This window comes from Dehalobacter sp. DCA, assembly GCF_000305775.1.
Classification (GTDB): Bacteria; Bacillota; Desulfitobacteriia; order Desulfitobacteriales; family Syntrophobotulaceae; genus Dehalobacter; species Dehalobacter alkaniphilus.
Genome location: NC_018866.1, coordinates 1,843,325 through 1,900,995, shown reverse-complemented (window position 1 = coordinate 1,900,995; position 57,671 = coordinate 1,843,325). Strand labels below are relative to the sequence as shown.

The 57,671-nt window shown below is 46.2% G+C and carries 64 protein-coding genes (2 of these 64 running past the window's edge); 56 read left to right on the top strand and 8 right to left on the bottom strand.

The features are described 5' to 3' along the window. The 46 genes from fusA to DHBDCA_RS08950 all read left to right on the top strand — a co-directional run. Positions 1-1,535, top strand: the 3' portion of a protein-coding gene (fusA, locus tag DHBDCA_RS09170; protein WP_015043945.1) for an elongation factor G. The gene continues 544 nt to the left of window position 1, outside the view; the window shows 1,535 of its 2,079 coding nt (coding positions 545-2,079); its start codon lies beyond the left edge, outside the window; its stop codon occupies positions 1,533-1,535. Between the two features lie 58 nt (positions 1,536-1,593). Then, the gene (tuf, locus tag DHBDCA_RS09165; protein ID WP_015043944.1) at positions 1,594-2,796 is read left to right on the top strand and encodes an elongation factor Tu; all 1,203 of its coding nucleotides are present in this window, start codon (positions 1,594-1,596) and stop codon (positions 2,794-2,796) included. 162 nt (positions 2,797-2,958) lie between these two features. Beyond that, on the top strand, positions 2,959-3,264 hold the full coding sequence (gene rpsJ / locus DHBDCA_RS09160; RefSeq protein ID WP_015043943.1) for a 30S ribosomal protein S10: 306 nt from the start codon (positions 2,959-2,961) through the stop codon (positions 3,262-3,264). Positions 3,265-3,443: 179 nt separating this feature from the next. Further along, on the top strand, positions 3,444-4,073 hold the full coding sequence (gene rplC, locus DHBDCA_RS09155; protein WP_015043942.1) for a 50S ribosomal protein L3: 630 nt from the start codon (positions 3,444-3,446) through the stop codon (positions 4,071-4,073). Between the two features lie 25 nt (positions 4,074-4,098). Beyond that, positions 4,099-4,731, top strand: coding sequence for a 50S ribosomal protein L4 (rplD, locus tag DHBDCA_RS09150; RefSeq protein ID WP_015043941.1), 633 nt, complete (start codon positions 4,099-4,101; stop codon positions 4,729-4,731). Beyond that, positions 4,724-5,011 carry a 50S ribosomal protein L23 gene (gene rplW, locus DHBDCA_RS09145; protein ID WP_015043940.1) on the top strand — a complete coding sequence of 96 codons (288 nt, stop codon included), beginning with the start codon at positions 4,724-4,726 and terminating at the stop codon, positions 5,009-5,011. Before rplD ends, rplW begins: the two co-directional genes overlap by 8 nt. Before the next feature lie 26 nt (positions 5,012-5,037). Then, entirely contained in the window at positions 5,038-5,868 is an 831-nt protein-coding gene (gene rplB / locus DHBDCA_RS09140) for a 50S ribosomal protein L2 (protein WP_015043939.1), read from the top strand. An 18-nt stretch (positions 5,869-5,886) separates the two neighbouring features. Further along, positions 5,887-6,168, top strand: a complete 282-nt coding sequence (rpsS, locus tag DHBDCA_RS09135) for a 30S ribosomal protein S19 (protein ID WP_015043938.1) — start codon at positions 5,887-5,889, stop codon at positions 6,166-6,168. A gap of 20 nt (positions 6,169-6,188) precedes the next feature. Further along, positions 6,189-6,530 carry a 50S ribosomal protein L22 gene (rplV, locus tag DHBDCA_RS09130; protein ID WP_015043937.1) on the top strand — a complete coding sequence of 114 codons (342 nt, stop codon included), beginning with the start codon at positions 6,189-6,191 and terminating at the stop codon, positions 6,528-6,530. Between the two features lie 7 nt (positions 6,531-6,537). Continuing rightward, entirely contained in the window at positions 6,538-7,197 is a 660-nt protein-coding gene (gene rpsC / locus DHBDCA_RS09125) for a 30S ribosomal protein S3 (protein WP_015043936.1), read from the top strand. A 1-nt stretch (position 7,198) separates the two neighbouring features. Then, positions 7,199-7,651, top strand: coding sequence for a 50S ribosomal protein L16 (rplP, locus tag DHBDCA_RS09120; RefSeq protein WP_019225212.1), 453 nt, complete (start codon positions 7,199-7,201; stop codon positions 7,649-7,651). Beyond that, positions 7,638-7,838, top strand: coding sequence for a 50S ribosomal protein L29 (rpmC, locus tag DHBDCA_RS09115; protein WP_015043934.1), 201 nt, complete (start codon positions 7,638-7,640; stop codon positions 7,836-7,838). Before rplP ends, rpmC begins: the two co-directional genes overlap by 14 nt. A 22-nt stretch (positions 7,839-7,860) precedes the next feature. Beyond that, positions 7,861-8,121, top strand: a complete 261-nt coding sequence (gene rpsQ, locus DHBDCA_RS09110; RefSeq protein ID WP_015043933.1) for a 30S ribosomal protein S17 — start codon at positions 7,861-7,863, stop codon at positions 8,119-8,121. Between the two features lie 42 nt (positions 8,122-8,163). Then, a complete protein-coding gene (rplN, locus tag DHBDCA_RS09105; RefSeq protein WP_015043932.1) occupies positions 8,164-8,532 on the top strand; it encodes a 50S ribosomal protein L14 in 369 nt (122 codons plus the stop codon). Positions 8,533-8,559: 27 nt separating this feature from the next. Continuing rightward, positions 8,560-8,904, top strand: coding sequence for a 50S ribosomal protein L24 (rplX, locus tag DHBDCA_RS09100; RefSeq protein WP_015043931.1), 345 nt, complete (start codon positions 8,560-8,562; stop codon positions 8,902-8,904). Between the two features lie 21 nt (positions 8,905-8,925). Continuing rightward, positions 8,926-9,465, top strand: a complete 540-nt coding sequence (gene rplE / locus DHBDCA_RS09095) for a 50S ribosomal protein L5 (RefSeq protein WP_015043930.1) — start codon at positions 8,926-8,928, stop codon at positions 9,463-9,465. Between the two features lie 20 nt (positions 9,466-9,485). Next, on the top strand, positions 9,486-9,665 hold the full coding sequence (locus tag DHBDCA_RS09090) for a type Z 30S ribosomal protein S14 (protein ID WP_015043929.1): 180 nt from the start codon (positions 9,486-9,488) through the stop codon (positions 9,663-9,665). Positions 9,666-9,693: 28 nt separating this feature from the next. Then, entirely contained in the window at positions 9,694-10,095 is a 402-nt protein-coding gene (gene rpsH / locus DHBDCA_RS09085) for a 30S ribosomal protein S8 (protein WP_015043928.1), read from the top strand. 18 nt (positions 10,096-10,113) lie between these two features. Beyond that, on the top strand, positions 10,114-10,656 hold the full coding sequence (gene rplF / locus DHBDCA_RS09080; RefSeq protein WP_015043927.1) for a 50S ribosomal protein L6: 543 nt from the start codon (positions 10,114-10,116) through the stop codon (positions 10,654-10,656). Between the two features lie 43 nt (positions 10,657-10,699). After that, entirely contained in the window at positions 10,700-11,068 is a 369-nt protein-coding gene (gene rplR / locus DHBDCA_RS09075) for a 50S ribosomal protein L18 (protein ID WP_015043926.1), read from the top strand. Positions 11,069-11,092: 24 nt separating this feature from the next. Beyond that, entirely contained in the window at positions 11,093-11,590 is a 498-nt protein-coding gene (gene rpsE / locus DHBDCA_RS09070) for a 30S ribosomal protein S5 (protein WP_015043925.1), read from the top strand. A gap of 38 nt (positions 11,591-11,628) precedes the next feature. Next, the gene (rplO, locus tag DHBDCA_RS09065) at positions 11,629-12,072 is read left to right on the top strand and encodes a 50S ribosomal protein L15 (protein WP_015043924.1); all 444 of its coding nucleotides are present in this window, start codon (positions 11,629-11,631) and stop codon (positions 12,070-12,072) included. Position 12,073: 1 nt separating this feature from the next. Then, positions 12,074-13,363, top strand: a complete 1,290-nt coding sequence (gene secY, locus DHBDCA_RS09060) for a preprotein translocase subunit SecY (protein WP_015043923.1) — start codon at positions 12,074-12,076, stop codon at positions 13,361-13,363. 12 nt (positions 13,364-13,375) lie between these two features. After that, complete coding sequence (locus tag DHBDCA_RS09055; protein WP_015043922.1) at positions 13,376-14,017, top strand: adenylate kinase; 642 nt, start codon at positions 13,376-13,378, stop codon at positions 14,015-14,017. Between the two features lie 6 nt (positions 14,018-14,023). Further along, positions 14,024-14,776, top strand: coding sequence for a type I methionyl aminopeptidase (gene map / locus DHBDCA_RS09050; RefSeq protein WP_015043921.1), 753 nt, complete (start codon positions 14,024-14,026; stop codon positions 14,774-14,776). A 38-nt stretch (positions 14,777-14,814) separates the two neighbouring features. Next, entirely contained in the window at positions 14,815-15,033 is a 219-nt protein-coding gene (infA, locus tag DHBDCA_RS09045; RefSeq protein ID WP_015043920.1) for a translation initiation factor IF-1, read from the top strand. 20 nt (positions 15,034-15,053) lie between these two features. After that, positions 15,054-15,167 carry a 50S ribosomal protein L36 gene (gene rpmJ / locus DHBDCA_RS15000; protein ID WP_021315208.1) on the top strand — a complete coding sequence of 38 codons (114 nt, stop codon included), beginning with the start codon at positions 15,054-15,056 and terminating at the stop codon, positions 15,165-15,167. Positions 15,168-15,372: 205 nt separating this feature from the next. After that, positions 15,373-15,744: a 30S ribosomal protein S13 gene (gene rpsM / locus DHBDCA_RS09040; RefSeq protein ID WP_015043919.1), complete on the top strand. Its 372-nt coding sequence runs from the start codon at positions 15,373-15,375 to the stop codon at positions 15,742-15,744. Between the two features lie 16 nt (positions 15,745-15,760). After that, positions 15,761-16,150, top strand: coding sequence for a 30S ribosomal protein S11 (gene rpsK, locus DHBDCA_RS09035; RefSeq protein ID WP_015043918.1), 390 nt, complete (start codon positions 15,761-15,763; stop codon positions 16,148-16,150). A gap of 12 nt (positions 16,151-16,162) precedes the next feature. Beyond that, positions 16,163-16,792, top strand: coding sequence for a 30S ribosomal protein S4 (gene rpsD / locus DHBDCA_RS09030; protein WP_015043917.1), 630 nt, complete (start codon positions 16,163-16,165; stop codon positions 16,790-16,792). Between the two features lie 30 nt (positions 16,793-16,822). Then, complete coding sequence (locus DHBDCA_RS09025; protein WP_015043916.1) at positions 16,823-17,770, top strand: DNA-directed RNA polymerase subunit alpha; 948 nt, start codon at positions 16,823-16,825, stop codon at positions 17,768-17,770. Between the two features lie 20 nt (positions 17,771-17,790). Beyond that, entirely contained in the window at positions 17,791-18,132 is a 342-nt protein-coding gene (gene rplQ, locus DHBDCA_RS09020; RefSeq protein WP_025205209.1) for a 50S ribosomal protein L17, read from the top strand. 246 nt (positions 18,133-18,378) lie between these two features. Then, positions 18,379-19,155 carry a tRNA pseudouridine(38-40) synthase TruA gene (truA, locus tag DHBDCA_RS09015; RefSeq protein ID WP_242824886.1) on the top strand — a complete coding sequence of 259 codons (777 nt, stop codon included), beginning with the start codon at positions 18,379-18,381 and terminating at the stop codon, positions 19,153-19,155. A gap of 165 nt (positions 19,156-19,320) precedes the next feature. Beyond that, complete coding sequence (gene rplM / locus DHBDCA_RS09010; RefSeq protein WP_015043913.1) at positions 19,321-19,755, top strand: 50S ribosomal protein L13; 435 nt, start codon at positions 19,321-19,323, stop codon at positions 19,753-19,755. 18 nt (positions 19,756-19,773) lie between these two features. Beyond that, the gene (gene rpsI / locus DHBDCA_RS09005; RefSeq protein WP_015043912.1) at positions 19,774-20,169 is read left to right on the top strand and encodes a 30S ribosomal protein S9; all 396 of its coding nucleotides are present in this window, start codon (positions 19,774-19,776) and stop codon (positions 20,167-20,169) included. Between the two features lie 187 nt (positions 20,170-20,356). Beyond that, positions 20,357-21,136 (top strand): N-acetylmuramoyl-L-alanine amidase, encoded by a 780-nt coding sequence (locus DHBDCA_RS09000; RefSeq protein ID WP_015043911.1) that lies wholly within the window; start codon positions 20,357-20,359, stop codon positions 21,134-21,136. Positions 21,137-21,417: 281 nt separating this feature from the next. Continuing rightward, positions 21,418-22,671, top strand: a complete 1,254-nt coding sequence (locus tag DHBDCA_RS08995) for a hypothetical protein (RefSeq protein WP_015043910.1) — start codon at positions 21,418-21,420, stop codon at positions 22,669-22,671. 130 nt (positions 22,672-22,801) lie between these two features. Then, positions 22,802-23,527 (top strand): ABC transporter ATP-binding protein, encoded by a 726-nt coding sequence (locus DHBDCA_RS08990; RefSeq protein WP_015043909.1) that lies wholly within the window; start codon positions 22,802-22,804, stop codon positions 23,525-23,527. Beyond that, positions 23,514-24,266, top strand: coding sequence for an ABC transporter permease (locus DHBDCA_RS08985; protein WP_015043908.1), 753 nt, complete (start codon positions 23,514-23,516; stop codon positions 24,264-24,266). The genes DHBDCA_RS08990 and DHBDCA_RS08985 overlap by 14 nt, the downstream gene beginning before the upstream one ends. Positions 24,267-24,319: 53 nt before the next feature. Continuing rightward, positions 24,320-25,795 carry a sensor histidine kinase gene (locus DHBDCA_RS08980; protein WP_015043907.1) on the top strand — a complete coding sequence of 492 codons (1,476 nt, stop codon included), beginning with the start codon at positions 24,320-24,322 and terminating at the stop codon, positions 25,793-25,795. A gap of 28 nt (positions 25,796-25,823) precedes the next feature. Then, positions 25,824-26,522 (top strand): response regulator transcription factor, encoded by a 699-nt coding sequence (locus tag DHBDCA_RS08975; protein ID WP_015043906.1) that lies wholly within the window; start codon positions 25,824-25,826, stop codon positions 26,520-26,522. A 49-nt stretch (positions 26,523-26,571) separates the two neighbouring features. Then, positions 26,572-27,246, top strand: coding sequence for a L,D-transpeptidase (locus tag DHBDCA_RS08970; RefSeq protein WP_015043905.1), 675 nt, complete (start codon positions 26,572-26,574; stop codon positions 27,244-27,246). Positions 27,247-27,505: 259 nt separating this feature from the next. Further along, positions 27,506-28,534 carry an N-acetyl-gamma-glutamyl-phosphate reductase gene (argC, locus tag DHBDCA_RS08965; RefSeq protein ID WP_015043904.1) on the top strand — a complete coding sequence of 343 codons (1,029 nt, stop codon included), beginning with the start codon at positions 27,506-27,508 and terminating at the stop codon, positions 28,532-28,534. 67 nt (positions 28,535-28,601) lie between these two features. Then, on the top strand, positions 28,602-29,849 hold the full coding sequence (gene argJ, locus DHBDCA_RS08960) for a bifunctional glutamate N-acetyltransferase/amino-acid acetyltransferase ArgJ (RefSeq protein ID WP_015043903.1): 1,248 nt from the start codon (positions 28,602-28,604) through the stop codon (positions 29,847-29,849). 128 nt (positions 29,850-29,977) lie between these two features. Then, a complete protein-coding gene (gene argB, locus DHBDCA_RS08955; RefSeq protein ID WP_015043902.1) occupies positions 29,978-30,880 on the top strand; it encodes an acetylglutamate kinase in 903 nt (300 codons plus the stop codon). Positions 30,881-30,923: 43 nt separating this feature from the next. Next, complete coding sequence (locus tag DHBDCA_RS08950) at positions 30,924-32,147, top strand: aspartate aminotransferase family protein (RefSeq protein WP_015043901.1); 1,224 nt, start codon at positions 30,924-30,926, stop codon at positions 32,145-32,147. 290 nt (positions 32,148-32,437) lie between these two features. Here the strand turns inward: DHBDCA_RS08950 and amrB are convergent, their stop codons facing one another. Both amrB and DHBDCA_RS08940 read right to left on the bottom strand, forming a co-directional pair. Beyond that, entirely contained in the window at positions 32,438-33,334 is an 897-nt protein-coding gene (gene amrB / locus DHBDCA_RS08945; protein WP_015043900.1) for an AmmeMemoRadiSam system protein B, read from the bottom strand. A gap of 61 nt (positions 33,335-33,395) precedes the next feature. After that, positions 33,396-38,363 (bottom strand): Ig-like domain-containing alpha-2-macroglobulin family protein, encoded by a 4,968-nt coding sequence (locus DHBDCA_RS08940; RefSeq protein WP_015043899.1) that lies wholly within the window; start codon positions 38,361-38,363, stop codon positions 33,396-33,398. Positions 38,364-38,711: 348 nt separating this feature from the next. On the opposite strand from DHBDCA_RS08940, the gene DHBDCA_RS08935 reads away from it, so the two are divergent. Both DHBDCA_RS08935 and DHBDCA_RS08930 read left to right on the top strand, forming a co-directional pair. Continuing rightward, the gene (locus tag DHBDCA_RS08935; RefSeq protein ID WP_015043898.1) at positions 38,712-39,092 is read left to right on the top strand and encodes an iron-sulfur cluster assembly scaffold protein; all 381 of its coding nucleotides are present in this window, start codon (positions 38,712-38,714) and stop codon (positions 39,090-39,092) included. A gap of 147 nt (positions 39,093-39,239) precedes the next feature. Then, entirely contained in the window at positions 39,240-40,430 is a 1,191-nt protein-coding gene (locus DHBDCA_RS08930) for a pyridoxal phosphate-dependent aminotransferase (RefSeq protein ID WP_015043897.1), read from the top strand. Positions 40,431-40,768: 338 nt separating this feature from the next. Here DHBDCA_RS08930 and DHBDCA_RS08925 read toward each other — a convergent pair whose 3' ends face one another. The 6 genes from DHBDCA_RS08925 to DHBDCA_RS08900 all read right to left on the bottom strand — a co-directional run bounded on the left by DHBDCA_RS08925 (position 40,769) and on the right by DHBDCA_RS08900 (position 45,743). After that, positions 40,769-41,269 (bottom strand): HyaD/HybD family hydrogenase maturation endopeptidase, encoded by a 501-nt coding sequence (locus DHBDCA_RS08925; RefSeq protein WP_015043896.1) that lies wholly within the window; start codon positions 41,267-41,269, stop codon positions 40,769-40,771. A gap of 117 nt (positions 41,270-41,386) precedes the next feature. Beyond that, positions 41,387-42,010: a Ni/Fe-hydrogenase, b-type cytochrome subunit gene (cybH, locus tag DHBDCA_RS08920; protein WP_015043895.1), complete on the bottom strand. Its 624-nt coding sequence runs from the start codon at positions 42,008-42,010 to the stop codon at positions 41,387-41,389. Positions 42,011-42,030: 20 nt separating this feature from the next. After that, a complete protein-coding gene (locus DHBDCA_RS08915; RefSeq protein WP_015043894.1) occupies positions 42,031-43,596 on the bottom strand; it encodes a nickel-dependent hydrogenase large subunit in 1,566 nt (521 codons plus the stop codon). A gap of 3 nt (positions 43,597-43,599) precedes the next feature. After that, entirely contained in the window at positions 43,600-44,679 is a 1,080-nt protein-coding gene (locus tag DHBDCA_RS08910; protein WP_015043893.1) for a hydrogenase small subunit, read from the bottom strand. Between the two features lie 354 nt (positions 44,680-45,033). Further along, entirely contained in the window at positions 45,034-45,330 is a 297-nt protein-coding gene (locus DHBDCA_RS08905) for a LiaI-LiaF-like domain-containing protein (protein ID WP_015043892.1), read from the bottom strand. Next, complete coding sequence (locus DHBDCA_RS08900; RefSeq protein WP_015043891.1) at positions 45,327-45,743, bottom strand: PspC domain-containing protein; 417 nt, start codon at positions 45,741-45,743, stop codon at positions 45,327-45,329. Before DHBDCA_RS08900 ends, DHBDCA_RS08905 begins: the two co-directional genes overlap by 4 nt. A 340-nt stretch (positions 45,744-46,083) precedes the next feature. Between DHBDCA_RS08900 and DHBDCA_RS08895 the strand changes: the two genes are divergently transcribed. From DHBDCA_RS08895 to DHBDCA_RS08860, 8 genes are all read left to right on the top strand, one after another. Next, positions 46,084-50,316 (top strand): 2-hydroxyacyl-CoA dehydratase, encoded by a 4,233-nt coding sequence (locus DHBDCA_RS08895; protein ID WP_242825013.1) that lies wholly within the window; start codon positions 46,084-46,086, stop codon positions 50,314-50,316. Positions 50,317-50,448: 132 nt separating this feature from the next. Next, positions 50,449-51,066 carry a DUF47 domain-containing protein gene (locus DHBDCA_RS08890; protein ID WP_015043889.1) on the top strand — a complete coding sequence of 206 codons (618 nt, stop codon included), beginning with the start codon at positions 50,449-50,451 and terminating at the stop codon, positions 51,064-51,066. Next, on the top strand, positions 51,059-52,069 hold the full coding sequence (locus DHBDCA_RS08885) for an inorganic phosphate transporter (protein ID WP_015043888.1): 1,011 nt from the start codon (positions 51,059-51,061) through the stop codon (positions 52,067-52,069). Before DHBDCA_RS08890 ends, DHBDCA_RS08885 begins: the two co-directional genes overlap by 8 nt. A 244-nt stretch (positions 52,070-52,313) precedes the next feature. After that, a complete protein-coding gene (argF, locus tag DHBDCA_RS08880) occupies positions 52,314-53,258 on the top strand; it encodes an ornithine carbamoyltransferase (protein ID WP_015043887.1) in 945 nt (314 codons plus the stop codon). A gap of 81 nt (positions 53,259-53,339) precedes the next feature. Continuing rightward, positions 53,340-54,545 (top strand): argininosuccinate synthase, encoded by a 1,206-nt coding sequence (locus DHBDCA_RS08875; protein WP_015043886.1) that lies wholly within the window; start codon positions 53,340-53,342, stop codon positions 54,543-54,545. A gap of 145 nt (positions 54,546-54,690) precedes the next feature. Then, entirely contained in the window at positions 54,691-56,073 is a 1,383-nt protein-coding gene (argH, locus tag DHBDCA_RS08870; RefSeq protein WP_015043885.1) for an argininosuccinate lyase, read from the top strand. A 354-nt stretch (positions 56,074-56,427) separates the two neighbouring features. Further along, positions 56,428-57,201 carry an NAD(+) synthase gene (gene nadE / locus DHBDCA_RS08865; RefSeq protein ID WP_015043884.1) on the top strand — a complete coding sequence of 258 codons (774 nt, stop codon included), beginning with the start codon at positions 56,428-56,430 and terminating at the stop codon, positions 57,199-57,201. Continuing rightward, positions 57,202-57,671 carry the 5' portion of a 5' nucleotidase, NT5C type gene (locus tag DHBDCA_RS08860; RefSeq protein WP_015043883.1) on the top strand. 109 nt of this gene lie beyond the right edge of the window, so 470 of the gene's 579 nt are visible here — the first part of the coding sequence; the start codon lies at positions 57,202-57,204; the stop codon falls past the right edge of the window.

Here is a 57,671-nt window from a genome sequence, read left to right as displayed (position 1 = left end):
AAGCAACAGTATACACAGATGACCTCGGCACAGCAAGTGATGTTTCCGATATTCCTGCAGACCTGATGGAATTGGCGCAGGAATACCGTGAGAAATTACTGGAAGCTGTCTCAGATGTCGATGAAGAATTGATGATGAAATATCTGGAGGGCGCAGAGATCTCCGAACAGGAAATCAAGCAGGCGATCCGCAAAGGCACGATTAGCTTAAAATTCATTCCGGTTTTATGCGGATCATCCTTTAAGAACAAAGGGGTTCAGCCTTTGCTTGATGCTGTCGTCGATTATATGCCGTCGCCTCTTGATGTGCCGGCTATCCAGGGTGTCAATCCGGATACCGGTGAGGAAGACGTCCGTCATTCCGATGACAACGCACCTTTTTCAGCATTGGCATTTAAAATTATGTCGGATCCTTATGTTGGAAAATTGACCTTCTTCCGCGTTTATTCCGGAACGCTCAGTGCGGGTTCCTATATCACGAACTCGACCAAGGGCAAGAAGGAAAGAATTGGCCGTATTCTTCGGATGCACGCCAATCACCGCGAAGATGTCGATGAAATCCGCGCTGGGGATATCGCTGCAGCTGTCGGCATCAAAGATGTCAGCACAGGGGATACGTTATGCGATGAAAAGAACCGCGTTATTCTCGAATCGATGGTATTCCCCGAACCGGTTATTCATATTGCAATTGAACCTAAAACAAAGGCTGACCAGGAAAAGCTTGGCGGATCACTCGCAAAGCTTGCTGAAGAAGATCCTACCTTTAAGATGCGTACGGATGAAGAAACCGGACAAACCATTATTTCAGGGATGGGAGAACTTCACCTGGAAATCATTGTTGACAGGTTGATGCGAGAGTTTAAAGTGGACTGTAATGTGGGTCGTCCACAGGTAGCCTATAAGGAAACGATCCGCAAGCATGTCAAAGCAGAAGGAAAATATGTTCGGCAGTCTGGTGGACGTGGACAGTATGGTCACTGCTGGGTTCAATTCGAACCGCTCGAACAGGGCACTGGCTTTGTATTTGAAAGCAAGATTGTCGGTGGCGTTATTCCTAAAGAATATATATCGCCGATCGGTGCTGGTATCGAAGAAGCCCTTCAAAATGGTATCCTGGCCGGATATCCGGTTCTGGATATCAAGGCGACCGTCGTTGACGGATCCTACCATGATGTCGACTCCTCTGAAATGGCCTTCAAAATTGCCGGTTCAATGGCTTTCAAAGCAGCGGCTGCGAAAGCAGACCCCGCAATTCTGGAGCCGATGATGAAGGTGGAAGTCACCGTGCCGGAAGAATATATGGGCGATGTCATCGGAGATTTGAACTCGCGCCGAGGCAGAATCGAAGGTATGGAAGCTCGTTCGGGTGCCCAGATTATCCGCGGCTTTGTGCCGCTTTCAGAGATGTTCGGTTATGCTACAGAGCTCCGTTCCCGTACTCAGGGCAGGGGCGTATATTCAATGCAGTTTGATCATTATGAGGAAGTGCCCAAAAATATTGCCGAAGGCATCATTGCCAAGCGGCAGGGGGCTTAATTATAGAAATTAACTGCAAAAAATAACATTTTAAATTTTTTTAAGGAGTGAAACTTAAATGGGTAAACAAAAATTTGACCGTTCCAAGCCGCACGTTAACGTAGGTACAATTGGCCACGTTGACCATGGTAAAACGACAACGACTGCTGCGATTACATTTGTTTTGTCCAAGGTCGGCGGTGCTGTTGCAACTGCATTTGATCAGATCGACAAAGCGCCTGAAGAGCGTGAACGCGGAATTACGATTTCTACAGCTCACGTTGAGTATGAAACGGCAAACCGTCACTATGCGCACGTTGACTGCCCAGGCCATGCTGACTATGTTAAAAACATGATCACCGGTGCTGCTCAGATGGACGGTGCCATCCTGGTTGTATCCGCTGCTGACGGCCCGATGCCTCAGACGCGTGAACACATCCTTCTTGCCCGTCAGGTAGGTGTGCCTTACATCGTTGTATGGCTGAACAAAGTTGACATGGTTGATGATCCTGAACTTCTCGAACTGGTTGAAATGGAAGTTCGTGAGCTGTTAAGTGAATATGAATTTCCCGGCGATGATATCCCTGTTATTCCCGGCTCCGGACTCAAAGCTCTGGAGTGCGGATGCGGACAGAGAGACTGCGAATGGTGCGGCAAAATCTGGAATCTGATGGATGCTGTTGACAGCTATATTCCTCAACCGGAACGTGCTGTAGACAAACCGTTCCTGATGCCTGTAGAAGATGTCTTCACGATCACTGGTCGTGGTACTGTTGCTACCGGCCGTGTAGAGCGTGGTGTCCTTAAAGTCGGCGATGAAATTGAAATCGTTGGTCTTTCTGAAAAACCGCGTAAGAGTGTTTGCACAGGCGTTGAAATGTTCCGTAAACTGCTCGATCAGGCTCAGGCCGGTGACAATATCGGCGCTCTGCTGCGTGGTGTTGAGCGCAAAGACATTGAGCGCGGACAGGTTCTGGCTAAACCAGGAAGTATTAAACCGCATACGAAGTTTAGCGGTGAAGTTTACATTCTGAGTAAAGAAGAAGGCGGACGTCATACGCCGTTCTTCAACAACTACCGTCCTCAGTTCTACTTCAGAACAACCGACGTTACTGGTGTAATCAAACTCCCAGAAGGCACAGAAATGATTATGCCTGGTGACCGCGTATCCATCGAGTGCGAATTGATCACCCCCATTGCTATGGAAGAGGGACTCCGCTTCGCTATCCGTGAAGGCGGACGTACTGTTGGGTCCGGCGTTGTAGCCAAAGTTGTCGAATAATTAGCTGCTGATATTAAGGGAAGCTGCCAGAGATTGTCTGCACAGCTTCCCTGATAAACTCTCTACGCAAAAGGTTGCTGTCTTCGGTGACTCCGCCGTAAGGCAGGGAATTTTTGCGCCAATAGTCCTGTTTAACAGGCGATATATTTAGGAGGTAAAGAAATGAACCAAAAGATTAGAATTCGGCTGAAGGCCTTTGACCACAAAACGCTTGATCAGTCGGCAGAAAGAATTGTTGATACTGCGAAAAGAACCGGTGCGAGCGTCAATGGGCCAATACCCCTTCCGACCGAAAAGAGTATTTACACTATTTTACGTTCTCCGCATGTCAACAAGGATTCCCGTGAACAGTTTGAAATGAGAACGCACAAGAGATTGATCGATATTATTGATCCTACCTCGAAAACAGTGGATGCACTGATGAGACTGGATCTGCCTTCCGGTGTAGATATCGAAATTAAATTATAATTAGAGGCTGGCGTTTTTTTAGAATATGTGGTAGAATAGATATGTTTGTGACACGAAACACCCGGAGGTGTGGAACGCCTTTGGGGTAAGTGTTGCTAAACGCATATAATATATTAATTGATTACACTCTCGTGCCCCGTTTCAGACGGTGCACTTCAAAGTGTACAGGAGGTGGCGTCGTGTCTAGAGGAATTCTGGGTAAAAAAGTGGGTATGACCCAAATTTTTGCAGAAGATGGAAAAGTGATTCCGGTGACTGTTGTTCAGGCCGGTCCTTGTTATGTCCTGCAGAAAAAAACTGAAGCTTCAGACGGTTATAATGCAATTCAGGTTGGTTTTGATGAGAAAAGAGAAAATCTTGCAACTAAACCTGAAAAAGGTCATTTCAAAAAATCCGGTGTCAAATTCATGCGCTTCATCAAGGAATTTAGAACTGCTGAGGCAGATTCCTTTGAAGTTGGTCAGGAAATCAAAGCAGATATCTTCGCAGCCGGTGACAAAGTTGATGTAGTCGGAACTTCCAAAGGTAAGGGCTTTGCTGGTATGCATAAGCGTCATGGAGCCCGCCGCGGACCCATGGGTCATGGATCAAAATATCATCATCGTACAGGTTCCATGGGCGCGAAAGGGCCGGCTCGTGTTTTCAAGGGAAGAAATTTACCTGGACGGATGGGCGGAGAAAGAGTTACGGTTCAAAACCTTGAAGTTGTAAGGGTTGATACTGATAAAAACTACATCCTTATTCGAGGATGCGTACCTGGTGCTAAAAAAAGCCTGCTGATACTGAAAGAATCGGTTAAAGCGAAATAATCCGTGAGGAAAGGAGGATAAAGCAATGCCTAAGGTACAGGTTGTAAATATGCAAGGATCTCCGGTTGGAGAAATGGAATTAAATGAGACGATATTTGGAATAGAGCCTAATACCCATGTTATGCATTCCGCTGTTGTAGCCCAGCTGGCCAACGCCAGAGTCGGCACCCATTCTACATTAGGTCGGAGCGAAGTCAGAGGCGGTGGTCGCAAGCCTTGGAAACAAAAAGGAACAGGTCGGGCCAGAGCCGGCACGATCCGTTCACCGCTCTGGAGAGGCGGCGGCATCGTATTTGGACCAAAACCAAGAGACTATAGTAAAAAGCTTCCTAAGAAAGTCAAGAGACTGGCTCTGTGCTCGGCACTTTCCAGCAAAGTGATTGACAACAGTCTGATCGTAGTTGATCAAATCAGCTTTGAGCAGCCAAAAACCAAAGAAATGGTTAAACTTCTGGAAGCTCTGAAAATTGATAAAAAAGCGCTTCTCGTTGTCGAGAACAATGACGATAATAACGTTCTGGTCTCTGCGCGCAACATTCAGGGAGTGCTTACCTCAAGAGCAGATGCCTTAAATGTTATAGATCTTTTAAAATATGATTTTGTGGTATTTACCAAGGCAGCTGTGATGAGGACTGAGGAGGTGCTGAGCAATGCGTGATGCTCGTGACGTGCTGATTCGACCGGTCATTTCTGAAAAATCGGTCGGATTGGTAGAGGAAAACAAATACTCCTTCTGGGTTAGCACTGCAGCTAATAAGATTGAAATCAAATCAGCTGTAGAGAAAATGTTCAAAGTTAAAGTTGATGACGTTCGCACCATGAAGGTTAAAGGAAAAGAAAAACGCCAGGGCCGTTATTCGGGCATGACACCTACCAGGAAGAAAGCTATCGTAACCCTGAAGGCCGGCGACAAAATTGAAGGATTTGCAGGTCTGTAGTTTTAAGGCAAAGGAGGTAGAAAAAAATGCCAATTAGATCGTACAAACCAACATCTCCGGGACGCAGACAGATGACTGTACTGAATTTCGATGAGATTACCAGGAATGAGCCTGAACGTTCCCTTATCGCCCCCCTGCGCAAGAAGGCTGGAAGGAATAATACAGGACGTTTGACAGTCCGTCACCAAGGCGGCGGTCATAAGAGACGTTATCGTCTGATAGATTTTAAAAGAATCAAAGATGGCGTTCCTGCCAAGGTTGCTAGCATTGAATATGATCCGAACCGTTCTGCTAACATCGCTCTTCTGAACTATGCTGACGGCTTTAAAAGTTACATTATTGCTCCCAATGGACTTAAGGTGGGCCAGGAAATTGTAAGCGGCGAACAGGCCGATATTAAAGTCGGCAATACGTTAAAGCTTAAGAATATTCCGGTCGGAACACTGATTCATAATATTGAGATGAAACCCGGCAAAGGCGGCCAGTTAGTCCGTTCAGCTGGTGGATCAGCTCAGTTGATGGCCAAAGAAGGCAGTTATGCAACGCTCAGACTCCCGTCGGGAGAAATGAGAATGATCCACATCGAGTGCCGGGCCACGATTGGCCAGGTCGGGAACTTGGATTATGAAAACGTGACGATCGGTAAAGCCGGAAGATCCCGTTGGCTTGGGATTCGTCCGACAGTCCGTGGTTCAGTCATGAACCCGTGTGATCACCCCCACGGCGGTGGTGAAGGACGTAACCCGATTGGACGTAATCCTGTCACTCCTTGGGGTAAACCCGCCCTTGGCGCCAAGACCAGGAAAAAGAAGAACCAAAGCAATAAGTTCATTGTCAAGCGTAGAGATAAGAAGTAAGCGAAAGGAGACCTCATAATGGGCAGATCTCTAAAAAAGGGACCTTATGTCAGCGCTCGTTTGTTAGAACGGGTGGAAGATATGAATAAAAACGGCGAGAAGAGAGTATTGAAGACTTGGTCCAGACGATCCACCATTTTCCCGCAGATGATTGGTCATACGATTGCCGTCCATGACGGACGCAAGCATGTACCTGTTTATATTACAGAAGATATGGTTGGGCATAAACTTGGTGAATTTGCACTGACCCGGACTTTCAAAGGACATGCCGGAAGTGAAAAATCGAGCGGCTTACGCTAGTTGAGAGGAGGTAAAGAAAAATGGAAACAAAAGCAGTTGCTAAATTTATCCGTATCTCTCCTCGCAAGGTGCGCCTGGTTGTAGATCTGATTCGCGGTAAGAAAGTTGAAGAAGCGATGGCGATCTTGAAATTTACGCCGAATATATCTGCTGAACCGGTTGGCAAGGTGCTGAAGTCAGCAGTAGCAAACGCGGAACACAACCTGGAAATGAGTCCGGATGATCTGTATGTTACCAAAGTATTCGTTGATCAAGGACCAACCTTAAAGCGTATCATGCCTCGGGCGCAAGGAAGAGCTGACAGGATCCGCAAACGGACCAGTCACATTACCGTTGTCGTCGGGAATAAGAAGGAGGAATAGGCAAAGCATGGGTCAAAAAGTTAACCCCAAAGGTCTTCGTATTGGCATTATCCGTTCGTGGGAAGGCCGTTGGTATGCTGATAAGAACTACAGGGAGCTCCTCCACGAAGACTTAAAAATCCGTAAATTTGTAACCAACAAACTCCAACAAGCCGGAGTTCCTAAAGTTGAAATAGAGCGCGCTGCAAACCGGGTCAAAGTATCTGTTCATGCCGCAAAACCCGGGATCGTAATTGGCCGCGGTGGCGCTGAAGTCGAGAACCTGCGCAAGGCATTAGAAACAATGACCGGCAAACAGGTTGCAGTTAATATTGTTGAAATTAAAAAGCCTGAACTGGATGCCAAGCTGGTGGCTGACAGTGTCGCTCAGCAACTTGAAAAACGTATTTCCTTCCGGAGAGCGATGAAACAGACCGTAGGCCGCACCATGCGTGCAGGCGCCCAAGGGATCAAGATTTCATGCAGCGGACGTCTGGGTGGAGCTGAAATTGCCCGTACAGAATGGTATAACGAGGGAAAAGTTCCTCTTCATACGCTGCGCGCAGACATTGACTACGGATTTTCCGAAGCCAATACAACGTATGGTAAAATCGGCGTAAAAGTATGGATTTACCGTGGAGAAGTTCTTCCGACCAAGAAGTCCGTTCAGGAGGAAGGAGGATTATAAAATGTTAGTACCAACCAGGGTGAAGCATCGTAAACAACATCGTCCGAGCCTTAAAGGAAAGGCTCAGAGAGGTACTAAAGTAGTTTACGGTGAATATGGACTTATGGCGCTCGAGAATGCCTGGGTTACCAACCGGCAGATTGAGGCAGCTCGTATTGCAATGACCCGTTACATTAAGCGTGGCGGTAAAGTATGGATAAATATCTTTCCTGACAGGCCGATAACTGCAAAACCGGCTGAGACCAGAATGGGTAGTGGTAAAGGTACTCCGGAATACTGGATTGCTGTTATCAAACCCAACAGAGTCATGTTTGAACTGGCCGGTGTTTCTGAGGAAGTTGCCCGCGAAGCGTTAAGGCTCGCAGCTCATAAACTTCCGATTAAATGCAAGTTTGTCCGCAAAGAGGATCAGGCTGAAGAACAGGTTGGAGGTGGCGCAGATGGCGAAGAATAAGAATTTCCCTGATATGACCGATGAAGAGCTCCTGAAACAGATTGACGGGCTCAAAACGGAATTATTCAATTTGCGTTTCCAATTAGCTACCGGACAACTTGATAACCCGATGCGGATCAAAGAGGTCCGTAAAGGGATCGCGAGAGGCAAAACCATTCTCCGTGAGCGCGAGCTCAAACGTGCTTAAGGTAGGAAAGGAGGCAAAAACATTGGAAAGAACAATGCGCAAAACGCAATATGGCAAAGTTGTCAGCGATAAAATGGATAAAACGATTGTTGTTGCAATTGAAACCAGAAAAAAACATCCAATCTATCATAAAACAGTAAAGGTTACCAAAAAATATAAGGCGCATGATGAGAATAACGAGGCTAGACTAGGGGATACCGTCCTGATTATGGAGACCAGACCGTTAAGCAAAGAAAAGAACTGGAGACTGGTCAAAGTTGTTGAAAAAGCGGTTATTCTCTAAGCCAAGGAAATATCAAGCAGCTAAGAAAGGAGGTTCCGCCCAATGATTCAGGCTGAATCAACCCTTAAAGTGGGAGATAATACCGGAGCAAAAAAACTTTTATGTATCCGTGTGTTGGGTGGTTCTAAACGTCGTTACGCATCAATTGGTGATATCATCGTTGCTGCGGTTAAAGAAGCAACACCAGGCGGCGTTGTCAAAAAAGGTGATGTTGTCAAAGCTGTTGTTGTCCGTACTACCAAAGAAATTAAAAGACCAGACGGTTCATATATTCGATTCTCCGAAAATGCGGCAGTTATTATCAAAGATGACAAGAGTCCGAAAGGAACGCGTATTTTTGGACCTGTTGCCCGTGAACTCAGAGAAAAAGATTACATGAAAATCGTTTCGCTGGCACCGGAAGTACTATAGAAAAAACCGGACGGAGGTGAATAAATAATGTCCGCCGAAAGAACAAAAGTAAACGTCAGAAAAGGCGATATGGTCATGGTGATAACCGGCAAGGACGCCGGAAAAAAAGGCAAGGTTCTTGAAGTTCTAACCCAGAAGGGCAGAGTTGTGGTCGAGAAGGTCAACGTTGTAAAGAAACATCAGAAACCGACCAAAGATATGCCCCAAGGTGGAATTGTCGATAAAGAAGCTCCGATTCACAGCTCCAATGTGATGCTGTTTTGCACAGAATGTAATTCTGTCACCAGGAAGAGTGTTAAGATTACTGGAGAAGGTAAAGTTAGAGTCTGCAAGAATTGCGGACACAATTTGCCGGAAGAAAATAAGAAGTAATTCTGGAAGGGAGGTACTCTGGTGGCTCGCTTAAGAGATTATTATAAAAATGAGATAACCCCGGCTCTGCAGAAAAAATTTGATTATAAGAATATTATGCAAACACCGCGTTTGGAAAAAGTGGTTATCAATATAGGTTTGGGAGAAGCGATTCAAAATCCGAAAGCCATTGATTCCGCTGTAGATGATCTCATGACGATTACGGGTCAGAAACCGGTCGTAACACGGGCGAAGAAGTCGATCGCAGCATTTAAGCTTCGTGCAGGCATGCCGATTGGCGTGAAGGTTACTTTAAGAGGTGACCGGATGTATGAGTTTGTTGACAGGCTGCTGAACGTAGCGCTTCCTCGTGTCAGAGATTTTCAGGGAGTATCCGCCAAGGCATTTGACGGCAGAGGCAATTATACCCTCGGCATTAAAGAGCAGCTCATTTTCCCGGAAATTAACTTTGACAAAATTGATAAAATTAGAGGTATGGATATCGTCTTTGTAACAACGGCCAATACGGATGAAGAAGCAAAAGAGCTGCTTAAAGCATTCAGAATGCCGTTTAAGGACTAGATATGAAGGAGGCTTAAGATATGGCCAAGACGTCGATGATTGTTCGTCACCAACCAAAATATTCTGTACGTGTGCATAACCGCTGCAAAATATGTGGCCGCCCGCATGCTTATATGAGGAAATTTGGAATATGCAGGATATGCTTCAGAGAACTGGCTTATAAAGGCGAACTGCCTGGTGTAACGAAGGCTAGTTGGTAAGCATTATTGGAGAAAGGGGGAAATAAAAGTGTCAACAACATCAGATCCTATTGCCGATTTCCTGACACGGATCCGGAATGCCGGGATGGTTTACCACGATAAAGTAGAAATCCCTGCTTCAAGCATCAAGAAGGCTCTGGCCGAACTGCTGAAACAGGAAGGCTTTATCAAGGATTATGAATATATTGATGACAATAAACAGGGGGTCTTGAGATTATACCTCAAGTACGGCCCTAACCGGGAAAGAGTCATTACCGGTTTGAAACGTATCAGTCGTCCCGGTTTAAGAGTTTATGCAAAAAAAGACCAGATTCCTAAGGTTTTAGGAGGCTTGGGCGTTGCTGTGATATCTACCTCCAAAGGCATCATGCCTGACAGACAAGCACGCAGTGAAGGTTTGGGTGGAGAAGTTATCTGCTATATTTGGTAAAGGATGGAGGTGTAGAATATGTCTCGAATTGGTAGAAAAGCAATCACCATTCCAGGCGGGGTGGAAGTTAAACAAGAAGGTCAGGTCGTTACCGTTAAAGGCCCCAAAGGAACGCTTACCAGAGAATTCCGGCCTGAAATCGGTATTCAAGTAGAAGAAAATACAATCAGCGTTACCCGTCCCAACGACGAACCTTTCTACCGTTCGCTTCACGGACTGACCCGCACCCTTCTTGCCAATATGGTGGAAGGCGTATCGAACGGGTTTAGCAAGAATTTGGACCTTGTCGGAGTAGGCTATCGTGCTGCTCTTTCAGGTAAAAAACTTGTGCTTACTGTCGGCAAATCTCATCCGGTTGAAATGGAACCCTATGAAGGGATTGAAATCGAAGTTCCTGCACCGAACAAGGTGATCATTAAAGGAATCGATAAGGAACAAGTCGGTAATTTTGCTGCAGATGTTCGTAAGCAACGTGAACCGGAACCGTATAAAGGTAAAGGGATTAGGTACGAAAAAGAAGTCATCCGCCGCAAGGAAGGTAAAACCGGCGGTAAGAAATAAGGTAAGGGCAAAATCTCTTGCCGCGTAGAAAGGATGAAAAAGCTTGATTAAAAAGAGTGACCGCAGACAAATTTTAAAACATAAGCATAAAAGTGTCCGCAAAAGAATCCAGGGCACAGCCGGAAGACCGCGTATAGCAGTATTTAGAAGCTTAAATCATATTTATGCCCAGGTTATCAACGATGACCTTGGAATCACCCTGGCTGCAGCTTCTTCTCTCGATGCTGAGTTTAAAGCAGCAGAACTGTCCGGAGGAAGCGTTGAGGGAGCTAAAAAAGTTGGCGAACTCATTGCGAAAAAAGCGCTGGATAAAGGAATCACCAAAGTGGTCTATGACCGCGGCGGCAGCCTATATCACGGTAGAGTTGCAGCTCTGGCCGAAGCCGCTAGAGAAGCAGGACTTGACTTCTAATCTTTAGAAAAGGAGGGAAAATCATTGTCAAATATCGATCCTAGTAAACTGGAGCTCACCGAGAAAATTGTACACATTGCCCGTGTTGCTAAAGTTGTCAAAGGCGGAAGACGTTTCAGCTTCAGTGCTCTGGTTGTCGTCGGCGACGGCAATGGTATTGTCGGCGCAGGACTCGGAAAAGCAACCGAAGTTCCGGAGGCTATTCGTAAAGGCGTAGAAGATGCTAAAAAGAATCTGATTGCTGTACCTTTAAAAGGAACATCGATCCCGCATCCGATTCTCGGCCAATTTGGTGCCGGCGAGGTTCTGCTGAAACCCGCTGCCAAAGGTACCGGAGTTATTGCCGGTGGTCCGGTGCGTGCTGTACTCGAAGTAGCAGGGGTTAAAGATATACTCACAAAATCACTGGGATCTTCCAATGCTCATAACGTTGTCAATGCAACGATGGCCGGCCTCAAGGCGCTGAAGCGCGACGTCGACGTTGCCAAAGCCCGCGGCAAGGCAGTGGAAGAAATACTCTAAAATAATGTATCGAAGCACCAAGTAAGGAGGTGTCCATATTGAAACTCCATGAACTCAAACCTGCAGAAGGTTCGACCAAATCACGCAAACGTGTTGGAAGAGGCAACGGCTCGGGACTTGGAAATACAGCCGGCCGTGGTAGCAAGGGTCAGAAAGCCCGTTCCGGCGGCGGTGTCCGTCCCGGATTCGAAGGTGGCCAAATGCCCATTACCCGCAGACTTCCGAAACGCGGTTTTACAAATAATTTTAGAAAAGAATATGAGGTCATCAATGTATCCGATCTTGAAGAAAGATTTGAAAATGGTGAAGAAGTTACCATTGAAGCTTTATTTGAGACTGGACTCATCAATAAAGTCAAGGATGGTGTCAAAGTACTCGGAGACGGGGAATTGACCAAATCATTAACCGTAAAAGTTCATAAGGTAAGCAAAACAGCAGCAGAGAAGATTACTGCTGCCGGTGGAAAAGTAGAGGTGGAATAAATTGATACTTGAAACCCTGAAGGATGCCTGGAAAGTTCCGAGCATTAGAAAGAAAATAGGGTTCACCTTGCTTATGCTTCTGATCTTTAGGATTGGGTCTCACATCCCGATTCCGTTTATGGATCGTGAAGTGCTTCAAAACATGATGGGCAGTGGAGGATTGTTTGATTTCTTCAACACATTCTCTGGTGGCTCCCTGAAACGCTTCTCTGTATTCTCATTAAGTATCATGCCCTATATCACTGCCTCCATCATTATTCAGCTCTTAACGGTCGTCATTCCTTATCTGGAAAGACTATCAAAAGAGGGCGATCAGGGCAGAAAAAAGATTGTTCAGTATACCCGCTATGGTACTGTTGTACTTGGCTTCATCAACGGTTTTGGACTGACCATCGGCTTAAGAGGTGCGCTTACGATTCCTCAAGAGTCGCTTAGGATTCTAATTTACATTATGATTGCAATCGTACTGACCGCAGGTACAGCTTTTCTGATGTGGCTGGGCGAACAGATCACCGAAAAAGGCATTGGCAATGGCATCTCACTCATTATCTTTGCCGGTATTGTTGCTGGGATTCCAGATGCAATCAAGTACTTGGTTGGGCTGCTGCAGGTTGGCGAAATCGGTTGGATATCAATCGTAGGCTTAGTGGTTATTGCAGCGCTGATTATTGCCGCTGTTGTATTTATCCAGGAGGGCCAAAGAAGAATTCCGGTTCAATATGCCAAAAGAGTCGTCGGCCGCAAGCAATACGGTGGACAGAGCTCTCATATTCCGTTAAAAGTTAATCAGGCGGGCGTTATTCCGATTATTTTCGGTATTTCCTTAATGGCCTTTCCGGCAACCATTGCGACCTGGCTCCCACAGGACTCAGCCTTCGCTCTTTTTGCCCAGAAATGGCTGCAAATGAACGGCTCAGCCTATTCAATACCGTACTTGATCATGTATGCATTGCTCATTATTTTCTTTACCTATTTCTATACAGGAATTACCTTTAATCCTGTAGATGTCGCGGATAATCTTAAAAAGTACGGCGGTTTTATACCCGGAATTCGTCCGGGTCGTCCGACTTCAGATTATTTGTTTAAAATCCTGAGCAGAGTGACTTTGGCAGGTGGGATATTCCTGGCACTGATTGCTGTTCTCCCCAGTCTGATCATGGGATTCACCGGAATAGATAACATCTATTTAGGTGGAACATCCCTGCTGATTGTGGTCAGCGTTGCTCTTGATACGATGAAACAGATGGAGAATCAGCTGATGCAGCGTCACTATCAAGGATTTTTAAAGTAGGAGGCGATCGAGATGAGAATGATACTCATGGGTCCTCCTGGAGCAGGAAAAGGAACACAAGCCGATTTGCTCATTGAGCATTATCATATACCCCACATTTCAACTGGGGACATGTTCAGAGCCGCAATCAAGGAACAGACTGCCCTGGGAATGAAGGCCAAAGAATACATGGATGCGGGTGGCCTTGTCCCGGATGAAGTAACGATTGGGATTGTAGCCGACAGATTGGCTCAGGCTGATTGTCAAAATGGTTTCCTTCTGGACGGGTTTCCCCGTACGGCTGCCCAGGCGGATGCATTGGCGAAAATCTTAAGCGACATGAAAATTGCTCTGGACGGAGTTATCAACATTGAACTGGGCGAAGCAGATCTCTTGGAACGGCTCACCGGAAGAAGAGTCTGCAAACAGTGCGGTGCAACCTTCCATACTGTCTTCAACGCTCCTAAACAACAGGACGTTTGTGACAAGTGCGGTGGTGCACTCTACCAGAGAAGCGATGACACACTTGAAACAGCACAAAATCGGCTGAAGGTATATAATACACAGACTGAACCCCTGATTGCATATTATAACAACCAAGGCTTGCTCAAGAGAATTCAAGGGGATAAAGAAATTAAGCAGGTTTTCAGCGATGTTCTCAGCGTGTTGGAGTAAGAAGCCATGATTGAACTGAAGAGTAAGGAACAGCTTGGCCGCATGCGGAAAGCTGGCCGGATCGTGGCAGAAACTCTGGAACTGATGCGGAAAATGGTTGCCCCGGGAGTAACTACGGAACAACTGGACAGAGCGGCGGAAGATTACATTGGCAAATGCAATGCGATTCCTGCCTTCAAAGGATATAACGGCTTCCCCGCAACACTATGTACTTCGATTAATGAAGAAGTGGTGCATGGGATCCCGGGTTTAAGGGCCCTGAAAAGTGGAGATATTATCAGTATTGATTGCGGGGCAATCATTGACGGATACGTCGGTGATTCTGCGATCACACTGCCGGTAGGAGAAATCAGCAGGGAACTTCAAAATCTGCTGGCAGTGACTGAAGAATCTCTCAGGTGTGGAATTGCCCAGGCACTCAAAGGTAACCGGCTGTTTGATATATCCTACGCTATTCAGACGTATGTAGAAGAGAATACAATGTCGGTCGTTCGGGACTATGTAGGTCACGGAATCGGCAGAAAAATGCATGAAGAACCTCAAGTACCCAATTTTGGCAAACCCGGCAGGGGGCCGAGACTCGAGGTAGGAATGGTCCTGGCGATAGAACCAATGGTCAACTTAGGAGGCTATCAGGTTGAGACTCTTGAGAACCAGTGGACTGTAGTAACGAAAGATCGCCGAGCATCGGCGCATTTTGAACACACAGTGGCCATCACTGAAAATGGCCCGGAAATACTAACTCGAATTGAAGGCTGAAGACCGGTAAATAAATGTCAAAGGAGGGATAGGCGCAAATGTCAAAAGAAGATGTGATTGAGGTCGAAGGCAAAGTACTGGAACCATTGCCGAACGCAATGTTTACGGTAGAATTAAACAATGGTCATAAGGTACTGGCGCATGTCTCCGGCAAGATTCGGATGCATTTTATCAGAATTTTGCCTGGAGATCGGGTCACGGTGGAGCTTTCTCCCTATGACTTGACCAGAGGAAGAATTGTATACAGATTTAAGTAAGGACAAGGGAGGAATCACAGGTGAAAGTAAGACCTTCTGTGAAACCGATTTGTGAAAAGTGTAAAATTATTAGACGGCACGGAAAAGTAATGGTTATTTGCGAAAATCCGAAACATAAGCAACGCCAGGGCTAAATCGAGGATGAAGTTCGAGGTTCGAAGATCGATGATTATGCATCAAAGATCTAGCAGACAATACCGGACAACGAACTTAGAACATCGATTAGCAATATGTGCGGGTTGTCGCCTTTGGACCGGATTAACACTAACAAAGTCGGACGCTAAATATGAAAATCAAGTAACTGGAACTAATTATCGAACATGGGGGTGTGAAATTTAGATGGCACGTATCGCAGGGGTGGATATACCTCGGGACAAACGTGTTGAGGTTGCACTTACCTACATCTATGGTATCGGCAATTCTCAATCCAAAAAAATCCTGACAAAAACACAGATTAACCCTGACACCAGGGTCAAAGATCTTACAGACGACGAAGTCGCCAAGATCAGGGAAACAATTGATAAAGAATACAAGGTCGAAGGCGATCTACGTCGGGAAGTGTCCCTTAACATTAAAAGACTGATGGAAATCGGCAGTTATCGTGGCCTTCGCCATCGTCGTGGACTACCTGTGCGCGGACAGCGGACCAAAACCAATGCCCGTACACGCAAAGGTCCCGCAAGAGCAATTGGCGGAAAGAAGAAAAAGTAAAGGGGGGCATTGAAGCATGGCTCGTAAAGTTGTTCGTACCAGAAAAAGAGAACGTAAAAATGTTGAAAGCGGCATAGCACATATTAAGTCGACTTTTAATAATACGATTGTCACCATTACAGACACGACCGGAAACGCACTTTCCTGGTCCAGTTCCGGTTCTTTGGGTTTCAAAGGATCACGTAAAAGCACACCTTTTGCTGCGCAGATGGCTGCAGAGACAGCTGCCAAAGCAGCAATGGAGCATGGGCTCAAAATTGTTGAATGTTTTGTCAAAGGTCCAGGATCAGGCCGTGAAGCCGCAATCAGAGCATTGCAGGCGGCAGGTCTGGAAGTGAACCTTATTCGGGACGTAACTCCGGTACCGCATAACGGATGTCGGCCGCCCAAACGCAGAAGAGTATAGGGGGTGTAAAACATGGCTAAATATACAGAATCAGTATGTCGTCTGTGCCGGCGTGAGGGTCAGAAGTTATTCCTGAAAGGGGATCGCTGCTATACCAATAAATGTGCTGTGGACCGTCGGGCGTATGCTCCGGGCATGCACGGACAGGCTAGAGGCAAAAAACCGACTGAGTACGGCATTCAGCTCAGAGAAAAGCAGAAAGTTCGGAGGATCTACGGCGTTCTTGAGAAACAGTTCCGTGGATATTTCGACAAAGCTGCCCGTCAAAAAGGTATGACCGGGGAAAATCTTCTCCGTTTATTGGAACGCCGTTTGGATAATGTTGTTTTCAGACTTGGCTTTGCTTCATCCAGACCCGAAGCACGTCAGCTTGTGACACATGGTCATATCACAATCAATGGCAAACGCGTCGATATTGCATCTTATCTCGTCAGCACTGGCGAAGCAATTTCGATTAAAGAAAGCAGCAGAGACAACAATAGAATCAAGGAAATGGCCGAATCCTTAAAGGATCGTGCCGTTCCTGCATGGTTAAGCCTGGATATCAATAGCATCACAGGGACTGTCATCAACATGCCAACCCGTGAAGATATTCAGATTCCGATTGAAGAACATCTTATCGTAGAGAAATATTCTCGTTAAACTTTTCCGGGAAAGAAGGGGTGCATTCCGATGCTTGAAATCGAAAAGCCCAATATTGAATGTGTTGAGAGATCTGAAGATAATACCTATGCCAAATTCATTATTGAACCCTTAGAGAGAGGCTATGGCATTACCTTGGGGAATTCCCTGCGTCGTATCCTGCTTTCTTCTCTACCCGGGTCCGCGGTTACTTCAGTAAAAATAGAAGGCGTACTACACGAATTCTCAACCATTCCAGGAGTCTTGGAAGACGTAACTGAGATCATTCTCAATATTAAATCCCTCGCTCTCAAAGGCCATACGGATGAACCACGCGTTCTGCGTTTGGAATGTGAAGGGGAACGGGTTGTTACCGCAAGAGACATTATCACCGGTCCCGATATTGAGATTCTCAATCCAGATTTGAAGATCGCCACGTTGGATAAAGACGGGCGTCTCTTCATGGAAATGAACGTCGAACGTTCCCGCGGCTATGTCTCAGCTGAGAAGAATAAAAAAGCAGATCAGGTAATCGGCGTTATTCCTGTCGATTCCATCTTTACCCCAATTTATAAAGTCAACTATGCTGTAGAAGATACCCGGGTCGGTATGATGACTGACTTTGACAAGCTTACCCTGGAAGTATGGTCTAACGGCAGTATTACCCCGAAAGAGGCAACTAGTCTCGCAGCCAAGATTTTGAGCGAACATTTGAGGCTCTTTATCGGACTGAACGATAATCTGGGTAATGTTGAAATCATGGTGGAAAAAGAAGAAGAGGCCAAAGATAAGATTCTGGAAATGACCATTGAAGAACTGGATCTTTCCGTAAGATCTTATAATTGCCTGAAACGCGCCGGCATAAACAGCGTTGAAGAACTGACACAAAGAACTGAAGAAGATATGATCAAAGTACGCAATCTTGGGCGCAAATCTCTGGAAGAAGTCGAACACAAGCTCAGAGAACTTGGGCTGGGATTCCGTACTCCGGAAGATTAAACCTAAAGGGGGGATCACAGTTGGCATACCGTAAGCTTGGAGTTAACATGAGCCGCAGAAGGGCTATGTTAAGAAATATTGTAACTTCCTTGCTGAAGCATGGAAAGATTGAGACAACAGAAGCAAGAGCAAAAGAACTGAATTCCCTGGCAGAGAAAATGATTACCCTAGGCAAAAGGGGTGACCTGGCTGCCAGACGTCAGGCGATGGAATTTTTGCTGGATGAGACGGTAGTAAAAGAGCTTTTTGATACAATAGCTCCGAAATATGCCGATAGGCAGGGTGGCTACACCAGAATCATGAAAAATGGCTATCGTCGTGGAGATGCTGCCGAAATGGTTTTAGTTGAGCTTGTGGACTAAGATGAAGGCCTAATTTTGAAGTTCGAAGTTCGAGGTTCGGTGTTCGATTGCAGATAACGGAAACCGGATACCAGGAATTGATTGATACCGGGTAACGAAACCAAATAAGCGTATCGATAACCATTAATCACACACATGAATCGTACCTCTGAACATTGACACATGTTCAGCTTCGAACTTCCTGTTGGCTCTTTTGAAAACAAGCATACCGTCCAGTTCAATATTATAAGTTTGCTGGAGAAAAAAATGCGCAACATCCTTCTGCGATTAGCCTATGATGGTACAAACTACCACGGATTCCAGCGCCAGCCAGAGGAACATGGACAAACTATCCAGGGAGAACTGGAAAAGGTCTGGAAGAAGCTTTTTGCCGAAGAAATAAAAATCACAACAGCAGGCAGGACGGATACTGGTGTACACGCTGCCGGCCAAGTGATTAATTTCTGCTCAGAAGCGCGTATTCCGCAGGAGAAGATTCCTAAGGCCATGAACAGTATTCTGCCGTATGATATCAGAATACGCGAGGCCAGGGATATGCCTGAAGATTTTAGTGCCAGGAAAAGCGCCAAGTGGAAGAGATACGATTACAGAATCGATAACGGACGAATTCCTGACGTATTCAGAAGACTGTATTCTCTCCATGAGCCGTTGCAGCTGAATGTCAGCGCCATGCAAATGGCTGCTTCCCAGCTTGAAGGGAAACATGACTTCAGTGCATTTGCCGCTGCCGGGTCTTCGGCTAAAAGTTTTGTCCGGACACTGTACCGCTGTAAAGTATGTTGGCTGGATGAACAAATCGTTGTTACCTGTATTGGTGACGGGTTTCTATATAACATGGTAAGAATTATTGCCGGTACCTTGATGGATGCGGGTAAAGGCCGAACACAGCCGGAAGAAATCCCTGAAGTACTAGCGTCCAGGGATCGAACCAAAGCAGGTGAAACTGCTCCGGCCAGAGGACTCACCTTGACCCATGTCAATTATGACGCATCCAGTCCCGGTGAAATCTTTCCGGAACTTTAAGAAATAGGAAACCATAGGTTGACGAAAGACGTTATTTTAGTTAAACTTTTTAAGTAGTCTTTTACCGAAACGTGAATGAGCCCGTCACGTCCGGTGATGATATAACGAACTCAAAAATCGCACATGAAAACATGATGGACGCGATTAAAAATGGAGGGAACCAACATGACCACCACGCAATTTGCGAAAGCCCATGAGGTGGACCGTAAATGGTTAGTCATTGACGCAGCCGGTGTTTCTTTGGGAAGAGTGGCAGCTGAAGCCGCCCGCTTGCTCAGAGGAAAACATAAGCCGATATTTACCCCGAACGTTGACACGGGTGATTTTGTCATTATCGTCAATGCAGATAAAACATTGATTACCGGCAATAAACTGGATAAGAAAATGTATCGCTGGCACACCGGTTATCCAGGCGGACTGAAAGAAATGACCTACCGAGTGCTGATGAGCAAAGCCCCCGAAAAAGCTATGGAACATGCTGTAAAAGGAATGCTTCCTCACAACAAACTTGGTGCACAGATGTATAAGAAACTTAAAGTATACTCGGGACCGGAACATCCGCATCAGGCCCAAAAAGCAGAAGTATGGAATATGAAATAGTTGGAAGGAGGTAAAAGCATGTCAGCACAGCTTCAGTATCAAGGTACAGGCAGAAGGAAAAATGCAGTTGCCCGGGTCAGACTTCTGGCCGGTAACGGAAAATATACGATTAACGACAGAGACCTAAGTGAATACTTCGGCAAGAAAACTTTAGAGATGATTGTTCAGCAGCCCTTAGAAGTTACTGAAACTTTAGGGAAATACGATTTAATTGCCAGAGTTCACGGCGGCGGTACAACCGGCCAGGCCGGTGCCCTCAGAATGGGTATTGCCAGAGCTTTGCTTAAAGCAGATGAAAGTCTTCGTCCGGCTTTAAAACGCGCAGGTTTTCTTACCCGTGACCCGCGTATGAAAGAGCGTCGCAAATACGGACTTAAAAAAGCCCGCAAAGCGCCTCAGTTCTCCAAACGTTAATATCCAAGAAACAGCGAATCCCTCAACTAAAGGTTGGGGGATTTTTTTGTTTTTCTCATTTTTTACCTTTCTATACTTATTAATTGAATTGAAAAATTATTGATATCCGATCAAAGGTCACTGAAATCATTCCCTTTTGAATAATTCACTGCCCTTCACCATAGATATAGGTGAGAGGGGGGAAACCATGGCCAAACACCTGAATTATTCACGGATCAGTGGACTGATGCACGGACAGATAATGCCAAGACCAAAGATTATACTGGCATCAAGCATTCTCGTTCTTCTGGCCGTAACCGGTATTTTTCTCGGCCAGAAAACAGCAGTGCATACCGCCAAGAATGTTCCGGGATGGAGCTGGATACTCGGCGGGGTAACCATTTCGATTGATGCCGGTCATGGTGGGGTTGACCCTGGAGCTGTTGGCGTCAATAAAACCCTGGAGAAGGATGTGAACCTGCAGGTTTCTAAAAGGCTGCAGGTACTGTTCACCCAGGCCGGAAGCAAAGTTGTGATGCTAAGGGAGCAGGACCGGGATTTTGGAACTTCTTTAAGCCTGCTTCAACGCAAAAGAGAGGACTTGGCCTACCGGATTCAAACCGCTATGGAATCCCAGGCTAAAATATATCTGAGCATTCACGCCAATAGTTTTTCCGATCAAAGACAGCATGGCCCGCAAGTGTTTTACCATCCGGAATCCGAGGGAGGAAAACTGCTGGCTGAAAGTATCCAGCAAAGTCTGAATAAAGTCGGAACAAAAAAACGGGAAGCAAAAGCGAACCAAAGCTATTTTATCCTCAAGAATACGGATATGGTGGCCGTGACGATTGAAGTCGGTTTTCTGTCCAATCCGGAAGAAGAAAAGAAATTAAACGAAAGTGCTTATCAACAGCAGCTGGCCATGGCTATTTTCGAAGGAGTGGGCAATTATCTGGCCAAGGAACAGCCGGTGGCGGCAGCCGATTAATCCTGAAATCATCATCTTAACAATAAATAAAGGAAGATACATAATTAATCCCGAATATATCAGATAATCACTTTGGAAGCTGCAGCGCACCTGACCTTTCAATCTCGTGCTTAACGCCATTTCAAATCTATTTCAAAGAGTAAAAAACTGAAAGAAGAATTGTCTATTTTGCCCGGAAGCATTGTTTATAAATTGTTTAGATTCTGTTTACAGATATTCAAGATATTGGGAGTAAAATAAGATCAGGAAGCTTTCCAATATTTGAAAAGGAGTAAGTGAAGATGAGAATATCTAAAAAAGCGGTGCTGCCGGTAGTCTTTACCGTCGGGATTCTGTTGTTTGCGACGACTGCACTGGCGGACATTGTCAGCAAAAGTGGCTATGATACGCTTAAGGACGGCTTGAAGCAAAGCGCAGCGAGCTGTTCAGAGAAATTTAACAACTTTACCCTGGATTATTCATTTGCCATAAAGTATAACGGTGAAATCATCAGTTCCCAGAACGATGTCAAAAAATTTGACCGGCTGAATGGGGCGACCGAGGACAGCTCCCGCAGTCTGAGTCCGGACGGAAAGGTTTCCGATTCTTATTACTATACGGATAAGAACACCTGGATCAATGGTACGGATATCGGCACCGGCAATGAAGCCTATTACTATACCGAATATACCCAGGAGCGCGAAACGGATGTATTTGACAATCCTTTTAAACAAGATGAAGCCGAAGATGTTGAGAAGATCGTGGATGCGGTTGTCGGCAGTTTGAAGGACCATGTGGTCGTTCAGGAAAATGCCGATGGCAGCAAAGCGCTTTCGGGTTCCCTGTCTGAAGTACAGATTCCGGCTTTGGTCAACGCGGTGGCTTCCCTTCAGGTCAAACAGGCTCTTTCGGGACAAAACAGCTATAGCGCCAGAATCCCTGTACTAACGCAGGATATCTATGTGAAACAAATTGAAGGGTCGGCCACAGTTAATTCCGACGGTCTCTTGGATTATATTCTGGCAACAGTGATATTATCCGGAAAGGACGCACAGGAACAGGTCCATGAAATTACGATGGAAACGCTTGTTAAATTAACGGATATCAATGAAACAATTGTTCAGAAGCCGGACCTTAGCGGCAAAAAAGTTCAGAGAACAACAGAAAGAACCAGCGCCGGACCTCAGATCTCCAATCCTGAAAAGTTTATCGGGACATTTAAAAACGATATTATCATTGAGCAAGAAGGTAAATTTGTCAAGATTGGCGAACGCATTCTGAAAATTGCCCATGTTGAGAGCGCAAATATTGCCGGAGAATATTCCGAGAAATACAGAGAAGGCTTTGAGACGTATGCTCAGAATGCCCTGACCTTTACGTTTGACGCCACAACTTCCAATCAGACAAAATCGGATGCCATGTTTGAATTCAGAGATAATGACGGATCGAACCGGTCCGGAAGCATCTATCTGGATGAAGCAAATGCCAAGGTGTATTTCAACTTGAACATGTCCAGCGGGTCTTACGATTCCGTCTTCTCGCCTGTTCTGGAATGAACAGATGCAAAGTTAGATGATAGATAACGAATAACAAGTAACAAAACGAATAACAAATAGCAATAACTTTAAATTGGAGCTGCCGGGGAATCCCGGCAGGCTCCTTGCAGTGCACAATGGGGGCAATTATATGGAAAAAGTGATTGAAATATGCAGCCTGACCAAACTGTATAAAAACGGCCGGGGCATTGACGATATCAATCTGGAAATTGATCAGGGGGATATTTTTGGTTTTCTTGGGCCAAACGGTGCAGGAAAAACAACGGCAATGAAGATCATGACCGGATTGATCCGGCCGGACCGCGGTGACGTCAGGATTTTCGGGCATAGTATTACCGAATCATATGAGAAGGCCATGGCGGAAGTTGGCTGTATTATTGAAATTGCTGACTCTTATCCGTTCTTGACCGCTTATGAAAACTTAAGGCAGCGTGCCCGGTGTTACCCGGGAGTCGATGACCACAGAATTGATGAGGTTCTGGAGCTTACCGGTATGATCAAATACAAACAGGAAAAACCCAGGAAGTTTTCCCTAGGCATGAAGCAACGCTTGGGTTTAGCTGCGGCTATTCTGGCCAGGCCCAAAGTTTTGATCCTGGATGAGCCGTTGAACGGACTCGATGTCGAGGGGATGATTGATGTCCGTAATCTCATTAAGCAGATGGCTGAACAGGAAGGAACCACCTTTTTTATTTCAAGCCATCTGATCCATGATGTTGAACTTACCTGCAGCAGGATCGGGGTCATCGTCAACGGAAAGATGCTCAATGTGGACAGCACGGAAAAGATTCTGCAAAATTACGCCACGTTGGAGAATTACTTTGTCAGTGAGGTGGAACGCAATGGCCGCGTATAAAGCTGCTTTGATCAATGAAATTGAAAAGCTGTACAAAAAGAAAAAAGCCCTGGTTGCGCTGATTATCTCACTGGTTGTGATTGTACTGGGGCAGCTGGCCGTCGTTGGTGTTAGAACCGGCTTTGGCGTAAGAGGCACCGGCAGCGTGGAATTTCCCGTACTAGTTTTGTCGGTCGTCGTCAATACGATCCTGCCGCTGTTTACAGCGCTCGTTGCCATTGACTGTTTTTCCGGGGAGTTCTCCCATAACCTGATGCGCGTCACGCTGACCAGGCCGGTCAGCAGGCTGAAAGTATTTATGGCCAAAGTCACGGCCATTGCGGTCTTTATTCTAGCCAACCTGCTGATCTTAATGGCCTTCTCAATGCTAGCCGGTTTTCTATTTAATGCCAATTCCGCTACTTTTGCCGCTGTGGCGCGAACGATGCTTGCTTATGTGATCAGTCTGTTTCCACTGTTTACATTGGCTTTGGGGATTGTGCTTCTGACCAATATATTTAAAAGTGGCACTTCGGTATTTTTTATTGCGGTTATTGCTTTTCTGGCCATCAAGGCTTTTGGCATTTTCTTTTCCGAGTACACAAGCCTGCTGATTACTACGCAGCTTGACTGGTACAATTTGTGGTTGGCCAATTCTTTTCCGCTGGCGAAGATTGGCCGGGAGTTTTGTCTGATGCTTGGCTACGCGCTGATGTTTTTTACAGCGGGGTTTTATTTGTTTGATAAAAAAGAGTTCTAGATCTCAGAATTTGCTTGAAAATGATGCTAAATGACTAAATAAGAGGACCGGCAATGAATCTTAAGAAGCGTTTAATTGCAGCAAATGCAGCTACCGTGGCGATTCCGGTGCTGATTACAGCACTGGTCGCCATGGCTTATCTGTTTATATACAGTAAACTATATGGCAATATATATTCCTGGGAAAACTACCAGCGGGCCTCTCAGGTTGAAGCAGTACTGATGGATACAGAGAGACTGATCCATCAGGAGAGTCCTGATGCGATTGCCGATGAAAAGTTCCAGCAGCTGTTGCGCCAAAAAATAGCTGAAATCGGAGGCGAACTGATCATTCTGAAGGATGACAACATGATCTATGCCTCGCTGGATGCATCGGGAATTGGCAAAATTGAGTTGGCTAAGGCCAAGGAAGCAGGACAAAACAAGCCTGGCAAGGAAACCATTGTGATCAGTGGTCAGTCCTTTACGGTTCAAATTATTGAGCAGGATCCCGCAGATACTGCTGGAGGAACCGTGCTGCTGCTCGTTCCGCCGGATCAGGCAGCTAACGGCCTGATTCAATTTCTCATTGTGATCGGCCTGACGTTCCTTTGCTCTTTCATTGTTACGAACATCCTGATCTCCTATCAGTTTTCACGGGTGGTTTTGCAGCCACTGAATCATCTACAGCATGCTGCAGATGAGATCCGGACCGGCAATTTGGACTGCCAGATTGCCGAAGAAGGTGACCAGGAGATTGAAGCATTGTGCCGGGACCTTGAACTTATGCGCCTTAAGCTCAAGGAATCGATCCATACCCAGCTGAAATACGAAGACAACAGAAAAATGCTGATATCCAGCATATCCCACGATCTAAAGACTCCGGTTACGTCGATTAAAGGTTACGTTGAAGGCATTTTGGATGGCGTTGCGAATACCCCGGAAAAAACGGAGAAATATTTGAAAACCATCTATGTAAAGGCTGAGCAGGTTGATAAGATGATTGATGATTTGCTGCTCTACGCCAAACTTGATCTAAACCAGATTCCGTTTAATTTTGAAAGGACCGATGTTCAGGAATTCATTAGAAGCTGCTTGCTGGAAAGTGAACCTGAGCTCGAAAACAATGGAATACACACGGAAATGTTCAGCGACCTGACCCAAAAGCGCTGCGTTTCTCTTGATCGGGAACGAATGAAAAGAGTTGTAATAAATATCCTGGACAACTCCCGCAAGTATATGGACAAAGGCGAGGCAATAATAAGGGTTCTGCTCAGGGAGACTCCTTCCAGTATTATTATGGAGTTTCAGGACAATGGGTGTGGAGTCAGTGAAAAGGATTTGCCGCATATTTTTGACCGATTTTACCGTTCCGATCAGGCCAGAACTGGGATTGAGGGAAGCGGCCTCGGACTCGCGATTGCCAAACAGGTCGTTGTGGGGCATCAGGGTATTATCTGGGCAATGTCCCACGGCAAGGAAGGAATGAGTATTCTGATTTCACTGGCCTACCTTAAAGACGAGTACCATGCCAACGCTAAATCTACATGAAGAAAACCATCCAAAAACGAGGACTGTTATGAAAAAAATTTTGATTATTGAAGACGATCTGAATATTGCGGAACTGCAACAAGATTACCTGGAAGTGGAAGGTTTTGCAGCCGATATTTGTGCGGATGGTTCTGCCGGTCTGAAGCAGTTCCAGGAAAACGGCTATGATCTCCTAATCCTTGATATCATGCTCCCGGGTCTGGATGGTTTGGAGATTCTGCGTAGTCTAAGAGATGAAAAAGAGGTTCCTGTGATTCTGGTATCCGCTAAAAAAGAGGAAATCGACAAAATCAAAGGCTTTAATCTCGGAGCGGATGATTATATCACGAAACCTTTCAGCCCGGGTGAACTCGTCGCCAGGGTCAAAGCTCATCTGCAGAATTATGAAAAACTGAAGAAGAAATTCAGCGAAAAGCAGATAAGGAACAACGCTGTTGTGATTCGTGGACTCAGGATCGAGAAAGAAGCCCGCAGAGTCTATATCCATGACAAGGAAGCCAATCTCGCCCAGAAAGAATTTGAGCTGCTTTTATATCTGGCCAAGCATCCCAACCGGGTATTCGGCAGAGACGAATTATTCGAAAAGGTCTGGGGACTTGAGGCGCTCGGTGATTCCGCTACGGTCACGGTTCATATCGCCCGGCTGCGCGATAAAATTGAAAGCGACCCTTCCAACCCGCAATATATCGAAACGGTTTGGGGAGCGGGCTATCGGTTCAGGGTTTAATAAGAACATCAGAAATGAATCCATTACGCAGCAAAGGAAGAAGATCATTTTGAAAAGAAAACAATCTAAAATCGCACTTGCCACGGTAGTTATATTATTTATTGTTGCCGGGTTAATGAGCTTTCTGGGCGGATCTGAAGTAGTCAGTGTGTTTTCTCGGTACAATTCTAATCAGGACCAGACAACCCCACAAGATAACCAGACTTCTTATCATAACCAAAAGAATGGAACGGCTGAAAACAGCGGTGGGAATAACCAGGGTAAAGAAGACAATCAGAATGCTGAAGCACAACAGCAGGAATCCGCGAACAGACAGCAGGAAACGGCCAACTCTCAGGAAACACAGCAAAGCGACTACCGGATTGATGTTGATGTGACCGAACAAATTGTCCGGATCTATTATCGGGATTCTGAAATCAAACAATTTACAGCGTCGACAGGCGTCAATAATTTGACTCCGCTGGGGGATTTTGAAATTGAAAACCGCGGCGAATGGTTTTTCTCCGAAAAATACCAGCAGGGCGCCAAATACTGGGTCTCTTTCAAAGACTGGGGTGTGTACCTTTTCCATTCCGTCCCGATGGATAAACAGAAAAAAATGATTGCCGAAGAAGCGGCCAAACTTGGTACATCGGCTTCTCATGGCTGTATCAGGCTCGAAGTGGAAAACGCCAAATGGATTTATGACAACATTCCGCAGGGGACGAAGGTGCATATTCATTAATGTTATTATGATGCCGAAATACTGTTGTAAGGTCTCATGAAAAATACTTTTCGCATAACGGAGAGTATTTTTTTTTGGAAAAAGACGGAATGTATAGTAAGATAAACTGAGAGAATAGATAGAGAATTGATCAGAATAATTTAAAAGAAGGATTGGAGAAAAGCAAAAATAAATGGCTTAGGTATTGAATAATTATTCGTCTGTGTGTATAATTATTAAATAAACTAAACGCTGCATTACCGTTACAGGAGGGATATGGATGATTAAAGTTGGAATTCTTGGAGCAACCGGCTATACAGGGCAGGAACTGCTTCGTTTATTAAATAACCATCCGGAGGTCACGCTGGCGTATTTAGGCTCTTCTACATCTGCGGGAAAGCGTATTTCAGATATTTGCCCTCACCTTCAGGAAAGTCTGGAAAACGTGCTGGAGACAGAGGAGATACCTGATGTCGACGTGGTGTTTATGGCGCTGCCGCATGGCATAGCAGCGGCCAGAGCCAGGGAATTGATGGAACGCGGCATAAAAATCGTGGATCTTGGAGCAGACTTCAGACTTAAAGACGTCCAGGAGTATGAAAATTGGTATAAGGTTAAGCATGCTGATCCAGCTTTGCTGCCAGAGGCTGTCTATGGACTGCCTGAACTATATAGAAATGAAATTGCGGGGAAAGCCCTTGTGGCGAATCCGGGCTGTTATCCCACAGCATCCCAGCTAGCGCTGGTGCCGCTACTCCGGACAGGACTGCTTGATCCGACCGGCATCATCATCGATGCCAAGTCGGGTGTCTCAGGAGCAGGCCGAGGGATTGTCCAGAACCTTCATTATTCCGAAGTGAATGAGAATTTTAAAGCTTACGGTGTTGGTGTGCATCGCCACACACCGGAGATCGAGCAGCAGCTAAGCGGTGCGGCGGATGCGAAAGTCGTGATTAGTTTTACCCCACATCTCGTGCCAATGACCCGAGGCATACTGGCTACCATCTATGCCGGTGTCAAGAGTGGCATAACGGAGCAGGAACTGTGGGATTGCTGGCAGCAAGCTTACGAGAAGGAACCGTTTATTCATGTGATGCCGGAAAGAGAGTGGCCCCAGACGAAATATACGTATGGGAGCAACCACGCATTCCTTCAGCTAAGATATGACCAGCGGACCGGCAGGGTCGTCCTGGTTTCCGTCATTGACAATTTGGTCAAAGGAGCATCCGGCCAGGCCATCCAGAATATGAACATCCTGTTTGATCTGCCGGAAACGACTGGGCTTCAAACCACCGCGCTCTGGCCATAGGAAGACAAATGGACGTTTTTTTGTCCCCAAACACACAGACACAGAAACGATCTAAGGAGGAATAGAAATGATGGATAAATTGTATCCTTGGCAAGAAATAAATGGCGGGATTTCCGCACCGCTTGGATTTTATGCCTGCGGGGTCAAAGCGGGCATAAAACATAAAGACAAATACGATCTGGCGCTGATCTTATCTGAGATCCCGGCCAGTGCGGCAGGGATGTTCACGCGCAATGTCGTGAAGGCCCATCCGCTGATACTCACCGAGAAACATCTTGCAGACGGCAAAGCGCAGGCTGTTATTGTCAACAGCGGTAATGCCAATGCCTGTATGGGCGAGATTGGTGACAACGCTGCCACGGAGATGGCCAGGGTGACCGCAGAAGAGCTTGCTCTTGCTCCGGAAGATATCCTGGTATCGTCCACAGGGGTAATCGGACAGGAACTGCCGCTGGCTAAAGTCATCGCAGGAATCAGGACGGCCGCAAAGGAAATTCAGGCACTTAAGGGAAAAGTCTCCGCAAGTGAAAAAACTGAATACGCCCACCAGGCGGCGTCGGCTATAATGACCACAGACATGGTTTGCAAAGAACTTGCTTTGGAACTGCAGTGCGTCCAGGGCACTATAAAACTTGGTATCATGGCCAAAGGCTCGGGCATGATCCATCCTAATATGGGAACGATGCTTTGTTTTATCACGACGGATGCGCAGGTTGCGCAGGATAAGCTGAAAGGGCTGCTGAAGGCGGCAACGGATGAAAGCTTTAATATGGTAACCGTGGATGGCGATACCAGTACGAACGATATGGTCGTGATCTTGGCCAACGGATTATCGGAAGTTGCGCCGGAAGGTCAGGAATGGGAGAACTTTTCTGCCATGGTCCGGGAAGCCTGCTGTACGATGGCCAAAGCGATTGCAAGAGACGGCGAAGGGGCCAGCAAGTTCCTGGAAGTGAAAGTTGCAGGGGCCGCATCATTGGAAGCAGCTAGAATGATTGCTCGCAGTGTCTGTTCCTCTAATTTGGTGAAATCGGCTATGTATGGCGAAGATGCCAACTGGGGAAGAATCCTGGCTGCAGCGGGATACTCCGGAGCCAGCTTTGATCCGAATAAAGCGGATATCTACCTGAACGGACTGCAGGTCGCTGCACACGGACAGGGCCTGCCATTTTCCGAGACGGAAGCTTCGGTTTTGCTGAAGAATACAGACATCAAGGTCGACGTCGTTCTGGGTGACGGAAATGAACAGGCTGTAGCCTGGGGCTGTGATCTTACACATAAGTATATTGACATCAACGCTGATTACCGGACGTAATAATGTCAGCGTAATTGAGTGACTATTAAATATAAATGTTAGTTACTGGTAATTATCTGTTTAAATCATTTGAGTATTTGAGTTTTTTTGAGACACCTTATGAAGAGGAGTAAAGGAGGCGCATCAAAATGGAAGATTTCAGTGTGAAGATCAGCAATCTGGATAAGGCCAATATTCTGATCGAAGCCTTGCCGTATATTCAAAAATTCTCCGGGTCTACCGTTGTGATCAAATATGGCGGGCATGCCATGATTGATCAGGAGCTTAAAGAAAAGGTCATGCTCGATATCCTGCTGCTGCATACGGTTGGTATCCGTCCGGTTATTGTTCACGGAGGGGGACCGGAAATCAATACGATGCTGAAGCGTGTCGGCAAAGAAAGCACGTTTGTGCAGGGCTTAAGGGTTACGGATAAAGAGACCATGGAAATTGCAGCGATGGTCCTGGTCGGAAAGCTGAACACGGAGATTGTTTCGATGCTAAACAGCTTTGGCGGAAAGGCAGTAGGGCTGAACGGCCAGGATGCCAAACTGCTCGTCGCCGAGAAGAAACCGATGCAATTGGCCAATGAACAAGGATTGGTCGAGGAAATCGATCTTGGGTATGTTGGTGAGATCAAGAAGGTTACGCCGGGGATCATTACCAGCCTTTTGGATCAGGGATATATTCCGATTATTTCACCGCTGGCCGGTGGAGATGATGGTGAAAGCTATAATGTAAATGCCGATACGGCTGCCGGAACCATCGCCGGATCCTTAAAAGCTGACAAATTCCTGCTTTTGACCGATGTCAAGGGAATTATGAAAGATATCAATGATCCGGAGTCTCTTATTTCCGTCATCCCGAAGGAAGATGTACCGGCAATGATGACGGAAGGGATCTTTAAAGGTGGAATGATACCGAAAGTAGAATGTGCAGTAAACGCGCTGGAACAGGGAACAGGTACCGTTCATATCCTGGACGGCAGACAGTCGCATGCGATTTTATTGGAGTTGTTTACTGACGGTGGGATCGGGACGATGATTAAATAAACGGAGAATATTCAATAAATTGTATTGTAGAGAAGAAAGGTCGATGGTCGATATGAATATAGAGCTGAATACGGAACAAATGATCGCGATGGGCAAAGAAAATGTTATGAATACGTATGGCCGTTTGCCAATGGCGTTAGTCAAAGGATCCGGATCGCTGGTCTGGGACAGTGACGGCAAGCAATATCTGGACTTTGTCGCAGGTCTGGCTGTAACCTCACTCGGGCATGCCAATCCGGAGATCGTGGAAACTATCCGCGAACAGGCCGGAGAGATCCTGCATACTTCCAATCTGTACTGGATCCCTGGTCAGGTCAAACTCGCAAAGATGCTAACGGACAATTCGTTCGCGAATAAAGTATTCTTCTGCAACAGCGGAGCGGAGGCCAATGAAGCTGCCATCAAACTGGTGAGGAAGTATGCCAAGGAACACTTTGGGGCTGAGAAAATTCAGATCGTATCCCTGAAGAATTCGTTCCATGGTAGGACGCTGGCAACGATAACAGCCACAGGCCAGGCCAAGTACCAGAAGGGATATGAGCCGCTGCCGGAAGGATTCTCCTATACCACGATGAATGATTTGAGTGAACTGGAAGGCGTCATTAATGAGGAGACTGCGGCTGTAATGATCGAACCTGTGCAAGGGGAAGGCGGTGTGCACCCTGTTTCACGTGAGTTTCTGCAAAAAGCCAGGGAATTATGCGATAAGTACGGGGCGCTGCTGATTTTTGACGAAGTCCAGTGTGGGCTGGGCAGGACCGGGAAACTATTTGCCTACGAGTGGTCCGGCGTAAAGCCGGATATCCTGACACTGGCCAAAGCACTGGGCAATGGTGTGCCGATTGGTGCGATGCTCGCAACAGACAACGTAGCTGCTTCTTTCCAGCCGGGAGACCATGCTTCGACTTTCGGAGGTAACCATCTTGTCTCGGCTGTCGGCTGCAAAGTGATGGAGATTATGACCCGGGAAGATTTTCTGACCGGGGTCGAGAACAAGGGGTATTATTTCCAGGATAAGCTGCAGAAGCTTGCTGAAAAATTTGATTTGCCCGGTAAGGTCAGGGGGCTCGGGCTGATGGTCGGCCTGCCTGTTGAAGAAAAAGGACCCGAGATTGTGAGCGACTGCTGTGCAAACGGACTGCTGATCAACTGTGTCGGAGGCAAGACCCTGCGTTTCCTGCCGCCGCTTACAGTCACGTTTGACGAAATTGACCAGGCGATGGAGATTCTGGAGCAGGCCTTTCAAAGGAGCTTTGGCGTGAAGTAAGAACAGATAATAAAAACCAACAGATTAAAATGAATGTAAAGGGAGGGCGTAACCAAACTCTATCAAAGTTCCGTTACGCCCTCCTTTTTATGATTTTTAGGGATCAAGCTGTCGATACTTAAAGGGAACGTTAAACCGATTCTATTTCCCAGAGTTACCCATATCCCTATTAATTACTTCAGATATTGGAGACTCGCTCTTGGTAGCCTGAGTTCAGTTACAGCCCCTTTGTTTAGGTTTAAGACTGTTGTAATTACACTAGTTAAATAGAAGACGTTAATTCTCAAAGGTTAATCACTATCTGTATCAGCGTAGAACACTAGCGTAAAATAGCTGGTTGTCTGAATCATATCGTTTTGCAGGAGTATACCGGAATTTGTGTTGCCCAAAACGTGAAAAGCCCGGATTCCTTGCTTCTCAGCCAGTCGGAAAGATGCGGCAAGCGATGCGGGGGAATCCAGGTAATCATTGCCCAGCCTGAAGAGGGCAGGATAATCGAATTCCTGCATATATTTCAAGGTTTCGCGGTCTTTACCCTGGGCCTCGACCCGGGTCAGATAATGCGAAAAGTCAACCGATGAGATCAGAACCGTATGTTCATTCAGACAGGGCTCTAGTCCGGCAAGCAGCGTATTGACTTCCTGAAGGGTGACATCATGATGCAGAATGAGCGGTACAATCTTTGCTTTGGGAAGATAATGCTTAATAAGCGGTGCCAGAGAGCCAATGGAATGTTCCGAAGAGAGGGTTCCCTCATCTCTGCTTGCCAGGCTGTTTTTAAGCAGAAGGTTGACCGTCGGCTGATCCGTTTCGACAAGGCCTTCAGGAGTCTCCCAGTTATCCAGACCTGTAATAATCCGGTTCCCGTTGTTAAGATGGTTTGGACCCACCAGGATGATTAGGCCTGGCTCCTGCGCGGCAAGTATTTGCATCAGATCGTTAATTAGGCGGGCAGCTGTCAGATGATGAGGCATCACGGCACTTACTATTCTCTTATCTGCTTTGGACGGTACAGCAGGCTGGTCGGCCAGGATAGCATTTAATTCCTCCCGGGTGATAAAACCGGGATGGGAGGGGGAGGAAACGGATATCCCGCCGTCTTCGCCGGAGGATTTTTCCGTTAGGCTTATTCCGCCGCATCCGGACAGGAGTAAGAAAGAAAAGCATAATAATAGTAAGGCAGTCATGTTTAAGACGGTTTTACATAAAACGAAGCAGCGAATATTCGTAATAAGTCATGCCCCCATTTTATTTGATCACAATCCTGGATTGGCTGCCGCTTGTGTAAACAATACTGTTCTTAATGTTGCTCAAAACGGGTGCTTCGCAGTTGAATTCACCAGGTGAGATGACTCGTGCCAGATAAGTAATCGTGCCTTTGTCCTTGCCGACGTGGAAGACCAGCTTTTGTCCATTGACTTCTGTCGGATAATCCCAGTGATTTTTGGCAGTTGGGTCTTCATTGTAATTTTCGGGACGTGGGATAAGAGCAAGACCGGCAGGAAGCACATCCACAATTTCATAAAGCCCCTGGGGCGCTTTATCGCCGATGTTATAGCTTAACACGACCTGGACGAGGTTCTGGCGATTGAAGGTATTTGTCTCCGTACTGCCGACGCGGTAGGTACGACTGATGTCAAGATCGGTATTTTCTGATCCTTCTCCGGACTGAATCGGAACGTTGTAGTAGCTCACCATGCCAACCTTGCCTTTGATCCTGGTGAATGATATCTCCGTCAAATCCTCAGGAAGAATGGTCAGTTTAAAGAAGTTCATATTTTTTAAGATTTTGGTCTCTTTTTTTCCGTTTAGTTCATAGGTAAAGCTTACCGGCGAAGAGGCCATATACTGAAGGTTATAGCGGAGTATTTCCAGCTGCTCGAGCGTATTCAAAATATCTTTGCCAGGATTCTCAAGCAGGTACTGGTAAAGCTTGTTTTTCTCCGGCTGGTCCAGGCGCGCTGCCAGAAGTGCCATCCGGGTTGTAGCCAGAATAATATCATCCTGATCGCTTCCTACGTTGATTCGCAGCACAGAACCGAGGTCTTTCTGATAAGTGCTGAGAAGTTCCTGATAAACCTGCTTGGCGTAGGCTCCATCTCCGGTTTCCAGCAGAGCCAGAGCCAGGTTGATCTTTTCTTCCGCAGACAGATCTTCCTTCTGCATATAGCTGTCAATTTGCAGAAGAACAGGCTCTCCCAGGGAAGCGAGCCCGAGAAGAATCATACTTTCATCGTCTGCTGCAGGTGTCTGACTTCCCTGATTCCCTTGATCTCCCTCTTTTCCTGATTCTCCTGCGTCTTCAGCTTCCAGAATTCTGTAAAAATAGCGGATTAAGGCCTGATCATCAAAGACACCTGGGGCAGCGGAAGCGACCATTGCGGACAAGGCCGGATCACTTTCTCCATAAGAAAGGATGCTGATTCCACCGTCGAACCGCTGGTAAAGGAGCAGAGAATCCCGATCCCCCCTATCTCCAACTAAAGGGATATTAGATTCGGGACTGTCGGAGAAATACTTTTCCAAAAGCCTGGCGGCTTCCTGGGCGGCAAGCTTTTGCTCGAGGCGGCTTCCATTATTCCAGATCAGCTGGTAAAGACCCCGGAGGTACTGGCTCTTCTCAGAATCACTGAAGATCACTGTCGTTGGTTCTTCAGAAGAACCCTTGAGTCCCTGGCCTTCCGTTAAAAGATTTCGGTCCGATACAATCCTTTGCTGAAACGATTTCACTGCGGTAAATTCCTTGGTCAGTGTGTCAGTAAGGCCATTCTGACTGCCGGATACGGTCAGACGGTAAGTACCTGCTTCGAGGGCCGGCAGCTTCCAATCTGCAGCAGAAAATGCTGTATCGCTTTGACGCCAGGTCTGTTCCTTCCCGCTGGGACTGGTTAGTTTCATGGTATAAGAAACATTTTGGTTGCTTTTGAGTTTTTCACCATAAGAGCGTGTAAGGACGACTGGAGAGTCTCCAGTGAGATAATGGCTGTTCAGTGTCACTTCGACAAAGAACGGCAGACGTACCGGAAGCTGCGAGGTACCGCTGCCAGCCTGAAGATTCTGAGTAAAAGCCTGGTAGGTAACCCGCCAGGATGTCAGATTGTCCGGCAGGGTAAAGTCCATTGAGGCATTCCCGTCACTGTCGGTTTGCAGCGTGGTGAAGAGTACGGTATCCCGAAAATCACTGCGTCCCGAACCGCCCTCCCCGCCAGACTCGGCAAAACCATAAAAACCAGGGTGATAATGGGACTTTCTGGTTATCAGTGTCAGATACTGATTATCGCCATAGAGGCTGTTCAAAAGATCCACACTCTGGTTTTGCAGGCTGAATAAGGCTTCATCAACAAGATTCAGATTGATCTGGGCCCTTTTAACAGGGGCATTGTTGCTGTCGGTCACCTTAAGGCTTAAGTGAACTTTATCGCCGGGCCGATATTCAGTCTTATCTGATTGTACCGCGACATTCAGTTTTTTTGTTTGACTTGCAAACGATATCATGACGCTGCTCGCTTCATAGTAGCTGTTCCCGTCGAAGTAGACCCCGCCTACGGTAACATTCGGAATGTATGAATCGGTAAACAAAAAGCTGTACTTAGGGGTGGTGCTTACCTGGTAGGCATCAATGACTTTTTGACCGTGGTAGAATAAAATATTTCTTCCGGCAGGATTTAAAACTTGGCTATTGACCATCATGGACACCTGAACTTGGTCCCCAGGATTATAACCGTCAATACCAGGTGTTCCCTGCAGGAAGTAATAAGCGTTATCCGGCTGAGGATCCTGTTTGCTGATAGTTAATTGTCTTGTAAAGGATCGGCCGTCACTGTCCTGTGCTGTAAGATAGAGATTGTAGGATTCCTTCGGATCAATTTGACCTGTATATTTCAGCGCTCCGTCAGAAGCTGTTGTTAGTGCAAACTCACTGACCAGTTTTGTGGCATAGTCATAATTATAAGATTTGACTACTTTTTTACTGATGAAATCATAGTACTGACCTGTTTCGGTTCTTGTAACGACTTCCTGGTAGAGCTTAGCTTTCACCGGGGCATTGGCAACCGGCCCCTGAAGATAGTTCTCTTCAGAAGCAAATTCTCCATTGTTTAGCTTGGTCAAATCAACAGATGATAATTTGGCGGAGAGGGCATAGGTATCTTTCTGGCGGATCGCTTGGCCGTTGATGTAGACTTTGCTCTTAAAGACAAGCAATTCAGCGTAATTGTAGATTTCACCTGCTTCGGGAAGGGTGGCGTTGGCCGCACATGTCTGGAAATCATAGTCCGTATAATTCTCTGCGTGAGCCTTGCCGGTATAGGAAAGTACCGCCGTTCCTTTGGCATCGGTAGTCAGGTCACCTTCCTGATCAGACAAAAAGTAGTGCAAAGACAGACTTGGGACAGGCGTGCTTTCAAAGAAGGCGGCTGAGAACCGAAAATTCACCTTCTCTCCAGCGAAGATTGCTTTCTTATCTTGAGCCAATGTTACTTGATAGGCCGGTTTTTGGTAGTTTTCCACGGAAAAGCTTCGTGAGAGCAGCTGAACATCGCCAGATTTAACCTGCAGTTCATAGTAACCGGGTTTTAGAACGGGAAGTTTGATTTGACCCTGAAAACAATCATCTTTTACTGCGGTCTCCTGGGTCAGGACCGGAGAAATCTCACCCCCAGGGTAGTAGGCGCCGTCATAACCATACACTTCAATCGTGAGATCACGAAGCGGTTCAATCCGGCTGCCCTGCGCACTGTTCCCGGACCGCGGTGCAGAGATTCCCCAGAAGTTCAACGTATCCCCAGGCTTATAAAGTGCTCGGTCCAAATAGAGATACTTCCAGTAATCCGACGGATTGATCTGGCCGGTGTTACTTTCTTCATACCAGGCCTCTATAGGGACAAGGATTTCTTTGCCTCCCTGCCGGATCCAGGCATAGCTTCTCTGCTCGCCGGACAGCTTTTGCTTGATCAGAACCGTACCGGATTTATCCGTATTGGCAGTAATCTTCTTATTTTCAAGACTGACAGTGGCTTCAGCAACGGATGTTTTGGTCTGCAGGTCATTAACCCAAAAGAGGCTTTCATCCTGTCCCTGGGCAAGGTAGACGGCAAGATCGGTTACCTGGAACCAGACTTGCCTGACGGATTCGTCTGCCTGGAATTCTGCGGAATAGTACCCTGCTTCAAGCGTTTCTGGTAGCATGATGTATTGATTGTAAGGGTCTGTCTTCAGAAATTCGGTGTCATATTCAGCCAGTATGTAGGCTGACGGTAATTTTTCGAGATAATGGTTCCAGGTATAGTAGGACCAATCAGGCAGCACATCCCGTTTCGAGAGAGAGGCTTGAAAGATTTGGTGATCCGGATAGCGGTAAAGGTTGATATGAAGCGGAGGCGTGTCTATGATTTGACCTCCCGAATACGTATTGTTGGTGAAATATACGGAAAATGCAGGCTGCTCACTGGTGCTGAATTCGGTCAGACTTGTGTTCAGATCAAACGTAAAAGGAGGATTGTTCTGTTCAACCGTCCCGGTCTCAAAGCTGAAACGATAGTCTTCGAACAGGGTTTCCGTCGTACCGGGGAGTACAAAGCCTTTTTTGAGCGTGACCGTATAGACGGTGGCCGGTTGCAGTGCTTCCGGCGTAAATACCAGAGTTTTTTTGTGCTTTTCGAAAGCCCCCTTCACCTCGGGTGAGATACTGAAATAATCCTTCAGGCTGCTAATTTCATAGTTGTCGGAAGAGAAAGTCAATTCAATTCCTGTGTCTACCGGAACAGAGGTGCTTTTATCTCCGGGAAGGGAACGAAGCACCTGAAAGGCTGCTTTGGTCTGGAAGGCCCAGCTGAGGTTTTCCTTTCCCGATGCTTCCGGATCAAAGGCCAGACGATAAATCGTATTCGGTGCTAATTCTTCCTCGGGAATAATTTTATAGCTCTTGCCGTTATTCTGTTTATCCAAGGTGTAGGAAAATTTCGGACGAAGTTTGAGCGATGCCTTCACTGTTTTTTCAGTCAGGCTTTCTTTGCTGGTCAGTAAAAAGGTCGTCGTGGTATCAACCCCGAGCTGATCCAAGTCAACTGCTTTAATGGCGATATCCGAAGCCAAAACTGTCCTGTCAGTCAGATGGAAAAAGTCAAATCCGTAAAAAATGCTGATAGCCATTACAAGAACTAAGGCGATGCCGATTGAATTTTTCCAACTCATCAAGTTCCTGAAATTCTTCGCCATGAATTAACCATCCTTTCGACACAATACGATGGTATTGTCAGTTTAATATCCTATTAGAAGTATCTGATAACAGATTAGAAGTGTTTAACAACATATTAGACGTAATTAATCGATAATTCTATACATCTGACAAATATCCTTTTTATGGATGCAGAACTCGTTGACGGATTTGCAGCTGCCTGTGCCGCTGCACGCCATACTATGTTTATGCAAGAACACTCTTTTTTAGACCACGCTCGTTTAGATTTGAGAAAAAAGAATTTTGGTTGTAGACTATTAAAGATAAAGGTCGAAAGGGTTGGAATGATTCTGGAGAAAACAGATTGGGATTAGACCGGAGGAAGAAATGTGGATTATTCGGATAAAGTTATTGAACATTTTATGTGCCCACAAAATGTGGGCAGCATGCCTGATGCAGATGGCGAAGGAATCTTTGGGGATGTGTCCTGCGGAGATTCACTGACGATCTATCTGAAAGTAAAGGATGGTATCCTGACGGATATCAGTTACCTGGTGTTTGGCTGTGCCGCGGCTGTAGCAGCAAGCAGCATGTTTACGGTTTTAGTCAAAGGGAGAAGTATTGAGGAGGCTTTAAACATAGGCGGCAGAGACGTTTTCGACGCGCTGGATGGCCTGCCGGCAAGTAAAGTCCATTGTTCCGTGCTGGGTCCCCAGGCCCTGAAAAAAGCTATCGAAGACTATGAATCCAAAAGAAAAGATCAGAGCTAAAAGTGTCGAAAATCTTGCCAAAATGGCAGAAATATGATGAAATTTTTGATTGTTTACGATATGATAATAAATAGTTTCAATAATAATGCCTGCAATCATGATGTCTGCATCATATACAGAACGCCATAGGTGAAAGGATTTGAAAGTATGAAGCTGTCCCAGCGCATTCTGGGCATGAAGCCGTCTGCTACGTTGGCTGTTGATGCCAAAGCCAAAGAACTAAAGAGTCAGGGGAAGAATGTTATTTCGTTTGGATCCGGGGAACCAGATTTCGTGTCCCCGCCGTCCGCTTTCAAGTATGCAGCGGAAGCGATGGAAAAAGGGAAAACTCATTACACATCAACACCTGGGATACCTGAGCTTCGTAAGGAAATTTGTACGTATTACCAAAAGGAATTTGGTCTGGAATTTGATCCGGGACAGGTAGTTGTTGGCCCGGGAGCCAAACCTTGCATATATGAAGCGCTGGCAGCGATTGTTGATCCAGGGGATGAGATTGTCCTGCTTGCGCCGGCTTGGGTAAGCTATATTGAACAGATCCATCTTGTAGATGGGAAATCGGTGATCGTGGAAACAGAAGATAGTGGTTTTGTACCAAGATTGGACCGCGTGGAAGCCGCAATTACGGACAGAACTATCGCACTTTTGCTGAACTCCCCATCCAATCCGACAGGGGTCCTATTTGACGAGAAGACCGTTAGAGGCCTTGCTGAGATCGCCCAGAAGCATGATCTCTGGCTGATTTGGGATGAGATTTATGAGAAGTTAGTTTACGGTCAGAACAAACATATTAATCCGCTGCAGCTTATGCCGGAGCTGGCTTCCCGGACAATTATCATTAACGGGGTGAGCAAAGCCTATGCGATGACAGGCTGGCGGATCGGTTATTCGATTGCCCCTCTCGAGTTATCTTCCAAGATCAATTCATTTCAAAGCCATCTTACCTCCAATGCCTGCTCCATTGCCCAATGGGCCGCGGTCGGGGCGATGCGGGAAAGCAGGGAAGATGTGCTGAGAATGAAGGCAGCTTTTAGTGACAGACGGGATCTGATCTGCGGACTTTTGCGTGAAATGCCGCATATCTCCTTTCCGGAACCAGAAGGTGCCTTTTATGTTTTTGTAAACATTAAGAACTGTATCGAAAGGTCCTTTGAAGGACAGAAGATCAAAGATGATATCGGATTCTGTAATAGGCTGCTTGATTCCGAACTGGTTGCCGTCGTACCCGGCAGTGCTTTCCTGGCGCCGGGATATTTACGGATATCCTATGCGAGTTCTCCGGAACAGATAACCGAAGGTATGAGAAGGCTGCATCGTTTTCTGGATAAGCTGAAATAATAGTGAGGTGTTTTCTTTTTTGGGTGTCTGTAGCCTCGCACAGATACTCCGTTCACACGTTTTCGCGGAGTAACAGTTCAGTGGACTGTTGCTGACAGGAATCCCACCTTACTGCAAGCCGTCGTTTCGGATGGCACAATGTCGTCAACCTCAGCTTAGCTCAAAAACATGCTGATAACAGTCTAAAGCTATTATCAGCGTCATATCGGTTTAGACTGACTCTTGTCTAGGGGTTTACCCCAACATTTGACATAGAGCCACAAAAAGATACTGCCAATAGTATAACACTATTAGCAGTATCTTTTTAGATTTAAAGTTACGCTTGAAGCTCTTTATGCCTATTCGGCATGCGGAATATCCAGGAAGCTGGATGCGGCATTGATCTGGGCGAATTCCTTGAACATTTGTTCCTTGAGTCGCGGGAAAACCGCCTTAATCTCCTCGGACAGGTCCATGCCCCATTCAAGACTCTTCGGCTGAACACCGTAGATCAGGGTTTGGGGAGTATTTCCCAGAATGTCCGCCAGTGCAAGAACTTCCAGAATGCCCACCTGATGAAACGATACTTGGTACTTCTCCGGGAAAACCCGGATATCTTCCGGACAGAACCGGAAGACACTGCCAGGCTCTGTCTGGGCATTGATCGCATCCACGATGATCAGAAAATCAATTTCCTTGATCAGATGGACCAGTTCCAGACCGGCTGTTCCGCCTTCCAGCAGCTCGACATTGTCAGGAAGTTCTTCAGGCTTAAATTCATTTAAAAACTGAACGCCTAAGCCTTCGTCACTTAGTAAAACGTTCCCTACGCCCATCAGCATAATTTTTGGTGGAGTCATACCGTGAAGTCCTTTCCTAAAAAGTTTCGTAAAGTAAAGCTAGTAATACGATGATACTAGCTTTACTTTTAATATTATACGCAATATGATTGAATTAAATTTTTCAGCCTGTAAATATCAGCTTTTTATGACCGATTGATTTGCTTTGTTAGCGCCACCCTTTTCTTTCTTACCGGTTTTACCGAAGAACATCAGAAAAAACGCATCCTTAGCTTCAGTAAAGACAAGGTAAACATGAACAAAGATGATCGCAATAAACAACCACATCACAACATAGTGAATCCCTCTGACTGCAGCCAGGCTGCCAAGTGCTTGAGCAGCTCCTGAGAACTTCATCGGCAGATATAGAATGATCCCGGTGATGGCCTGAAAGACAGCCAGGACTGGTAATGCAATATAGGCACATTTCTGCAGTCCGTTGTACTTGTTGGTCTTTGGATGTTCCTTGCTGATAAACAGATAATATTTAATCTGGGGGATAAAGGTCTTCAGATCTAGCTTGTTCAGGAAAAACTCCTTATAATCTTTATTTTTCCCGAAAAAGGAGACATAGAAACGTACAACCCCATTGATCACCAGAATGTACATAAAGATAAAGTGGAGATTTCTGGCGGCATTCATATTGGCTCCCTGGAAAGGAGCATGGATGATAAAACCGGTCGAGATCAGGACCGCAAAGGTGATTAAGTTTATCCAGTGAGAGATTCGCTGGATAAGCGGATGATCAGATGCTTTAGCCATTTTTCGTTCCCTCTCTTTCCTTAGAAGCCGATATGGTATTTCTTGATTTCGTTGCTTTGCGGATCGATTAGGTGAATTGCACAAGCCAGACATGGGTCGTAGGAACGGATGACACGGACGACATTGATCGGATTGTCCGGATCCGGTACCGGTACCCCGATCATGGATTTGTCAACCGGGCCTAAAACACCGTTTCCATCTGTCGGTGAAAAGTTCCAAGTCGAGGGGACGACCATTTGGTAATTTGCTGTTTTATGATCTTCAACTTTGATCCAGTGGCCAAGCGAACCACGGGCAACTTCAATCAAGCCTGCGCCCTGACCGCTTGCGGGGATTTCCCAATGATCGGTATCATGGATCTTAAAGTTCGGCTTACCCATTTCGGCAATGAGGGAATCGACCCATTCGAGCATTTTCTTAGCCATAAGAATGGTTTCCACCGCCCGGGCGGCATGACGGGCGACAGCGCCGGGCTTAATGTTATATTTCGTAATAACGTCCATAAGCACTTTCGGCTGCATGACGAGCATACGGGCGAGCGGTCCGACTTCCATCGGTTTGCCGTCATAGCGCGGTGCTTTGACATAGGTATAGGCGTCCTTCTTATCCAAGTCAATAACAGTGTCTTCCTCATAAGGAGTTCTGCCTTTGTCGCTCTTGTACCAGGCATGCGTGATATCTTCAGTAATTTTGCCGCTATTGAGCTCATGAATCGTTCCAAAGTTATTATCAAGAACGATACCAGGTGTAAATAACAAGTCTTTTCCTTCTGCATCTCCGGCAAAGCCGCCATAAGACATGTAATTGCCATGACTGCCGCCAACGCCGGCCTGAGCCAAAGGCAGAAGCGGCCCGGTCCCGAAGGTCAGGACATCCTGGAGGTAGACATTTTCAACGAAGGCGATCTGCTCCATCAGCATGGAACGGTATTGGAAGACTTGTTCCAAAGTAGGCAGTATCGTGACGCCGCCGACGACGATCGAGGATTGGTGCGGTTGTTTGCCGGCAAATATTGCGGACATTTTCTTGGCTTTTGCCTGCATTTCCAAGGCTTTCAGGTAATGCGCAACAGCCATCGTAACGAGTTCAGGATCGCTGACACAATATTGATCGGGGTTGTAACGCGGTGTCAGAGGCGCTGTATCGTTAGCTGCAACCAGTTTTAAAATTTTGTCCTTAACGCCGTTTAAACCAGCGTCATTGCCTTTGTACTGGGCAATGGCCATGACATCCAGATAGTCCAAGGCAGATAGATGATAGAAATGGAGCGGATGATCATGCAAGAGCGTTGCGCCGTAAATCAGATTGCGAATAAGACGGCCGCCATAGGGGACTTCAGCACCAAAAGCAGCGTCCAAAGCCAGCGCGGAAGCTAAACCATGGACTGTCGAGCAGACGCCGCAGGCACGTTCCGTAACATAACTGGCATCTCTGGGATCACGACCGATAACCAAGTTTTCAAGGCCCCTGTACATAGTGCCTATGACACGGGAGTTAGAGACGACACCATTTTCGATCTCTACTTCTATTTTCAAGTGGCCTTCAATACGGGTAATGGGATCAATGACAATTTTTTGTGCAGACATTCCTTACTCCTCCTTATGTCCATGGTCTTTTTTGCCTAAACGGCCGGTTGCCGCCGTAGCTGCAAGATGAACGGCAAGGCCTGCAACGGCAACGCCTCCGATAATCTTGCCGGTAGCATCAGCATTGATTTGGCCGATGCCGGGAAGTTCAAAGCCTTCTTGTTTGTCATAAAGAGGACTGAAGGTTTTAAAGAATCCTGCCTCTGAACAACCGGAACATGGTGAACCGGCGTTGATACAGAAGTTGGTATTGTCGTTGTACCAAACCTGTGCGCAGTCGGTATACGTCTTCGGGCCTTTGCAGCCTTTCAGGATTAGACAATAGTCTTTTTGGGCCGGATCGTTCCAGTCTTTTAGATAGTTTCCGGCTTCAAATTGTCCACGGCGTGGGCAGTTGTCATGAAGCAGCTTGCCGTAGAAAACGACCGGCCGGGCCTGATCATCGAGCGGCGGAACCGTACCATAGGTCAGGTAGTAAACAATCGTTCCGAGCATGGTGGCCGGTTTGACCGGACAGCATGGGAGATTGATGACAGGAGTTGAAATGTTGTTTTGTTTCAACAGTTCACGGACGCCGACAGCGTCAACCTCACAGGCTCCGGGAATTCCGGCGCCATCGGTTGCGCAGCTGCCGACAGCAATAATGGCTTTAGCTTTCTTGGAAGCTTCCAGGACGGTTTCCCGGAAAGGTTTGCCGCCCACCATGCAATACCTGTCTTCCTTTGAGGGAATAGCTCCTTCGACGACGAGCACAAAGTTTTCTTTCAGGGCCTCCAGATAAGCTTCCTCGGCCTTATAGCCGGAAGCTGCCATAATGGTCTCATGATAACGGATCGAAAGCATATCCAGGACCACTTCAGCCGCTGACGGATTCAGTGTTGCCAAAAGTGACTCGGAACAGCCTGTGCATTCCATTCCATGAAGCCAGATTACCGGCGGTTTTTCCAAGGCAGTCTCAACAGCCTGAGTGACCTTGGGAGATACTGCAGCAGGGAGACCCAAAGCTGCCGTAGTCGCAGCCATCAATTTCAAAAAGCCGCGTCGGGATACTCCTCTTGCTGCCAGAGCATCAAATGTGTTCATTCTGCAATTCCTCCTCCACATGTCCAAAAAATAAAATTCTTACTTAATATAAAATAGGATAAAAATTATAAATATTTAGATAATACATTTTCGTAAAAATATATTATTGCAGTGAGCAATATACCGAAAAAAATCATCCAAATATATATAAAGTTTATCTATTTTCCAAAATTAATAAATGCAAGAAGCGTGCCAAAATATAAAACGGCTGAAAAGTTTGCAATAAGCCAACACGAAAAAGTCATAGTTCGATAAAAATTATTAAAATAGACAAAATGTTTATCTTTCTGATACGAATTGTATCATCTGGAGAGACATAAGAGCTTGCAAAAATACAACTTACGGTCAATGCAATCAATAAAGATGTTCCTGCAATTTAAATTCCGGGTAATTCAACGTGCTGTTATTCATTCCATAAATACCATAAAACATGATGCAGATGACGATGATGATCCAAACAATCATTTTCATCATGGAGTTCTTGTTAATCAATAAACTGACACCGGCACCAATCAATAGCAGAGGCCAGAGCTTCCAAAGTGATAGGAAAAAAGTCCCGATGATCGAAAACGAAAAAACGTCAAGATTACTAAGCAGCCAGATTACACCGACCAGAATGATCACCGCACCCAGGGTAATATTTTTTTTCATTGATGATCTCTCCTCGCAAACAATACGTAAACGCCAATAGCAATCAAACCTATGGGTAGCAGGATGTCGATGTCGAACCAGTCGAAGAGTCTGTCTGACAAAAATACAGCACCAACAATGATCAGCGCAATGCCAAATACTTTAAGGCTTTTGTCCTTATTGATGGCCTGATTATGATCATTATTTGGAATATCTGCCGAGTCAGCATTGTTCTGAGAATTGCCGAATGAGCCAAAAGGTTTTTGAGGAATCACTACCCAGCAGACGAGATAGGCAAGAATTCCGATCCCGGCAAAAAATGCGAGCAGCCAGATAATCCGTACAATCGTAGGATCTATTTCAAAATATTCCGCAATTCCAGAGCAGACCCCTGCAATCACTTTGTTTTGAGACCGATAGATTTGTTTACCCATGACCCATCCCCCTTAATCCAATTCAAAAGGAACTTACTTGATGGTTTGGCTTTTTCACGGAATCGAAAAGTCATTTTTTCATAAATCTATGGATTCTCATCATTTATATTCCAGCGGTTCTATTTTGAGAGCTCCATCTGTTCTGGGTAATAATATTCCATTGTGATTTCATAAGACTATATTAACACGAAGGACAGAATGTGGGTAGAAAAATTTATATTATTTTTCTAATAACTTCAGACAGTAAGGTAGACAATGAATAATAACCCCCTCAGATGGAAAAATAATTCTGCTGAATTTGTTTGAGGGGGAATGTAATCTGGATTCGCATCATCACAGAATCACTGACAAAGATAAGAATAACCTTCATGTTGGGATAGACATAGGTTCCACCACTGTTAAAATCGCTGTCTTAAATAAGGAAGGCGTTCTGTTGTTCAGCCGGTATACCCGGCATTATTCGGATATCTGGAGCACGTTGCAAAGGCTGGTGGATGAAGCCGGTCAGAAATATGCGGCATTTTCGCTGACGGTAGCAATTACAGGTTCAGGCGGACTGGCTGTGGCTGAACATCTGGACATTTCATTTATTCAGGAGGTCATTGCCGGAAGCAAAGCAGTGGATCGTTATCTGCCAGGAACGGATGTTGTCATTGAGCTTGGCGGAGAAGATGCGAAGATAACCTTTTTTGACAAGGGGTTTGATCAGCGGATGAACGGGATCTGTGCGGGAGGAACCGGTGCTTTTATTGATCAAATGGCTGTCCTGTTAAAGACGGATGCGGCTGGTCTGGATGCGCTGGCTGCCCATAGCCGGGTCATCTATCCGATTGCCGCCAGATGCGGGGTTTTTGCCAAAACCGATATTCAACCTCTCTTAAATGAAGGAGTCCGCAAGGAGGACATTGCAGCTTCGATCTTTCAGGCGGTTGTAAATCAGACCATCGGAGGGCTTGCCTGCGGACATAAAATTAAAGGGAAAGTTGGCTTCCTCGGAGGACCGCTTCACTTCCTGCCGCAGCTGCGAGTTCGGTTTCAGGAAACGTTGGGGCTGAAGGATGAAGATATGATTGTTCCGGGAAATTCCGAAGTTTATGTAGCTATCGGAGCGGCCCTCGCCTCTGCTCAGGATAAAGATATTACATTTGAACAGCTTGGTCAAAAATTGAAAACAGACAAAAAAAAGCTTCAGTATGAAACAGCCAGACTTGATCCACTTTTTGCAGATGAAGAGGAATACCGCGCGTTTGTAAGGCGGCATGCCCAAAATATTGTCAGCACAAATCAGCTGGAGATGTACCAGGGCCAATGTTTTTTAGGTCTGGATGTAGGATCTACCACGACAAAAGCTGTTTTGATAGATCCGCAAGGCACCCTTCTTTATTCCGCCTATACTAATAATGAAGGCAACCCTTTGGCTTCAGCAGTCAATATTCTGAAAGAACTATACAACAGGCTCCTGGAAAACACGAAAATTGCTTATTCTGCCGTGACTGGCTACGGAGAAAAACTGACTCAGGCGGCACTTTTTTTTGATATGGGGGAAGTCGAGACCATTGCTCATTACACAGCTGCCAATCATTTTCTGCCTGGAGTCAACCTGATTCTGGACATCGGCGGACAGGATATGAAATGCCTTAAAGTAAAAAACGGTGTGATTGAAAATATTATGCTAAATGAAGCCTGTTCATCCGGCTGCGGTTCTTTTATTGAAACATTTGCGAGGTCACTGGAAATGAATGTGGCGGATTTTGCCCGCAAAGGACTTTTGGCTCAAAATCCTGCCGATTTAGGATCGAGATGTACCGTTTTCATGAATTCCAAAGTAAAACAGGCCCAAAAAGAAGGCATGACGGTCGCGGATATTTCGGCAGGATTATCCTACTCCGTGATCAAAAACGCGCTCTATAAAGTAATTAAGTTAAAAAGCTCTGAGGAATTTGGTGAAAAGGTTATTGTCCAGGGAGGGACTTTCTTGAATGATGCTGTGGTTCGCAGCCTGGAACGGACCATTGGCCGAGAAGTCGTCCGTCCGGACATTGCCGGCCTCATGGGTGCCTTTGGTGCGGCCCTCTTGGCCAGGAACGCCTGGCGGGAGGGAGTGGTTACGTCGCTGCTTTCCCCAGATCAAATTAATAACTTTTCGGTGGAAGTCAGCGCAGCCCGCTGCGAAAACTGTCAGAACCACTGTTTACTTACGGTCAACTGTTTCGGTGACGGGCGCAGGCACATTACAGGAAACCGCTGTGAAAAAGGATCGGAACGCGATCAGACAGATGAAATTCCGGATCTCTATGCTTATAAACTGAACAGGATCTTTCATTATACGCCGCTGGCCAAAGAAAAAGCAGTCAGAGGAACCATCGGGATCCCAAGGGTTTTAAATATGTTCGAGAATTATCCTTTTTGGTTTACCTTTTTCACCCGTCTTGGTTTCCGGGTCGAGCTGTCGCCGGTTTCCACCCGGAAGGTTTATGAGGCGGGCATGGAGACAATTTCTTCAGATACCGTTTGTTATCCTGCCAAACTTGTTCACGGTCATATTGTGTCATTGATTAAACAAGGCGTGAAACTCATATTTTATCCCTGCATACCGAAGGAGAGAAAAGAAATAGCCGGGGCGGACAACTGCTTTAATTGCCCGGTGATCAACGCTTATCCGGAAGTGATCAAAGCCAACATGGACGAGTTGAAGCAAAGCGGTGTCCAATTCTGGAATCCTTTTCTGCCGTATGAAGATAAAAAAAAGCTTAGTAAGAGATTGTATGAAGAACTGAAACATTCAAGCATTACCCTTGCAGAAATCATCCAGGCCGTCGACGCAGCCTGGAATGAAGATCTGAATTTCAAACGGGATATCCGCAAAAAAGGAGAAGAGGTCTTGCAATGGCTTGCAGAAACAGGAAATCGCGGGATTGTCCTTTCCGGCAGGCCTTACCATCTGGATCAGGAAGTTAACCACGGCATACCTAAAGTCATCACGGCCCTCGGAATGGCAGTGCTTACAGAGGATTCGGTAGCCCATCTCGGAAAAGTCACCAGGCCACTCCGGGTTCTGGATCAGTGGATGTATCATTCCCGACTTTACGAAGCAGCAGATTTTGTTGCCGGAAGACCGGAGCTAGAGCTTGTCCAGTTAAACTCATTCGGCTGCGGGCCGGATTCGATTGCTGCGGAACAAGCCCAGGAAATTTTACATAAAGCCGATAAAATCTATACCATGATTAAAATAGATGAGGTCAGCAATCTGGGTGCAGTCAGAATAAGGCTTCGCTCGCTTAAAGCTGCGATGGATGCCAGAATAAAACATGATCATCCGATAGAGGGCCCGGCAAAGGGGTCAAATGCTGTCCATAGACCAATATTTACCAAGGAAATGCGTAAAACACATACCATTCTTGCTCCGCAGATGGCGCCGATCCATTTTGAATTTGCCCAGGAGGTCGCCCGTTCGGAGGGGTACCGTTTTGAAGTACTGGCTATAGTTGAAAAAGAGGATATTGAAGAGGGCTTGAAATATGTTAACAATGATTCCTGTTACCCTTCGGTTATTATTATCGGGCAGCTGTTAAGGGCGTTAAAATCCGGAAGATACGATCTGAACAACACCTCGGTCATTATAACCCAGACGGGGGGACCCTGCCGGGCCAGCAATTATTTGGGGCTATTAAAGAAAGCGCTTCAGGTCTCAGGACTGGAGCACATTCCGATACTTTCGCTCAATGTCGCAGGCTTGGAGAAAAATCCCGGATTTAAGTTGACGGTCTCCATGGCGGTCAAAGCAATCATGGCCATGCTTTACGGAGACCTGCTGATGAAGGTTTTCTACCGGGTAAGGCCTTATGAAACAAGTGCGGGAACAGCGGATCAGCTTCTGAGAAAGTGGATAGATATCTGCAAGATCAATGTTGCCAATGGAGACCGCAGCTTATTTCGTGAAAATCTGAAGGGAATTGTTCGGGATTTTGAAAATATTGAGATTATTCAGCAGAGAAAACCACGGGTTGGACTGGTCGGGGAGATCCTCGTAAAATTTCACCCTGCGGCGAATAACAACATGGCCGAGTTTATTGAAAAAGAAGGTGCAGAAATGGTAGTTCCGGGACTGATGGAGTTTTTTCTTTACTGCTGCTACGGGAAGGAATTTAACTATAGATATCTTGCCGGTAAGCGATCTTCCGGAGTCATCGGAAATCTGTTGGTCAAGTATACGGAAAGCTATCGTGGGGATTTAAGGGCTGCCTTAAAGAATAGTAAAAGATTCGATATCCCGCCAACGATTCAGGAGATGGCGGAAAGTGTCAAACCATTCCTTTCCCTGGGCAACCAAACCGGAGAGGGTTGGTTGCTGACTGCGGAAATGGTGGAACTAATCAAAAGCGGCGCCAACAATATTATCTGCATGCAGCCGTTTGCCTGTCTGCCGAATCATATTACCGGCAAAGGAATGATCAAGACCCTGAAAGAGCAGTATCCCCAGACCAATATTGTTGCCGTGGATTATGATCCCGGAGCCAGTGAAGTGAACCAGATCAATCGGATTAAGCTGATGCTAGAGAGAGCTTTTGGCTGAATCTTTCGGTCTATTCTACCCATTGTTTTAAGTGCCTGTTTTTTATAAATTTAAGTATCTTATCCTTGGGTCTTGTGCTAAGATAATGTGGGAAGATTTGACCAGGTTATGATAAAGGAGGAAGTAAAGACTGTGTCAAAAAAAGAAAACGACTTTTTTGTACTTATGAAGGAAAACGCGCAGCTTATTTGCGAAAGCTCGCTGGTATTAAAAGAAGCAGTTAAGGATCCCACCACTTTCCCGGTCAAGATGAAGGAACTCATTGATTTGGAACACCGTGCCGACGATATTACCAACAAGATCATTGATAACCTGAATAAGACACTGGTGACGCCAATGGACAGGGAAGACCTCTACTCATTGGCGACAAACATGGATGATATCATTGATTTTATTCAAGGCGCCTTGGAACGGATGATCATGTATAAAGCAACGCCACCCCACTCCGGGGTTGAAGAGCTGATTCGGGTTCTGGATGACTGCATTCATATTATTAAAATATCTGTGGACAACCTTCCCAGTATCCGCACCAAATTAAATCTTATTCTTGAAAACACAGAAAAAATTCATAAACTGGAAAGCGAGGGAGATCGTTTATACCGGAGTGAAGTAGGCAAGCTGTTTGAAAAAGAAAGCAATCCGATTGAAATCATTAAATGGAAAGAAATACTGGAACATCTGGAAGACGCCACGGACCGTTGTGAAGATCTTGCGCTTGTAATAAAAGGGGTCGTATTAAAATATGTCTAGTCTGCATATTGCATTATTCGTTGTCGTACTATTTGCGTTGGCATTTGATTTTATCAACGGATTTCATGATACTGCCAATGCCATAGCCACTTCGGTTTCGACAAGAGCGCTTACGCCAAGAACCGCAATCATTATGGCCGCGGTACTCAATTTTATCGGCGCGATGTACAGTACAGGGGTTGCCAAGACCATTGCAAAGGACATTGTCGATGCGAACAGTGTTACTTCCGAAGTGATGATCGCCGCACTGATCGGAGCGATTTTCTGGAATCTTTTGACATGGTATTTTGGTATTCCGAGCAGTTCTTCCCACGCGATTATTGGGGGAATCCTCGGAGCCGGGATCGCTGCAGCGGGACTCGGTGTTGTCCAGGGGGCCGGCATCAAGAAAATTATCTTGGCGCTGCTGTGCTCGCCGCTCGTCGGCATGGGACTCGGTTATCTGATCATGACCATTCTATATTACTTATTCCGCAATAAAGCGCCGATGAAAACGAACAGTATCTTCCGGAGGCTGCAGATGGTTTCAGCCGCACTACTTGCGTTTAACCACGGTTCCAATGATGCACAGAAATCCATGGGTATTATCACGCTGGCGCTTGTCGCCATGGGGGTACAGTCGACAATGGATGTTCCGCTCTGGGTAAAGCTCCTGTGCGGATTAGCCATTGCTTGTGGTACAGCAGTGGGTGGTTGGAGAATCATTCATACCCTTGGTGCTAAAATCTTTAAAATTGAGCCGATCAACGGATTTGCCGCAGACTTGTCATCCTCGATCGTTATCTGGGTAGCGACGGCGTTTCCGGGTCTCCATCTGCCGGTCAGTACCACGCACGTGGTATCCGGTTCCATTATGGGAGTAGGCGCTGCCAAACGTATTTCGGCCGTGCGCTGGGGCGTTGCGCAGCAGATGCTGATTGCCTGGTGTCTGACGATTCCTTCCACAGCAATCGTCGCAGCTCTGTCTTATTATCTGATTACACTCGTGGAGAGAATTCTCTGATCTAATATTCTAACGTAAGATACTGGAATTCTGCATCTTATATCGGATAAATGCCAGCTGATGCTATAGATGCTTTTATACAATCAGGTAAACAGATCGTAGATTCAGTCTTCTTTTAATCCTCAGGAGGGTAAGGGTTACTCGTCTGGGGATAGCTTCTTTTTCATCAGGGCTATTGAATAATTATGCACGATGAGGTATAATAATGCAATATTGCGTATTATTGAGATGAAGGGGAATAATGATGGTTCAATTAAACAAAGACAAGTTCAAAGGCAGAGATTTTATTACACTGAATGCTTTCACAGCAGAAGAAATCTCATATATGGTTGACGTCGCCATGGAATTGAAGGCTGAGAGAAATGCCGGAATTCCCCACCCTGTCCTGCAAGGAAAGGTTTTGGCGATGATCTTTACCAAATCTTCGACGAGAACCAGGGTGGCATTTGAGACCGGTATTTATCAGCTCGGCGGCTCCGGAATGTTTCTGAGCGCCCGCGATATCCAGCTGGGACGCGGTGAACCGATCCAGGATACAGCAAGGGTCTTGTCCAGGATGGTTGACGGCATTATGATCAGAACGTTCAGCCATCAGGAGGTTCTCGATCTTGCCGAGCATTCCTCTGTGCCGGTTATCAATGGCCTGAGCGATTTTCTGCATCCGACACAGATTCTGGCTGACCTTTTGACTATTAAAGAAACAAAAGGCAAGATTCAGGGACTGAAATTAACCTATATCGGTGACAGCAATAATGTGGCAAATTCCCTGCTGCTTGGCGGCAGCAAGATGGGCATGAACATTGTGATTGCTTCACCTCAGGGATACCAGCCGGTTCCGGAAATTATGGATCTGGCTTGGAAGAATGCATCTCTCAGCGGAAGTACGGTGCAGGTCGTCGAAGATCCTGTGGCGGCTGCCAGGGGAGCGGATATTCTCTATACCGATGTCTGGGCCAGTATGGGACAAGAAGAAGAAAGCGAAATCAGGAAGAAAATTTTTGCGCCGTACCAGATCAATGACGAGGTGCTTAGGGCAGCTCATCCTGAAGCGATCGTCATGCACTGTCTGCCTGCCCACCGCGGAGAAGAGATCACCGACAAAGTGATCGAAGGTTCTCAATCCGTGGTATTCCAGGAGGCTGAAAACCGGCTTCATGCCCATAAAGCGATTATGGCGCTGGTCATGTAGTCCATATAATTACTGAAAAACTAACTGAAATAATACAGAAATCTGCAGAAGAAACTGATTAAAGAATAAAGGAGACAGCGTATGGCTAAAGTAGTACTTGCCTATTCAGGCGGACTGGATACGTCCATCATTATTCCATGGCTGAAAGAAAACTATGGCTATGAGGTTGTCGCGATGGCGGCAGATTTGGGACAGGGAGAGGAACTGGAACCTCTTCATGAGAAGGCTGCTAAAACCGGAGCCACCAAATTGTATATTGAAGATTTGAGAGAAGAATTCATTACGGATTTCATTTATCCGACACTTCAGGCTGGAGCCGTGTATGAAGGCAAATATCTTCTGGGAACATCCTTTGCGCGTCCGCTTATTGCTAGACGGCTTGTGGAGATTGCCGAAAAAGAAGGCGCAGTTGCTGTTGCGCATGGCGCGACAGGGAAAGGCAACGATCAGGTCCGCTTTGAACTGGCTGTCAAAGCGCTGAATCCTGATCTGAAAATTATTGCTCCGTGGAGAGAGTGGGACATCAAATCGCGGGATGATGCGATTGATTATGCCAAAGAACGCGGAATCCCTGTCCCGGTTACCAAGGACAGACCGTACAGCATGGACCGTAACCTGTGGCATTTAAGCCATGAAGGCGGTGACCTCGAAGATCCCTGGAATGAACCGAAGGATGATCTTTATCTACTTGGGGTTTCCCCGATGCAGGCACCGGACCAGGCCGCGTATGTGCTGATCGATTTTGAGAAGGGCATACCGGTAGCTGTAGATGGGGAGAAACTTGCACCGATTCAGCTGATCGAGAAATTGAATGCCCTGGGCGGCAAGAATGGAATTGGGATTGTCGACATGGTCGAAAATAGGCTTGTCGGGATGAAGTCGCGCGGGGTATATGAGACTCCCGGCGGGACAATTCTCTATGCCGCGCATCAGGCGCTGGAACTGTTGACCCTTGACCGTCAGACCCTGCATTATAAGGAACAAATTGCGCTGAAATATGCGGAGATGGTCTACGATGGTGTCTGGTATTCACCGCTGAGAGAAGCACTCGATGCGTTTGTAAAAGTTACACAGAAAAATGTTACCGGAACCGTCAGGATGAGACTATATAAAGGAAACTGTACACCGGTAGGGATAAAATCCCCTTATTCACTGTATAATGAAGAATTTGCAACGTTTGGCGAAGATGCAGTCTACAACCAGAAAGATGCAGAAGGTTTTATTAATCTGTTTGGACTGCCTCTTAAAGTCCGCGCTTTAATGGAGAGAAAATCAGGCTTACGTTAATCATGATGCGCAACGGTGCGCGAGCATAGATTTGCGGGCATAGAACACAAGGATGTCAATTGTCTAAGCACATTGCGCATTCTTGTGTTCTGTCATATTGTTGCGTTATACTATACTTAATTTTGATTCGGAAGGAGTTAAACCAATGAAACTTTGGGGAGGACGTTTTGAGAAAGACACCGATTCCCTGGTCGAAGATTTCCACTCATCGATCTCATTCGACCGGCGCCTCTATAAATTTGATATTATGGGCAGTATCGCTCATGCCGGAATGCTCGGCAGAATAGGTATCCTGTCAGCCGAAGAAACGGAGAAAATAATAGGGGGACTGGAATGCATTCTGGCGGATATTCAGGCGGGAAAGGTTGAATTTGAAGTCGGAGCCGAAGACATCCATATGAACGTTGAGAAACTACTTACGGAAAGAGTCGGTGATGCCGGTAAAAAGCTCCATACCGGCCGCAGCCGGAATGATCAGGTTGCGCTGGATTTTCGGCTGTTCTTAAGAGAAGAAATCGACAACACCAAAGATCTCCTCACTGCGCTGCTGGAAACCTTGCTTGACTTGTGTTCCGAACATCTTAAGACTTGGATGCCCGGATATACCCATCTGCAAAAGGCCCAGCCGATCACCCTGAGCCATCATCTTATGGCCTATGTCCAAATGTTTTTGCGCGATCTGGGACGGCTCGGAGATACTCGCAAGAGACTGAACCTCTCCCCGCTCGGATCGGGCGCGCTGGCGGGTACGACCTTTGCTTTGCGTCGGGAAGAAGTAGCTGCTGAACTGAATTTTGACGGTGTCACGCTCAACAGTTTAGACGGCGTCAGCGATAGAGATTTTGCTTTGGAATTCCTGGCAGCGGCATCTATCATGATGATGCATCTGAGCAGGCTGTGTGAAGAACTGATCATCTGGTCGAGCGGCGAATTCTGTTTCGTTTCGATTGATGATGCCTATGCCACCGGATCGAGTATTATGCCGCAGAAGAAAAATCCTGATGTCGCAGAACTCGTCAGAGGGAAAACCGGCAGGGTGTATGGGGATCTCATAACACTGCTCACCGTTATGAAAGGACTTCCTCTGGCTTATAACAAAGATATGCAGGAAGACAAGGAATGTGTGTTTGATGCTGTGGACACCATCCAAAAATCGCTTCTGGTCATCCGGCCGATGCTGGCTACCATGAAAGTGAATGCCGATATTATGGCAAGGGAAGCTAAGAAGGGCTTTACCAATGCTACAGATTTGGCTGATTATCTGGCCAAAAAGAATGTTCCTTTCCGCGAAGCCCATGCGATTGTGGGTAGGCTGGTACTGGAATGTTCCCACAGGGGTTGTTCGTTGGAGGATCTGACGCTGGAAGAACTGAAAACAGTATCCGAATTCTTCGAGGAAGATCTTTATGAGGCTATTTCTCTTCAAACCTGCGTTCAGAAGAGGAGCGTTACCGGAGGTCCTGCACCGGAGGCTGTTCAGACAGCGATACAGTTTAGTAAAGAAACTCTGGATCAACTCAGGTGGTAAAAAACAATTAAGAAAACAATCAAGTGTAAATTTAGCACGAATAATGGTACATTTTGCTGCCTTCAGAGTATTAATCAAAAAATTTTAAGAATATGTTAAGAATATGTAATTAGAATGTAAAAATTGTTGTGAAAATAACAAATAGCCGGCGATGCTGAAATGACGCTACATAGCAAAGAATGCTGACAGAATCCAACGGTCATCTTAAAATTTTGTGGATAAAAATGTGGATATTGTGGATTAAGTTAAAAGAATGGGTTTTAAAAAATATAAAACTTAAATTTTATGTCTAAACTTTTGATAAATATTTGAATGATCATTAAACTATTGTGAAATAAAAAGGAGGCCGTACCGGTGTGGAGTACTGAAGAAATACTGGAACGCCAAAAGCAGGTTGTGGAATGGCTGCGTGAGAAAAACACTGAGGCAAAGACCAAAGGTTTGGTCTGCGGAATTTCCGGCGGTGTAGATTCTGCGGTGGTGGCAGCTTTATGCAAAAAAGCATTTCCTGATTACTGCCTTGGTGTGATCATGCCATGCCAATCAAATCCTGCGGATCGCGAGGATGCCTATTTGATTGCAGAGACCCTTGGGATGGAAGTGATCGAGATTGATCTCGGGGAAGCGCATGCAGCCATTTATGACCAGATGAAGACCGCTTTAAAAGCTAATCAGACGCCTCTGAATATTCAGCAAGCAGGACAAGGGAACCTTAAAGCACGGCTCCGTATGTCTACGCTGTATACGGTAGCCAATATTAGGGAGTATCTGGTTGTCGGGACAGACAATGCCCCTGAGAGCTATACCGGATATTTTACGAAATATGGGGATGGCGGCGTGGACCTCCTGCCGATCAGCTCACTTACCAAGACGGAAGTAAGAGCCTGGGCAAGGGCACTGGGCCTGCCGGAAAAAATAGCTTCCAGAACACCGACTGCTGGTCTTTGGCAGGGACAGACCGATGAGGGAGAGATGGGTTTTTCCTATGATCTTATCGATAAATATCTTTTGGGAGAAAAGATTCCTGACGATGTTGTCGCCAAAATCGAAAGACTGCATAAAATGAGTGAGCATAAACGGCAATTGCCCCCAACCATCGAATTAGAAAAACCGGAGAGGCTGGATTAGATGAAACTACGGATCGGATTAGATATAGACGGCGTCGTGGCGGACAGTTTTCCTGTGTTCACAGAAGAACTCAACAGGCAATACGGCAAAAATATTATGGAAATTGACAATTACGATATGTCGAAAATCTACGACGTTGACTGGAATGAACTTGACACCTTTTTTGACAAAAATATGGAAGTTCTCTTCTCAACACCGGAGCCGGTCAAAGGGTCAGTCGAGAGCATTGTTTCCTTAACAGAAGCAGGGCATGAAATCATTTATGTGACAGCCAGAAAGCCGGGAGCTGAGGAACTAATCACAAAAAAATGGCTTGAAGAAAAACAAATCCCCCCGGGTGAAAAGATATTCACAGGGGGGCTCAGCAAGACCATTGCGGTCAAGGAACACGGTATTGATGTGTTCGTCGATGACTTTATCTCCAATTCAGTGGAGATCGTTTCCATGGGCATTCCGGTGCTACTGATGGA

Excerpts from the sequence above, each read along its gene's own strand:
- rpmC (WP_015043934.1), top strand. The coding sequence starts at position 7,638 with ATGGCGAAGAATAAGAATTTCCCTGATATGACCGATGAAGAGCTCCTG.
- DHBDCA_RS08990 (WP_015043909.1), top strand. The coding sequence starts at position 22,802 with ATGGAAAAAGTGATTGAAATATGCAGCCTGACCAAACTGTATAAAAAC.
- argB (WP_015043902.1), top strand. The coding sequence starts at position 29,978 with ATGGAAGATTTCAGTGTGAAGATCAGCAATCTGGATAAGGCCAATATT.
- map (WP_015043921.1), top strand. The coding sequence starts at position 14,024 with ATGATTGAACTGAAGAGTAAGGAACAGCTTGGCCGCATGCGGAAAGCT.
- rpsI (WP_015043912.1), top strand. The coding sequence starts at position 19,774 with ATGTCAGCACAGCTTCAGTATCAAGGTACAGGCAGAAGGAAAAATGCA.
- truA (WP_242824886.1), top strand. The coding sequence starts at position 18,379 with ATGCGCAACATCCTTCTGCGATTAGCCTATGATGGTACAAACTACCAC.
- DHBDCA_RS08905 (WP_015043892.1), bottom strand. The coding sequence starts at position 45,330 with ATGAAAAAAAATATTACCCTGGGTGCGGTGATCATTCTGGTCGGTGTA.
- DHBDCA_RS08875 (WP_015043886.1), top strand. The coding sequence starts at position 53,340 with ATGGCTAAAGTAGTACTTGCCTATTCAGGCGGACTGGATACGTCCATC.
- rpsM (WP_015043919.1), top strand. The coding sequence starts at position 15,373 with ATGGCACGTATCGCAGGGGTGGATATACCTCGGGACAAACGTGTTGAG.
- rplM (WP_015043913.1), top strand. The coding sequence starts at position 19,321 with ATGACCACCACGCAATTTGCGAAAGCCCATGAGGTGGACCGTAAATGG.
- argF (WP_015043887.1), top strand. The coding sequence starts at position 52,314 with ATGGTTCAATTAAACAAAGACAAGTTCAAAGGCAGAGATTTTATTACA.
- DHBDCA_RS08910 (WP_015043893.1), bottom strand. The coding sequence starts at position 44,679 with ATGAACACATTTGATGCTCTGGCAGCAAGAGGAGTATCCCGACGCGGC.
- DHBDCA_RS08975 (WP_015043906.1), top strand. The coding sequence starts at position 25,824 with ATGAAAAAAATTTTGATTATTGAAGACGATCTGAATATTGCGGAACTG.
- rplD (WP_015043941.1), top strand. The coding sequence starts at position 4,099 with ATGCCTAAGGTACAGGTTGTAAATATGCAAGGATCTCCGGTTGGAGAA.
- cybH (WP_015043895.1), bottom strand. The coding sequence starts at position 42,010 with ATGGCTAAAGCATCTGATCATCCGCTTATCCAGCGAATCTCTCACTGG.
- DHBDCA_RS08980 (WP_015043907.1), top strand. The coding sequence starts at position 24,320 with ATGAATCTTAAGAAGCGTTTAATTGCAGCAAATGCAGCTACCGTGGCG.
- rplF (WP_015043927.1), top strand. The coding sequence starts at position 10,114 with ATGTCTCGAATTGGTAGAAAAGCAATCACCATTCCAGGCGGGGTGGAA.
- rpsS (WP_015043938.1), top strand. The coding sequence starts at position 5,887 with ATGGGCAGATCTCTAAAAAAGGGACCTTATGTCAGCGCTCGTTTGTTA.
- DHBDCA_RS08900 (WP_015043891.1), bottom strand. The coding sequence starts at position 45,743 with ATGGGTAAACAAATCTATCGGTCTCAAAACAAAGTGATTGCAGGGGTC.
- DHBDCA_RS08930 (WP_015043897.1), top strand. The coding sequence starts at position 39,240 with ATGAAGCTGTCCCAGCGCATTCTGGGCATGAAGCCGTCTGCTACGTTG.
- DHBDCA_RS08885 (WP_015043888.1), top strand. The coding sequence starts at position 51,059 with ATGTCTAGTCTGCATATTGCATTATTCGTTGTCGTACTATTTGCGTTG.
- argJ (WP_015043903.1), top strand. The coding sequence starts at position 28,602 with ATGATGGATAAATTGTATCCTTGGCAAGAAATAAATGGCGGGATTTCC.
- argC (WP_015043904.1), top strand. The coding sequence starts at position 27,506 with ATGATTAAAGTTGGAATTCTTGGAGCAACCGGCTATACAGGGCAGGAA.
- infA (WP_015043920.1), top strand. The coding sequence starts at position 14,815 with ATGTCAAAAGAAGATGTGATTGAGGTCGAAGGCAAAGTACTGGAACCA.
- tuf (WP_015043944.1), top strand. The coding sequence starts at position 1,594 with ATGGGTAAACAAAAATTTGACCGTTCCAAGCCGCACGTTAACGTAGGT.
- amrB (WP_015043900.1), bottom strand. The coding sequence starts at position 33,334 with ATGACTGCCTTACTATTATTATGCTTTTCTTTCTTACTCCTGTCCGGA.
- rpsK (WP_015043918.1), top strand. The coding sequence starts at position 15,761 with ATGGCTCGTAAAGTTGTTCGTACCAGAAAAAGAGAACGTAAAAATGTT.
- DHBDCA_RS09025 (WP_015043916.1), top strand. The coding sequence starts at position 16,823 with ATGCTTGAAATCGAAAAGCCCAATATTGAATGTGTTGAGAGATCTGAA.
- argH (WP_015043885.1), top strand. The coding sequence starts at position 54,691 with ATGAAACTTTGGGGAGGACGTTTTGAGAAAGACACCGATTCCCTGGTC.
- rplB (WP_015043939.1), top strand. The coding sequence starts at position 5,038 with ATGCCAATTAGATCGTACAAACCAACATCTCCGGGACGCAGACAGATG.
- DHBDCA_RS08915 (WP_015043894.1), bottom strand. The coding sequence starts at position 43,596 with ATGTCTGCACAAAAAATTGTCATTGATCCCATTACCCGTATTGAAGGC.
- rplX (WP_015043931.1), top strand. The coding sequence starts at position 8,560 with ATGTCCGCCGAAAGAACAAAAGTAAACGTCAGAAAAGGCGATATGGTC.
- DHBDCA_RS08950 (WP_015043901.1), top strand. The coding sequence starts at position 30,924 with ATGGTCGATATGAATATAGAGCTGAATACGGAACAAATGATCGCGATG.
- DHBDCA_RS09000 (WP_015043911.1), top strand. The coding sequence starts at position 20,357 with ATGGCCAAACACCTGAATTATTCACGGATCAGTGGACTGATGCACGGA.
- DHBDCA_RS08940 (WP_015043899.1), bottom strand. The coding sequence starts at position 38,363 with ATGGCGAAGAATTTCAGGAACTTGATGAGTTGGAAAAATTCAATCGGC.
- rpsC (WP_015043936.1), top strand. The coding sequence starts at position 6,538 with ATGGGTCAAAAAGTTAACCCCAAAGGTCTTCGTATTGGCATTATCCGT.
- DHBDCA_RS09055 (WP_015043922.1), top strand. The coding sequence starts at position 13,376 with ATGAGAATGATACTCATGGGTCCTCCTGGAGCAGGAAAAGGAACACAA.
- DHBDCA_RS08995 (WP_015043910.1), top strand. The coding sequence starts at position 21,418 with ATGAGAATATCTAAAAAAGCGGTGCTGCCGGTAGTCTTTACCGTCGGG.
- DHBDCA_RS08925 (WP_015043896.1), bottom strand. The coding sequence starts at position 41,269 with ATGACTCCACCAAAAATTATGCTGATGGGCGTAGGGAACGTTTTACTA.
- rplP (WP_019225212.1), top strand. The coding sequence starts at position 7,199 with ATGTTAGTACCAACCAGGGTGAAGCATCGTAAACAACATCGTCCGAGC.
- rplV (WP_015043937.1), top strand. The coding sequence starts at position 6,189 with ATGGAAACAAAAGCAGTTGCTAAATTTATCCGTATCTCTCCTCGCAAG.
- rplW (WP_015043940.1), top strand. The coding sequence starts at position 4,724 with ATGCGTGATGCTCGTGACGTGCTGATTCGACCGGTCATTTCTGAAAAA.
- DHBDCA_RS09090 (WP_015043929.1), top strand. The coding sequence starts at position 9,486 with ATGGCCAAGACGTCGATGATTGTTCGTCACCAACCAAAATATTCTGTA.
- DHBDCA_RS08985 (WP_015043908.1), top strand. The coding sequence starts at position 23,514 with ATGGCCGCGTATAAAGCTGCTTTGATCAATGAAATTGAAAAGCTGTAC.
- rplN (WP_015043932.1), top strand. The coding sequence starts at position 8,164 with ATGATTCAGGCTGAATCAACCCTTAAAGTGGGAGATAATACCGGAGCA.
- rpsJ (WP_015043943.1), top strand. The coding sequence starts at position 2,959 with ATGAACCAAAAGATTAGAATTCGGCTGAAGGCCTTTGACCACAAAACG.
- rpsD (WP_015043917.1), top strand. The coding sequence starts at position 16,163 with ATGGCTAAATATACAGAATCAGTATGTCGTCTGTGCCGGCGTGAGGGT.